A 45,030-nucleotide genomic window follows, 5' to 3' on the forward strand; every position below is an offset into this window, starting at 1 on the left:
CGCAGGGATTTTGGACGAGGGTTCTACTGTACGATATTGGAGAAGCAGGCACAGGAGTGGGCACATCGTTTGTATATGCGGAATTTTTCCGGTGGGGAATATGTATATCAATATGTTTTTCACCAGACGGATGATTTGAAGATAAAGCATTTTAATGCGTTGGATATTGAATGGTTGGAATTTATCAAATGTAACCGCATAAAAGGAGGAGTTCAGCATTCCTATGATGTTGTGATCGGGCCTGTGGCTGATGATAATACGATGGAAACAGTTCAGCTTTATATGTCTGGTATTTTAAAAGGAGATGAGGCTGTTGAACGATTGCGATATAATAAAGTAAACAATCAAGTATCTTTCCATACGCCGCTGGCTTTGAAACGATTGCGCTTTGAGTGTCGAAAGGAGGTTACTCATGGCTGAAGGAAAGTATTTATTTAATGGAAAAGATATTACTATGAACATGTGCATCCAGATTCGTGATGTAATTGATATTATTCAAAATGAGACTGGAATGAATTTTCCAGACGCAACCGTTGCGTTTTACCATTCTAAAACATATAAGGTTCTGCAGAATACAGAAAACGCTTTGTGGGCTGAATCCGCTGGTTATATTGCGGACCGCTATTTTGACGAGCAAAAGGCGGAAAGCTGTGTATAGCAGCAGGAAAAAGTTGACGGCATGGAAATCCTGTGATATTGTTTAAGTGTAATTAATTTGCATGGAAGTTCCATGGATCGCAATGTTTTTGTTCCGGTAAGATCCGGAAGCTGAGTTTTATTCAGTATTGAATTAAAAATTAGTAAGGCATCAAAAATCATGTTGCAATGGTTTTTGGTGCCTTTTTTGCGTTGTGTGAAAGTGGATATAACCATGAGGGAAGGAGAAAGACTAATATGGATGATGAGGAAAGAATTTTGAGCTGTCAGAGGGAAATTTTCAGGCTCAGAGGAGTTGTACGGTGCCTGGAAGAAGATGCGCAGCGGTATGAGCGGGAACTTATGGAAGAAATAGAAAAGGAGAGTATGGAACGCCCAGGGCTGAGGCGTGCGCTGGAGATGTGGCGGGCAATTAAAGATGAAGGGTAAGTGGTAAGGAAGGATCTGTATTGGCAGGTCTTTCTTTTTTTGAAAGGAGAAGCGATATGACAACTTTTGACAGAATTGAAAATGCAGTGAAGGAACTAATGGGAGACAAGTGCAGAGTATATTTTGAAAAAATGGAAAAGAATAATGGAAAGCGGTGCCGGGCGATTACGATCCATGAACCCAAAATGGGGATTGCCTGGTCCATTGATATTGATGAATTGCTGGAAGATATTGCCTGGGGAGAAAGCAGTATAGAGGAAGTGACGTTATGGATTGTTAATGCTTACAAGATTTGGGATGGCTTGGAAAAATTCAAGGACATAAGCAGCCTTAGTAAAGAAGCGATATTGGAAAAAGTAAAATACTATTTCATCAACAAAGAAAGAAATCCAGATTTACTTGAAGAGGTTCCGTACAAGGAGGTTCTTGACCTTACGGCAGTTTACAAGGGGATATTAAGAAAAGGAGAATCGGAAGGCACAAGTATAGTGATAAACCGTACTGTCTGTGAAAGATATTCCATCAGTGAGGAGGAACTGGATGCTGCTGCAAAGAAAAATACGATGGATGAAGGCATTTGCGGAGAACCGGTACTTTCTTTTTTGGGTAGAAGGCTCGGAATACCAGAAGGAATAGATATTCCAGGAATGATACCTATGTGGGTTATTACCAATCCATCCGACTTTTATGGCGCTACGGTAATGCTTTATAAAGATTTTTTTAAAGATTTTGCGGATGAATTAGAAAGCGATCTCTATATATTGCCTGCCAGTGTCCATGAGGTCATTGCGGTGCCGGCAGATAAGGCAGAACTGGAGCAGCTTCGGAAAACGGTTTATGAGGTAAATGAAGAAGAAATTTCTGCTGAAGAAGTGCTCAGTGATAGTGTATACAGATACAGCAGGAATCGAGGCGAATTATTTATTGTGTAAGCGAAGAATCAAACAGGTACAAAGAAATTTTTAAAAACAAAAATAGGAATGAAGGGTTTGAATGTATAGAACCTTCTCATTTTCAGTAAAGGAGGAAAAGAATGGAAACTATTATGATGTCTGGAAAGGAATATCTTCTTTATTTGAGGGCGCGTCAGGAACTGATGGAAAACTATATTCTGGATTGCTTTAAAAATGCAAAGGATTACAGGCTGTCAGAACAGGAAATATATAGTATGGTAGGTGAGAAGTTTCGGTGTGAGCTGCCAGTGGATGATGCTGAAAATGTGATTTTAAAAGGCGTTGTTATGAACTTGCTTGACCGCTATGAGGCGTGGGGATATATAACACCAACGCCTACAAAATACGGGCCGGGTTATCAGTTTATTGATAAAAAGACAGATGAGGCGGCTTGATTGGAAAGGCGCAGATTATTAGGAGGAAGATTTTAAATGAAGAAAAAGCAGTTATTGAAGCTGAAAAAAATGACGGCTACGGAAGAAATGGTGCGGTTGGCAAAAGAGGATATCCCTGTACAGAAACAGAGCTATGGACATGTGGAATACATATATAAGTATGGTTTGTACATAATGGCTGAAGTAGAAGAGAAAATTTTAAAGGTTGCGCTGTTTCTGACAGACCATATGGCGCTTAACGCGAGAGAGCCAATGTATAGCCTGTTTATTGATAAGGAAGGGAAAGATTTTATTGGCTATGACCATCTTTGCAAAAAATGGACAACCGCTGTGATTAACAGGATCAAATTTCCTTATACGATAAAAAATATGAGTATTCTAACGCCCGGTATAAGATTGTTGCGCCGCAAAGGGTAGAGGATATTCTTATTGAAGGACAGAAGCTTCAGCATTGTATCCATCAGAACGAACGGTATTTTGAGCGCATGAATAAGAGAGAATCCTATATATTGTTCCTGCGTAAGACGAACGAGGATTCCGTACCGTATTATACCCTGGAGGTTGAGCCCAATGGTACAGTACGGCAAAAGCGGACTTTGTTTAACCGGCAGCTGGAGGATATTGAAGAGGCGGAGGGATTTTTGCAAAAATGGCAGAAGCAGCTCCAAATGAAGCTTCATCGGGAAGATTTTGAACTTGCGAAGCGGAGTAAAGAGCTTCGGATCAAGGAAATGGAAGAGCTTCGGAGACAGCAGGTGCGTCTCCATGGAAACTTTAATGGCAGGCTGCTTGCGGATGTCCTGGCTGAAGATTTGATGGAAGTAACAGAAACAGAACCATTAGCGGCGTAGATAGTTTTGAGAGGAGGAAGTGGTAAAATGACAATTCGTGAGGCAGGAGAAGACATTGTTCTAATAGTTATGATGAAACAGAAGTGACAGCAGATAATATGGAAGAGGTGTGGGATTTATTATCTACGGAATTCGGGTGTAGTAAAGATAGTGTTGATTATGTGATATGTCTTTAAAAAAATAAGTTTCTCATATTGGACCTGGCAGGGTATGAGTGAAAATTCTTCCCTGCCAGATTTTTTTAGGAAAAAATTTGAAAATATTACAGAAATAAATTTTTAAGCCCTTCTTCTTAGTGTAGGGATAAAAATCATGTGTCCGAGTACTTTGAGCTGATTGCATGGGAAAGGAGAAAGGATGGAAGACGTTGATGTAAAAAAGAGGATGCGATATGGAGGAACAGCAGAATCAGGGGAAAGGGGGATGGAATGATTTTAGAGAAAAATGGAATAGATGACATTTTAAGACTTCTGAGTAAAAAGGGTTATCGTAGTTGTGAAGCAATGGAGTTGCGTAAAGAGATAGAGCAGTCGAAACAGAAATATGATGATCTGATAAAAAAGCAGAGCAATATGCCAGGGCAGGATAAGCTGGCAGAGGCTGTTATAAAATATTATCTATTTCAGCTTGAGGAACTAAAGAGGAAATTTCCGTATGACGCAATGGGATGTGAATTTACTGTACCATTATTGGTGCTGCAGGAATTTCAAAAGGAAACCATGTAGAAGACATTTTAGAGTTTTTAGGGAATCCGGATGATTTTATCAAAGAAGATCTAAAGGAAGAAATTCAGAAATTCATTACCGTTCACCTTGATCCAAGAGGAACGGTGTTATATGGATCCGCTGGAGTATGCGAATAAAGCGTAGGAAAAATTGGCGGCAGTATTTTGGACATTGAAAATGAAATATTATGTTTACAGGCTGGATTATACTAAATATAGTGATTGAGAAATTGACAAATACTATATATTGTGCTAATATTATGATAAACATTTTGCAGAACTAAGACTGCACAACTTTTATTCTGATGTGCTCAGAATGGAAATTTTATTCCAGAGTGCTCTGGATAAGCATAATACAAAGACACTGAAAAATCAGCCGGATTTTTTGGTGTCTTTTTTTGTGCAGTTGGACAAATGTTTTGTTGTATTGGTGGAGTCTGGAAACAGGAAAGGAGGAGAGATGACGGATAAGGATGTTGAAAAGAAAGTATACGGTGCGGAGGAAATACAGCAGATTCTGGGAATTGGAAGGAGCAAAGTGTATTTATTCCTGGATGAAGTGTACAAGAAAAAAGAGCCATTTCGGGTACTCAAAATCGGGAAGTGTTACCGCATCCCGAAAGGATCATTTGACAGATGGCTGGAAGGTGAAGCGGAGGAATAAGGAACATGGCAGAAAAATCAAAGAAATATCCACATGCCTTTTTCGAGAGAAATTCATGGTATCACAGGACAAAGGTGCTGCAGGAAGATTACAGTGTTAAGTATGGGAAGATAGGAGGTTTTAAAACAGATAAGGAAGCGGAGGATGCTTATAATAAGCATATGGAGGAGTTTGACAGGACAATGAAAGTCAAGCTTTTACCGCAGGGAAAGGATATTACTGTAAAAGAGTATCTGGTATACTGGTATGAAAGTATTTTTTCGGAGCGGATTGAGAGCACAACAGGTTATGTGTCGGCCTATGTTCTGTATTCTTTCTTATTACCCAGCATAGATGATGACATGAAACTGAGGTTGATTAATGTAGAGTACATCAATGCTGTGCTGAAAGCGGCTGCAAAATACTGTGAGTCGGCAGGTAATAAAAGCAGAGAGTTATTGTTCATTGCATTTAAGGATGCCGTTGTGGAGAGGATGATTCCGAACAATCCTGTAATCGGTACGAAAAAATATCCCAGAAAAAAGGCAAACGTAATGATCCTGAATAAAGAACAGACAAAACGGTTTCTACTTGCGGCAAAAGCACGGAATTGGTTTCTTGAAATTATACTGGCTCTTTATCTAGGACTCAGAAAAGGGGAAATTCTGGGGCTGAAATTTTCGGATTTTGATATGGAAAAGAAGATTGTTCATATACAAAGGCAGCTGGTTTCCGATGTAAAGGTGGAGAAAGGAGGATACCGAATAGAAGAGTATAATATAGTAGAACGTGATCCCAAAACGGAGAAAAGTAACCGCATCTTGCGTGTTCCCAACATTGTATTAGTTGAGCTGGAAAAGAGAAGGCAGATGGTACAGCTTGATAAATCTATGCTGGGGGAACAATATTGTGATTCAGATTATGTAAGTTGCCAAAAGAATGGGCTTCGCCGGGGGCTTAGCTCATTGAATTCTGAAATAAACCGTATATGTGAAGCTAATTTATTACCACATATTACGGTTCATGGCTTGAGGCATATGTTTGCAACAATATTATTGGAGCGAGGTGTTAGCATAGCCAAAATATCGGGGATGTTGGGGCATAGTTCTGTGCATACGACATTTGAGTTCTATCTGGAGATTATGGATGAAGATACAAAGATGATGGAATTTATGAATAAGGAATTTGTTCCGGAAGTAGTGTAGGAGGCGATGATGGGATTAGAAGAGCTTGATCTGCAATCGTATGTGGATTATAAGGTTTCGGAAATCATGGAACTGAAAAATAAACTTGGCTTCCGTGTGACTCTTATTTATGCAGATGGAAGCACGAAAATAAGGGAGCATGGGGGATTTACAAAGAAAGCAGACGCAAACGCAGAGAAAAATAGCGTCATTTCTCAATTACATAGCGGAGTGTATGTGGTTCACAATAAGGTCAAGGTGAAAGAGCTGCTTGTTTATTGGCTGGAGTACGTCATGAAACCGGAGGAAACATTCAAAGCAAATAGTTATCATACCTATAAAAATTGTATTGATAAACATATTAATCCCAAAATCGGTAATTTGCGGCTGTTGTCTTTAAATCAGGGGCATTTGAGCAAGCTTTATAAGGAATTGGCTACAGAATATGTATCCATACCGAGACTTGCAAAAACAATTCTGAATACCGCAATGACATATGCTCTGGGAAAACGATTGATTCTCAACAATCCTTGTAAAGATGTAGGTCTTCCTAAAAATGTAAAAAAGAATGAATATCACACACTTAAAATTAAGGAAACGAATACCTACACTCTGGAACAGGTGAAAACCATCCTGCGCCTTGCAAAGGGCAGCAAAATCTATATGCAAATGGTATTGGCTCTGCTGATGGGGCTTCGGTGCAGTGAAATCAATGGATTAAAATATTCAGATATAGACTTTGTACATCATAAAATGCGTCTGCAGCGTCAGTTGGGGGAAGATCTTCATGCGGACAAAGAAACGATTGCCCCAAATATGAAAACAAAGCAGGAGGTTCCGCTCAAAACAAAAGCGAGCTACAGGTATTTGGACATACCAGATTATGTGTATTGTGCCTTGCTGGAGGAACGAAAAAAATATGAGAAAAATAGGAGCAGAAGGCAGCATGGAAAGTGGGTGTTCCAGGATCTGAACTACGTTTGCTGTTCCAGTTATGGGAGACCTCGCAGCAGATCTTACCATTATGAGCATTATGTAAAATTGATAAAAGAAGCCGGGGTGCCCCATATAACTTTTCATGATCTGAGGCATACCTATACAACGATTTTGATGAAAAATGATATCAACCAGCGTGCTATTGCTAATGCGTTAGGGCATTCAAAATCAATTATTACTGTGGATACCTATACTGATATGAAGATGATAATAGAAGATTGCGTAGAAGCAATGCAGGAATTCATATCAGAAGTGCATCCCTATGATGCTACGGACAAGCAAATGCTTGAGAATATGTTCCAGGAAAAACTTGTGCTGAAAGAACAGCAGAGAAAAATGAACTGTATTCATTATATTCCGGGAATTATTATTTATGATTATTCAGATGTTGATGAGATGGAAGATATAGCAGAATGGCATATGGGAAAAGGGGCAGCTTAGAAACTGCCTCTTTTTACTTTAGGGAATGCCCTGACCAGTCTGTTATGAAAAATATTGTTGTGAATTAGCTAAAATATGGTATAATATAATTAGCTAAAAGAAAGGGGGCTTTTATATGATCGGGGCCACGGCTACAGCTACTGAAATGCAAAACAATTTCGGGAGATACCTAAATATTGTCATGGAAGGAAGAGAAGTTATAGTAACAAAAAATGGCAAAGAAGTTGGCCGGTTTATTCCGAAAGATGCAACCGTTTCCTATCTTACTGATTCGCTTACCGGTATACTCAAAGGTGATTATGAGATTGAACAGGCAAGGGAAGAGAGGTTGAAGGAAAAATATGAAATTACTGATTGATGCGAATATTTTGCTGGATGTACTGCAAAAAAGAGAACCTCATTATCGAGAAGCTACGGTGATTTGGAAACTTTGCGAAACTGAGCAGGTTAAGGGCTATGTTTCAACACTTACCTTTGCAAATTTGGTTTATGTGATGAGAAAGGAACTTACACCAGAAAAGATAGAAGATATATTGCGGGCTTTGAACCTTATTTTTGAGTTTGCAGATCTTAACGCAACAGACCTTACACATGCGGCTGAAATGAAATGGGATGATTTTGAAGATGCGGTACAGTGTTCTATTGCACAGCGCATTCATGCGGAATATATCATCACCAGAAACATCAGGGATTTTAGAAAAAGTAAAGTAATGGCGCTTACACCGAAGGAACTTATCGCAAGGATATGACGGAGACAGGAAAATACAAGGAAAGGGATGGCAATAGCTGCTATCCCTTTTCAACTGTAAGAAAAGCTGTTAAAATGAACCGGAAACTCAATTTAGTACTTGTAATCAATTATAACATCTGATAGAATTGTGAGTAGAACAAATGTTCTTTTGTGCAAATAAAAGTTATTTTTATTCATTTCGTGATCCCGTGTGTTGTTTCGTATTCGTGGATATTGCGGTGTCAATGAAAATGAAAATTATGACTTAATTCGTGTAATGACCATTTTTGCCAGAGGAGCGAGCCTCTTTTACACGAATTTTCCTCAAAAATTACACGAATTTTCAGGTTAATACTAATCATAACAAGGAGTATTTGACTATGGAAACATTCAAATTACACTCAGAATATGTCCCTACCGGCGACCAGCCGCAGGCCATTGAGGCCCTCGTCAAAGGCTTCCAGGAAGGCAACCAATGCCAGACTTTACTAGGGGTTACGGGCTCTGGCAAGACTTTCACCATGGCGAATGTCATCGCCCAGTTGAACAAACCAACATTGATTTTGGCACATAACAAGACGCTGGCGGCGCAGTTGTACAGCGAATTCAAAGAATACTTCCCTGAGAATGCCGTTGAGTATTTTGTGTCCTACTACGACTACTACCAACCCGAAGCCTACGTCCCCTCCTCGGACACATATATCGCGAAGGATTCCGCCGTCAATGATGAAATCGACAAACTGCGTCTCTCCGCGACGGCTGCTATGTCGGAGCGAAAGGACGTGATCATCGTGTCCTCTGTATCCTGCATCTATGGCTTGGGTTCACCGAAGGAATTCCAGGATATGATGATCTCCCTGCGGCCGGGAATGGAGAAGGACCGGGATGAGGTTATCCGGCAGCTTATTGACATTCAGTACACCCGAAATGAAATGGATTTCCACAGAAGTACCTTCCGTGTGCGGGGAGATACGCTGGAGATATATCCTGCCAACTATACGGACTGCGCTGTGCGGGTGGAGTTTTTCGGAGACGAAATAGATAGGCTCACAGAGATTGATGTGCTTACCGGCGAGATCAAATGTGAGGTTTCACATGTGGGCATATTTCCGGCATCCCATTATGTTGTGCCGATGGACCAGATACTCCGCGCAGCAGGGGCCATTGAGGAAGAGTTAAAGGAGCGCGTGGAATATTTTAAAAGTGAGGACAAGCTTCTGGAGGCACAGAGGATTTCGGAGCGGACTAATTTTGACATTGAGATGATGAAGGAAACAGGATTCTGCTCCGGCATTGAGAATTATTCCAGGCATCTGGCCGGGTTGGAGCCGGGGCAGCCGCCGTATACGCTGCTTGATTATTTCGGAGATGATTTCCTTTTGATCATAGACGAGTCCCATAAGACGGTACCTCAGGTGGGCGGCATGTACGCCGGGGACCAGAGCAGAAAGCAGACGCTGGTAGATTACGGCTTCCGTCTTCCTTCGGCAAAAGATAACCGTCCATTAAGCTTTGAGGAGTTTGAAAAAAAGCTGGATCAGGTACTCTTTGTTTCCGCCACACCGGGTGAATATGAGCATGACCATGAGCTTCTGCGTGCGGAGCAGATCATCCGTCCTACCGGGCTACTTGATCCAAAAGTGGAGGTGCGTCCGGTAGAAGGGCAGATTGACGATTTAGTGGGCGAAGTAAATAAAGAGGTGGAGAAGAAACATAAGATTCTCATTACCACCCTCACAAAGAGAATGGCAGAGGATCTGACAGAATATATGAAGGACATCGGCATTCGTGTGCGGTACCTTCACTCAGACATTGATACGCTGGAACGTGCGGAAATCATCCGCGATATGCGGTTGGATGTATTTGATGTGCTGGTGGGTATCAATCTGCTTCGTGAAGGTCTGGATATCCCGGAGATTACGCTGGTGGCGATTCTGGATGCAGATAAAGAAGGCTTTTTGCGTTCGGAGACATCCCTGATCCAGACTATTGGTCGTGCGGCCAGAAACAGTGAGGGGCATGTCATTATGTACGCCGACAATATGACAGATTCCATGAGAAATGCGATTGATGAGACAAACAGGCGCCGCGCCATTCAGGAAGCATATAATAAGGAACATGGAATTACTCCTACCACCATCAAAAAAGCAGTGCGTGACCTGATCGCTGTGTCCAAGGCAGTTGCGGAGACTGAGATCAAGCTGAAAAAAGATCCGGAATCCATGGACAAAAAGGAGCTTACAAAACTGATTTCACAGGTGGAAAAGCAGATGCGCGCTGCCGCTGCAGATCTGAATTTCGAGCAGGCAGCCGAGCTGCGAGACAAGATGATAGAATTAAAGAAGAATCTTGCGGAATTAGAAGAATAAATATAGTGTGTAAAAAAGTACAGGTTTTCCGAGACGGTGGATTAAAAAAGCGGAAGAGAGCCTGTACTTTTTAATCTGGAACTCCTTTTTTGGTAAAAACATGAAAATTTCACAGAAAAAAATTGTAAATAATATTGACAAATCCATGGAAGAGGTGTATCTTAACATCATAAATGTTAGCACTCCAATAAAATGAGTGCTAACAAAAGGAATTCTAAAAGAAAGGAGCAGACATTTCATGGATGAAGTATTAGATGAGCGCAAAAGGAAAATATTAAAAGCAATCATCAAAACTTATATGGAGACAGGTGAGCCGGTTGGTTCCAGGACGATTTCCAAGTATCCGGATTTAAATGTCAGCTCAGCAACCATCCGAAACGAAATGTCCGACCTGACGGACATGGGCTACATTGTGCAGCCTCACACTTCGGCTGGAAGAATTCCGTCTGATAAAGGCTATCGCCTTTATGTGGATGAGCTTACCAGGGAAAAGGAAGCGGAAATCGCAGAGATCCGCGACATGATGATTGAGAAAACGGATAAAATGGAAAAGGTATTAAAGCAGGTTGCGAAAGTGCTTGCAGCCAATACGAATTATGCTACCATGGTCACCGTTCCTCAGTACAGCGGAAGCCGCCTGAAGTTCATTCAGCTTTCACGGGTCAGCCCTCAGCAGCTTATAGCGGTGGTTGTCTGTGAAGGCAACGTTGTCCGTAACCAGATTATCAATCTTGATGAGGAAATGGACGACCAGACAATCCTGAAATTGAATCTTCTTCTGAATACCAACTTAAATGGCATTCCCATTCAGGATATCAATCTTGGCATGATCGCCAGACTGAAGGAACAGGCGGGAATCCACAGCGGTGTGGTTGCGACGGTTCTGGACGCTGTTGCGGCAACCATTCAGGTGGATGAGGAAGATATGGAAGTATATACGTCAGGTACTACTAACATTTTCAAGTATCCTGAGCTTGCAGACAAAACAAGAGCCAGCGAGCTGATTTCCACTTTTGAGGAAAAGAAGGAACTTTTAAACATGGTACGCGAGGAAATGGCGGACTCAGGAAATACCGGGATCCAGGTCTACATTGGAGATGAAGTTCCAGTGCGTACTATGAAGGACTGCAGTGTGGTTACCGCTACCTACGAATTGGGAGAGGGAATGCACGGAACTATCGGAATCATTGGTCCAAAGAGAATGGATTATGAGAATGTGGTAGACAGTTTGAAGAAATTAAAGGTCCAGCTTGATGAAATTGTAAATAAGAAAACATAGAAAGGCGGTAGAAAGCGTGTCAGAAGAAACAAAAAAAGAACCTGAAGTGCAGGAGGAGGCAGTTGATATTCCGGTATCTGACGGACAGGATGACGAGGCAGCGAATACGGCCGACACAATGAAGGAACCGGTTCAGGAAGAATGCTCTGAGGAAAATGCGGCAGAAAGTGCCGAAGAGTCTGAAAAGGATTCCGAAGAAGATTCAGCTAAGGCACCAGAGGGAAAATCAAAAACATCCTTCTTTGGCAAAAAGAAAAAAGAAAAAGACAAATTTGAACAGCAGATTGAAGAGCTTACGGATAGGCTGAAAAGAAGCATGGCAGAATTCGATAATTTCCGTAAACGTACGGAGAAAGAAAAAGCCAGCATGTATATCATTGGCGCTAAGGATATTGTAGAGAAGATCCTTCCTGTTGTGGACAGCTTTGAGAGAGGGCTTGCACAGGCACCGGAGGAAGACGCATTTGCCGACGGCATGAAGATGATCTACAAACAGCTTATGACCGCACTGGATGAGATGGGTGTGAAACCGATCGAAGCAGTGGGAAAAGAGTTCGACCCGAACTTACACAATGCAGTTATGCATGTGGATGATGAAGAGGCAGGCGATAATGTAATCGTGGAGGAATTCCAGAAGGGTTACACCTACAAAGATTTCGTAGTCCGCCACAGCATGGTGAAGGTTGCGAATTGACCGAAAGTAACTTAACGAGGCCGACCGAAGGGAGAGGCGAGTTTAGTGAATCGGACTTCCGAAGAATCATCTAAAATATATCACAGGTTTTATTAATATAGGAGGAAATTTATCATGGGAAAAATTATTGGTATTGACTTAGGTACTACAAACAGTTGTGTGGCAGTTATGGAGGGCGGACAGCCCACCGTTATCGCAAATACAGAAGGCTCCAGAACAACACCGTCTGTTGTCGCTTTCACAAAGACAGGAGAGCGTCTGGTAGGTGAGCCTGCAAAACGTCAGGCAGTTACAAACGCAGACAAAACCATCTCCTCCATTAAACGTGAGATGGGATCTGACTACCGCGTAAAGATTGACGACAAAAAATACTCTCCGCAGGAAATCTCCGCAATGATCCTGCAGAAGCTGAAAAAAGACGCAGAAGGATATCTTGGCGAGTCCGTTACAGAGGCTGTTATCACAGTTCCTGCATACTTCAATGATGCTCAGCGTCAGGCTACCAAGGATGCCGGAAAGATTGCTGGACTTGATGTAAAACGTATCATCAACGAGCCTACCGCAGCGGCCCTTGCATACGGCCTTGACAATGAAAAAGAGCAGAAGATCATGGTATACGACCTTGGCGGTGGTACCTTCGATGTTTCCATTATTGAAATTGGTGACGGCGTTATCGAGGTTCTGGCTACTGCCGGAAACAACCGTCTGGGCGGCGATGACTTTGACCAGAGAATTACAGACTACATGCTTTCTGAGTTCAAGAGAACAGAAGGCGTTGACTTAAGCAATGACAAGATGGCGCTTCAGAGATTAAAAGAAGCAGCAGAGAAAGCAAAGAAAGAGCTTTCCTCCGCAACCACCACAAACATCAACCTGCCATTCATCACTGCTACTGCTGAGGGACCGAAGCACTTTGACATGAACCTTACCAGAGCAAAGTTCGATGAGCTGACACATGACCTGGTAGAGAAAACAGCAGAGCCGGTTCGCCGTGCGCTGTCCGATGCAGGACTGACTGCTTCCGAGCTGGGCCAGGTACTTCTGGTAGGTGGTTCCACACGTATCCCGGCTGTACAGGATAAGGTAAGACAGCTTACAGGCAAAGAGCCGAGCAAATCCCTGAATCCGGATGAGTGCGTTGCACTTGGCGCTTCCGTACAGGGCGGCAAGCTTTCCGGCGAGGCTGGCGCAGGCGATATCCTTCTTCTGGATGTTACTCCGCTGTCTCTGTCCATCGAGACAATGGGCGGTATTGCAACCCGTCTGATCGAGAGAAATACAACTATTCCGACTAAGAAGAGCCAGATCTTCTCCACAGCAGCAGACAATCAGACAGCCGTTGATATCAACGTAGTACAGGGTGAGCGTCAGTTTGCAAGAGACAACAAGTCTCTGGGACAGTTCCGTCTGGATGGAATCCCGCCAGCACGTCGTGGCGTTCCGCAGATTGAGGTTACCTTCGATATCGACGCAAACGGTATTGTAAATGTATCCGCAAAAGATCTTGGAACAGGAAAAGAACAGCACATCACCATCACTGCAGGTTCTAACATGTCCGATGCTGAGATTGACAAGGCTGTAAAAGAAGCTGCTGAGTTTGAGGCACAGGATAAGAAACGTAAAGAAGCAATCGACACCAAGAACAACGCTGACTCCATGGTATTCCAGGTTGAGAACGCACTGAAGGAAGCCGGAGATAAGCTGGATGCTGGTGATAAGGCTGCCGTAGAGGGTGACCTGAACGCATTAAAAGACCTTCTTGCAAAATACACAAATGCAGAAGACCTCACTGATTCCCAGGTTGCTGAGATCAAAGCAGCACAGGAAAAGATGATGGAGAGCGCACAGAAGCTTTTCGCAAAGATGTATGAAGCACAGAATCCGCAGGGCGGCGCAGGCCAGGCTGGCCCGGACCCGAACATGGGAGGAAATGAAGCAGGCTACGGAGATGATGTGGTAGATGCTGATTATAAAGAGGTATAAAGCTGATCTTTAAAATGTGAAACTCAGGATTTCCGGCCGTCAAAGACATGACGGCTGGAAGTCTTACTATTAACATAAAAAGATAGGAATCATAATCATGGCTGATAAAAGAGATTACTATGAAGTCCTGGGCGTTCCCAAGAACGCCGACGATGCTGCGCTGAAAAAAGCATATCGCCAGTTAGCCAAAAAATACCACCCGGACGTAAATCCAGGCGATAAAGAAGCAGAGGCGAAATTTAAGGAAGCTACAGAGGCTTACGGTGTTTTAAGCGACCCTGAGAAGAGAAAACAGTATGACCAGTTCGGTCATGCGGCCTTTGAAAATGGCGGGGGCGGAGCCGGCGGCTTCGGCGGTTTTGACTTTTCCGGTGCCGACATGGGAGACATTTTCGGAGACCTGTTCGGCGATTTATTTGGCGGCGGAAGCCGCAGACGTCCTAATAATGCTCCCTCCAAAGGGGCTAATCTTCGCGCGCGCATAAATATTACCTTTGAGGAGGCTGTTTTCGGCTGCGAAAAAGAGCTGGAGATCACCCTGAAGGACGAGTGCAGCACTTGTCACGGAACCGGGGCAAAACCTGGAACTTCTCCTGTTACCTGTCCGAAGTGCAACGGCGAAGGCCAGATCGTGTACACACAGCAGTCTATGTTTGGCATGGTGCGTAATGTGCAGACCTGCCCTGATTGTTATGGAACCGGAAAGATCATTAAGGATAAATGTACGAGCTGCCGGGGAACCGGATATACCTCCAGCAGAAAGAAAATCCAGGTATCTGTTCCGGCAGGTATTGATAACGGACAGAGTATACGGATCAGGGAAAAAGGAGAGCCGGGCACAAACGGCGGACCAAGAGGCGATCTGCTGGTAGAGGTAAATGTTGCACGCCATCCTATTTTCCAGAGACAGGATATGAATATTTATTCCACAGCACCTCTTACCTTTGCTCAGGCAGCATTGGGCGGTGAGGTACGCATCAGCACTGTTGACGGTGAGGTTGCATACGAAGTGAAGCCTGGCACCCAGACCGATACCAGAATCCGCCTGAAAGGAAAAGGCGTTCCTTCCCTTCGAAATAAAAATATCAGAGGCGACCATTATGTGACCCTGGTGGTACAGGTTCCAACCGGATTAAATGAGGAGGCAAAGGAAGCACTCCGCCGGTTTGATGAGGCCTGCGGCAACCGTCCGTCTGAGAGCGGAAAGGGAGAAAACGGAGAAAAAACCGAGAAAAAGAAAAAAAGCTTTATGGATAAGCTGAAGGAAACCTTCGAGGAATAGGCTGCAAAAGAAAAAAAAGAATATAAGAAAAGAGGAGATATCCTCTTTTCTTTTTTTGCTTCTTATTGTATATTAGAGAATAGTGGCAAACTGCAGGAAAAAACAGTGATGATTCAATGACACAGAGAGGGAACAGATGAGCGCAGGGATCGTACTTCAACAGATGATGATAATTTTTATATTGATTTTGACAGGCTATGCTGCCTGCAGGAAAAATATCATTCCTGCAGGAGTATCGAAAGGTATTTCTGCATTGGTGGTCAATATCTGCAATCCGGCAATTCTGATCCGAAGCGTTTTTACTGTGGATGACACGGTGACAAATGAGAAGATTCTTTTGGCTGTGCTTGCGGGCGCTGTCATGTACTGCATCCTTCTGGCTGTATCATGGATTTTTCCAAGATGTTTAAAAGTGGAAGAAAAATGGAAAAATCACTATGCAATGATGTGCCTTTTCGGAAATACCGGATTTATAGGAATCCCTTTGACTGCAGCAGTTCTGGGAGACCAGGCGGTGATTTACGTGGCTGTGGTAAACACGTATTTTAACCTGATCTTTTATACATACGGAATCCACCTTGCGGACAAGGAAAACAGCCATTTTTCATGGAAGAACTTCCTTAATATGGGAAACCTTTCTATAGTAGTAACACTGATTTTGTTTCTGCTGCGTCCGACTATTCCGGAAGTGCTCACATCCAGTATCAATTATATGGCAGACACCACCACCTTTCTGGCTATGGTGGTGATCGGAATTTCACTGGCAGGAAGTAACCTGAAAGAGATTTTTACCGAGGGAAAGCTGTATCTGTTTATTGTACTGCGCTTTCTTGCAGTGCCTGTGGTCATTGGAATGATCCTTAAATTGTTTGTTCATGATGAAAACATTTACGGTGTGATGGTTCTGATGGCAGCAGTACCTGTGGCAAACCTTCCTCTGATGCGTGTGGAAGAGACTGGGGGAGACGGACAAATGCTTTCAAAGGGTATTATCCTCAGCACGATCCTGTCTTTGATCACAATTCCGCTGGTAGTTGCTTTTTTATGTTAAGGAAGATGGCTGCTGACGCAACCGCATTCCGGCGCAGTGTGCACCGGCAGGTTCTTTGCATTATAAAGGAGGCTTTCGTTGGATCTTCAAAAAAAGAGTTTTTGGGAAAAATATCTTCCTAAATGGGAGATTATCCCGCTTCTTACCATTCTGGCTGCAAACTGTTTGATATACTGGGGCAGCAGTGCGTTTACCGGGGACAGATTCCATTATGACTTTACACTGGACTTCGACAGGGCAGTTCCGCTGATACCGGAATTTGTATGGATTTATATTCTCGCATATCTTTTTTGGGTGGCAGGGTATATCCTGTCGGGGCAGCGGGGAAAAGAAACCTTTTACCGTTTTGTCGCCACAGATCTGACGGTTCATCTGATCTGTTTTATTCTGTTTCTGCTTATACCCACTACCAATGTGAGGCCGGAACTGGCAGGAGAAACGATCTCGGAAAAGGTGTTGCAGCTTATCTACGATATGGATGGAGGAAGCAGCCCTTACAATTTATTTCCATCCATTCACTGCTATGTAAGCTGGCTGTGCTGGCGGGGCATTGCAGGTGCAAAGGAAATTCCAAAATGGTACCAGAACTTTTCACTGGTGTTTGCAGTGCTGGTGATCATTTCCACTCAGGTGCTGAAGCAGCATTATATTGTGGATGCAGTTGCGGGAGTGGCGCTGGTGGAGCTGGCATGGTACTTTTACAGGAAGAAAAGCCATTATCAGGGAGTGAAGAATTTTTTTGAGAAGCTGAATAAAATGATATTTAAAATATAGATGGGAGAAATGCTATGAAATGGAATCGTTTTACCATTAAGACCAGAACTGAGGCAGAGGATGTGCTGATCTCCGCACTGGCAGATGTAGGGATTGAGGGTGTGGAAATCCAGGATAAGCAGCCTCTTACGGAAGAGGACAAGGCACAGATGTTTGTGGATATCATGCCGGAGGGACCGGAAGATGATGGGATCGCATATCTGAACTTTTATCTGGAGGAGGATGCGGATACGGAGAGTATTCTGAAGGATGTGCGCCAGGCAATCGATGAGGTAAAAAGCTACATGGACATTGGAGAGGGAACCATCCAGGAGTCTCAGACAGAGGACAAGGACTGGATCAATAACTGGAAGGAATATTTCCATCAGTTCTATGTGGACGATATTCTCATTGTGCCTTCCTGGGAAGAGGTGAAGGCGGAGGACAGCGATAAGATGGTTCTTCACATTGACCCAGGCACAGCTTTTGGAACAGGAATGCACGAGACGACTCAGCTTGTGATCCGGCAGTTGAAGAAATACGTGAAAAAAGGCGACCTGATGCTGGATGTGGGAACCGGAAGCGGAATTCTGGGCATTGTGGCATTAAAGCTTGGGGCAGGACATGTGGTAGGAACGGATCTGGATCCATGTGCAGTTCCGGCAGTTGGAGAAAACAAAGAGTCCAACAGCATTGCGGACAAAGATTTTGATATGGTGATCGGAAATATCATTGATGATAAAAGCATTCAGGATATGGCTGGATATGAGAAATATGATATCGTGACAGCAAACATCCTGGCAGATGTGCTTTTGCCCCTGACTCCGGTCATTGTACACCAGATGAAAAAAGGCGGTCTTTATATTACCTCCGGCATTCTGGATGTAAAAGAAGACGTGGTGGTACAGGCAGTAAAGGATGCCGGACTGACTTTGGTAGAAGTGACACGGCAGGGAGAATGGGTATCTGTAACCGCCAGAAAGGATTGACAGGATGCAGCGCTTTTTTGTAGAGCCTCATCAGATTGAGGAAGAGAAACATCAGATCCTGGTGACAGGCGGGGATGTAAACCACATGAAAAATGTTCTCAGGATGCGTCCGGGAGAAGAGGTGTGGATCAGCGACGGGCAGGGAAAAGAGTACCATTGTTCCATTGAAGCTTACGGAGAAGAAGGTGCTATGCTGCATATTCTCTACGTTCAGGAGGCACAGTATGAGCTGCCTAACAGGATTTATCTCTTTCAGGGCCTTCCAAAAGGGGACAAGATGGAGCTGATCATCCAGAAGGCAGTGGAACTTGGGGCATACGCTGTGATTCCTGTGGAGACGAAGCGCTGTGTCGTGAAGCTGGATGCAAAAAAAGCAGAGAAAAAAGTTGCACGGTGGCAGCAGATCTCCGAGAGCGCGGCGAAGCAGTCCAAGCGCATGCTGGTGCCGGAGGTCAGACCGGTGATGAGCTTCAAGGAGGCTCTGAAAGCAGCAGAGGAGCTTGACATCTGCCTGATTCCCTATGAATTTGCAAGGGGAATGAAGGAGACGAGAGAAATCATCGGGACGATCACGCCGGGAAGATCCATCGGTATTTTCATCGGACCGGAGGGAGGATTCGAGGAGAATGAAGTGGCTGCTGCTGTGGAAACAGGAGCAAAGCCAATTACCCTGGGAAAACGGATTCTGCGGACAGAGACAGCAGGGCTTGCCATTTTGTCTGTGCTGATGTTTAATCTGGAGGCAGAGGAAGAGGAGATATAAATGGAAGCATATTTTGATAATTCTGCCACGACCAGATGCTATCCTGAGGTAGCGGAGATTGTGGTGAAAGCCATGACAGAGGATTTTGGAAATCCCTCTGCTATGCATAAAAAGGGCGTGGAGGCAGAGCAGTATGTAAAACGGTCTGCCGAGACGCTGGCACGTCTGATGAAGGTAAATGCAAAGGAAATCCTGTTTACCTCCGGCGGGACGGAATCCGATAATCTGGCTCTTTTCGGGGCAGCGCAGGCAAATAAGCGAAGAGGAAACCATATTATCACCACATCTGTAGAGCATGCTGCGGTGGGACAGCCCATGGAGCGCCTCCAGGAACAGGGATTTGAGGTGACGGTTCTGCCTGTTGACAGCAGGGGTGTGGTAAAAATGGATGTTCTGGAAACAGCGCTTCGTTTGGATACTATTCTGGTTTCCGTGATGTACGTAAACAATGAAGTGGGAGCCGTGATGCCGGTAGAGGAGATTGGAAGGCTTGTCCATGAAAAAAGTCCCAACGCTCTGTTTCACGTAGATGCGATCCAGGCTTTCGGAAAATACCGTATCTATCCAAAGCGGATGGGAATCGACCTGCTTTCCGTAAGCGGACATAAGATCCATGGGCCAAAAGGCACAGGGTTTTTATACATCAATGAAAAGGCAAAGGTGCAGCCTCAGATCCTGGGCGGCGGTCAGCAGAACGGTATGCGTTCCGGAACAGACAATGTACCGGGAATCGCAGGACTTGGAGTTGCCGCAGAGATGATTTACCAGGATTTTGAAAATAAGGTAGAGCATCTTTACCAGTTAAAGGAGCGGCTGGCAGACGGGCTTTTGAAGCTGCCGGATGTGATTTTGAATGGTATGGGGCTTCGTGAGGGAGCGCCTCAGATTCTCAGCGCAAGCTTTATTGGAATCCGAAGCGAGGTCCTGCTGCATACTTTGGAGGACCGTGGAATTTATGTATCTGCGGGAAGTGCTTGTTCCAGCCATAAAAGAAAGGCGAGCGGCACTTTAAGCGCTATGGAGATGCCCAAGGAGCAGAAGGAGAGTACATTGCGGTTCAGCTTTTCCGAGGAAAATACATTTGAAGAGGTGGATTACTGCCTTGCGGTATTGCAGGAAGTGCTTCCAATGTTAAGAAGATATGCCAGACATTAAAAAGGAGAACAAAATGATATTTCACGCATTTTTGATCAAATACGCAGAGATTGCGATCAAGGGCAAAAACAGATATCTGTTTGAGGATGCCCTTGTAAAGCAGATGAACATTGCTCTTTCCAAGGTGGAAGGAGAATTCCGGGTAGTAAAGGAACAGGGACGTGTTTACGTATTCTGCCCGGAGAGCTATGATTTTGATGAAGTGGTAGGAGCGCTGAAAACTGTATTCGGCATTGTGTACATCTGTCCGGTGGTGATCTATGAAGACCAGGGCTTTGACCAGATGGCTGTGGATGTGGTGGATTACATGAAAGCCGTACACCCGGATTACAGCGGAAGCTTTAAGGTATATACCAGAAGGGCAAAAAAATCATATCCCGGTACTTCTATGGAAGTGAGTGCACGGCTGGGAGAAAAGATTTTGGATGCCTTCCCGAATGCAGGTGTGGATGTGCATAACCCGGATCTGACCCTTTCCGTGGAGATCAGGGAAAAGATTTATGTGTATTCCAAGTCCATTAAGGGACCAGGCGGAATGCCGGTAGGTACAAACGGAAAGGCGATGCTGCTGCTTTCCGGCGGAATCGACAGTCCTGTTGCAGGCTATATGATCGCGAAGCGAGGAGTCAAGATCGAAGCTGTATACTTCCATGCGCCGCCGTACACAAGTGAGCGTGCAAAGCAGAAGGTGGTGGATCTGGCAAAGCTGGTTGCAAAATACAGCGGCCCCATCAGGCTTCATGTGGTAAACTTTACAGATATCCAGCTTTACATTTATGATCAGTGTCCGCATGATGAGCTGACGATCATCATGAGAAGATATATGATGCGAATCGCAGAGCATTTTGCGAAAAAGGATAACTGTCTGGGACTGATCACAGGTGAGAGCATCGGACAGGTGGCAAGCCAGACACTGCAGAGCCTTGCAGCTACCAACGAGGTGTGTACCCTTCCTGTTTACCGCCCGGTCATTGGCTTTGACAAGCAGGAGATCGTGGAGCGTTCCTGGGAGATCGGAACATATGACACCTCAGTTCTTCCTTACGAGGACTGCTGTACCATCTTTGTGGCAAAGCATCCGGTGACAAAGCCGAACCTGAAGGCTATCCGTCATTCAGAGGAAAAGCTTGAGGAAAAGATTGGGGAGTTGATGGAAGAGGCGCTGAAGACCACGGAAGTGATTGAGATTCAGTAAAAAAGAGGAACTGCCTGGCAGTTCCTCCGGTTATACCGATTACTCAACTACGTATTTCTGAATGATCTCCATAACGCTGTCAAGAGCAGAGCCGTCAGCGTGGATGTTCAGGTCGATCGGTTTGGATAAATCTAAGCTGAAAATGCCCATGATGGATTTTGCATCAATGACATATCTGCCGGATACTAAATCAAAATCGCAGTCGAATTTGCTGATTTCATTTACAAATGCTTTCACTTTATCGATAGAGTTCAGTGAGATTTTTGCTGTTTTCATTAAGATAACCTCCCTTGAATTAGTTACTTATTCTTTCTACAGTACCAATCTTACCTGTCCGCATAGTAAAAGTCAAGGTGAAAAGAGTTAAAAAATGATTAAAGAATTAGTGAAAAAGTATAAAAATTATACGAAAAGCAGAGGATAGCATGAAAAAGAAGGTCGCATTACACAACTTAGGATGCAAAGTAAATGCCTACGAGGTAGAGGCAATGCAGCAGCTTTTGGAGCAGAGGGGTTACGAGATCGTACCTTTTGAACCGGGCGCTGATGTTTACATCATCAATACCTGCACAGTGACAAACATCGCTGACCGGAAATCACGGCAAATGCTGCATAAGGCAAAAAAAATGAATCCTGATGCCATTGTAGTGGCAACAGGCTGTTATGTTCAGACAGATCAGGGGCATCTTGACAAGGATGAAGCGGTGGATCTTGTTTTGGGCAATAACCAAAAGAAAAATATTGTGGAAGCATTGGAGCAGTATGAAGCGGAACATTGCAGGCAATCCCGCATTATCAAAATCAATCAGACAAAGGAATATGAGGAGCTGTCCATCAGCCGGACCGCGGAGCATGTCCGGGCTTACATTAAAGTCCAGGACGGCTGCAATCAGTTCTGCACATATTGCATCATTCCCTATGCCAGGGGCCGGGTGAGGAGCCGCAGCCTTGTCAAAATCCTGGAGGAAGTAGGTGCGCTGGCGGAAGCAGGATATAAGGAAGTGGTGCTTACCGGAATCCATTTAAGCTCCTACGGCGTGGATTTCCCGCCTGAAAAAAAAGAAAATCTTTTGACACTGATCCGGGCTGTCCATGAGATTCCGGGCATTACAAGGATACGCCTGGGTTCCCTGGAACCGGGCATTGTGACTGAGGAATTTGCACGGGAAATTTCGGCTTTGCCCAAGGTGTGCCCCCATTTCCATCTTTCACTGCAAAGCGGCTGCGATGAAACACTTGCCCGCATGAACCGGAGATACCGTTCGGAGGAGTACAGGGAGAGGTGTGGATTTTTGCGGAAGTATTATGAAAATCCGGCACTGACGACGGATGTGATTGTGGGCTTTCCCATGGAAAGCCAGGAGGAATTCCAGGCTTCCTATGATTTTGTGGACAGCATTCATTTCTATGAAACCCATATTTTTAAGTATTCCAGAAGACAGGGTACAAAGGCTGCCGCCATGGAAGGGCAGCTTACGGAGGCTGTTAAGGGCGAGAGAAGCGATAAAATGCTGGAGCTGCATCACCGCCATGCGGCAGAGTATGAGCAGTCCATGCTGGGCAGGACTCTGGAAGTGCTCATAGAGGAAGAGGTGACCATAGAGGGGCAGCAGTATTATCTGGGCCACAGCCGTGAATATGTGAAAACCGCTGTGAAAAAACAGGAAGGCTGCGGCGTCAATCAGGTGGTACGGCTGCGTGCAGCGGGATTCCTGGAGCAGCATACCCTTTTGGGAGAGCTAAAGTAACTTTTCATTGTAATTTGCAGAGAATTATATTAGAATAGAGAAGAAGTAATTATAAGGACGTGAGAGATAATGGCAGAGAATAATCTGGGAAATACCCAATATTTCAGAGCAAAACCGGAGCAGGAGCTTGAAGTCAAGGAAATCCTGGATCTGGTTTACACTGCAATGGCAGAGAAAGGCTACAATCCTGTGAATCAGATCGTAGGCTATATTATGTCCGGTGACCCCACCTATATCACCAGCCATAATGGAGCCAGAAGCATGATCATGAGGGTTGAGCGTGATGAACTTGTTGAAGAATTGCTGACCGAGTATATTCGGAACAGATCCTGGGAACGCTAAGTATGAGAGTTCTGGGATTGGATTACGGTTCAAAGACAGTTGGAGTTGCTATAAGCGATCCGCTGGGATTGACGGCCCAGGGCGTGGAGACGATCTGGCGCAAACAGGAGAATAAGCTTCGCCAGACCTTGGCGCGGATCGAAGAACTGATTTCGGAATACCAGGTGGAGCGAATCGTGGTAGGGTATCCGAAAAACATGAATAACACCGTTGGAGAGCGGGCCTTGAAGTCTCTGGAGTTCAAAGAAAAACTGGAGAAGCGGACAGGCCTGCCTGTTGTGCTGTGGGATGAGAGGCTGACTACCGTGGAGGCCAACCGCACACTGATGGAGGCAAAGGTACGGCGGGAAAACCGTAAACAGTATCTGGATGAGCTGGCCGCCATCTTTATTTTGCAGGGCTATCTGGATTCCCTGGGAATGCAAATTGAGCACGAATAAGGAAGAGCATAAATGGAAAAAATTGAATTTCAGTCAGAGGATGGAATTACAGAATTTTATGTAGAGGAACAGACAACGATTGCAGGGACAACGTATCTGCTGGTGTCTGATTCAGAAGAGGACGAGGCAAATGCCTACATTTTAAAGGACATCTCAGGAGAGGAAAGTCAGGATGCCTGCTACGAAATGGTGGAGGACGAGGACGAACTTCTGGCTGTATCCAGGGTTTTTGAGCAGATGTTAGAAGACGTGGATCTTGAAATGTAAGAAAAAAAGTCGGTTCATTCCGGTGCCGTGAAATTGAGGGGTGAACTGCGCAAAAAATTGGAGGACGAATTTATTGAAAACTGAAAATAATAATAAGAACAGCAGCGGGCAGAATCCGGCTGCTTTGAGCGGAACGAAAAAACAGAAAAATTATAAGCATAAATACCAGTCAAAGGCAGGAAACAGTAAGCCTGTTCAGGATAAGGCTGCAAAAAGTACGAAAAACCAGGTGAAAAATCAGGTAAAAGCACAGGTGAAAAATGTTGCAAAGCGCGCGCGGAAAGGAAACGGTTCAAAGCTGAAGATTATTCCGCTGGGCGGCCTGGAGCAGATCGGAATGAATATTACAGCCTTCGAGTACGGAGAGAGTATAGTAGTAGTTGACTGCGGACTTTCCTTTCCGGAGGACGATATGCTGGGAATCGATCTGGTCATTCCCGATGTAACCTATTTAAAAGAGAATATTTCCAAGGTAAAGGGCTTTGTGATCACCCATGGACATGAGGATCACATCGGAGCGCTGCCCTATGTATTAAAGGATGTAAACGTTCCGATCTACTCCACAAAGCTGACCCTTGCCCTGATCGCAAATAAATTAAAGGAGCATAATCTTACACGCTCCACCAAGTTAAAAGAAGTAAAGCATGGCCAGGTGATCAATCTGGGCGATTTTTCGATTGAGTTTATTAAGACAAACCACAGTATACAGGATGCGTCAGCGCTGGCAATCTATTCCCCGGTGGGAATCGTGGTGCACACAGGAGACTTTAAAGTGGATTACACTCCTGTATTCGGAGATGCTATAGATCTGCAGCGTTTTGCAGAGATCGGACGGAAAGGTGTTCTGGCTCTGATGTGCGACTCCACCAATGCAGAGCGGCAGGGCTTTACCATGTCTGAGAGAACGGTGGGACGTGTTTTTGACAATTTATTTAATGAGAATAAGACATCCCGTATTATTATTGCAACGTTTGCATCAAATGTGGACCGTGTTCAGCAGATTATCAATACGGCATACCGTTTTGGAAGAAAAGTGGCTGTGGAAGGCAGAAGTATGGTGAATGTTATTACCACTGCTTCAGAGCTTGGCTATCTTCGCATACCGGATCAGACGCTGATCGATATTGATCAGGTCAAAAATTATCCGGATGAGCAGCTTGTCCTGATCACCACGGGAAGCCAGGGAGAGTCCATGGCGGCTCTTTCCCGTATGGCAGCTAATATTCATAAAAAAATCACCATTAAGCCGAACGATGCCATTATTTTCAGTTCCCATCCGATTCCGGGAAATGAAAAGGCGGTATCGAAGGTTATCAATGAGCTTTCCATGAAGGGTGCCAAGGTTATTTTCCAGGATGCGCATGTTTCCGGACATGCTTGTCAGGAGGAGATTAAGCTTCTGTATTCCTTGGTGCGTCCGAAATATGCGATACCGGTTCATGGAGAGTACCGTCATCTGACCGCACAGAAGCGTATTGTGGAGGAACTGGGATATACTTCCGAAAATATTTTCATGCTTGCATCCGGAAATGTTCTGGAGATGGACGAGCAGAGTGCTGGGATTACCGGATCAGTCCATACGGGGGCTATTCTTGTGGATGGTCTTGGCGTGGGCGATGTTGGAAATATCGTGCTGCGTGACCGTCAGCATCTTGCTGAGGATGGAATTATGATCGTTGTTATGACCCTGGAGCGTCACAGTAATGTGGTTCTTGCTGGGCCGGATATCGTATCCCGCGGTTTTGTATATGTGAGGGAATCAGAGGATCTGATGGATCATGCCAGAGAAGTGGTGGAAAATGCGCTGGACGGATGTCTGGAGCGAAATATCACAGACTGGGGAAAGATTAAGACAAGTGTAAAGGATGCACTCAGCGATTATCTGTGGAAACGCACCAAGAGAAGTCCTATGATACTTCCTATTATTATGGAAGCGTAAGTTTTTAAGCTGGTTTCAGGGCAAAGGCAGAGAATGCTGCAGGAAATGGCGGTAGCTCTGTTTTTGCCGCATTTGGAGGAATACTATGGATGAAATCAAAAAATGCATTGATGAGCTCCTTGCTGCGGTAAGAAGCAGTGAGGAATACCTGACCTATAAGGAGCAGGAAGAAGTACTGGGTAGGGATCCGGAGCTTATGGCAAGAGTGGACCAGTTCCGATCCAGCAATTTTAAGCTGCAGAATGAAGCAAACCGGGACGAGCTGTTCTCTGTAGTGGAGCAGCTTGCCAGAGAATCCAAGGAGCTTCGCAAAATCCCTGAGGTAAATGCTTATCTTGACGCTGAACTGGCGCTTTGCAAGATGATGCAGAGAATCTGCAGAAGCCTGACAGAAGGAACGCAGATGCACGTTCCGGAGTTATAGTGAGGGAAAAAAAGGAGGAAATATGGGAAATACAAGAGATCAGGTGGGGAAGGCCGGGCTGGTGATCGCCGGGGGCGTATTCCGCACCGCCCTGTATATCTGCGTGGCAGTATTGATTTTCTGGATAGGAAAGACTACATATCAGTTTGGATACAATGTATTTAACCAGCAGGCTATGAGTCCGGGGGCTGGTCAGGAGGTGACGGTGGTCATTCAGGAGGGGGCTTCTGTATATGACATCGGCAAAACTCTGGAAAGCAAAGGATTGATCGAGGATGCAAAGGTGTTTTACATACAGGAGAAGCTTTCCAATTATAAAGGACAGCTAAAGCCGGGAACTTATCTTTTGAGCACCGCCTATACACCTACCAGAATTATGGGAATCCTGGCGGGCGATGAGGAGCAGGAAGGAGTCAGCAGCACGTGATCGTGGATGAAAGAATGCGCACCTATATCAATTCCCTGGACATGGGAAACAGCCCTTTTCTGGAAAAACTGGAGCAGCAGGCTGTTCTTGACCGGGTGCCCATTATCCGTAAGGAGATGCAGAGCTTCCTGAAGGTGCTTCTGGGGATACTGCGCCCTGCAAGGATTCTGGAAGTGGGGACAGCAGTGGGCTTTTCCACACTCCTGATGTGTGAATACGGACGGTCAGATCTGGAAATCGTCACCATTGAGAATTATGAAAAGCGTATTCCTCTGGCAAAGGAGAATTTCAGAAAAGCCGGAAGGGAAAAGCAGATCACGCTTCTGGAAGGCGATGCGGGAGAGATTTTATCAGGTCTTGACTGTAAATTTGATTTGATTTTTATGGATGCTGCCAAAGGGCAGTATATCCATTGGCTGCCCGATGTGCTTCGGCTGATGCACCCAGGCAGCGTTCTTGTTTCTGACAATGTGCTCCAGGAAGGGGATATCATTGAATCCCACTACATTGTGGAGCGGCGAAACCGCACCATTTATAAACGGATGCGGGAATATTTGTATGAATTAAAGCATAATCCGCTTTTGGAAACCTCGATCATCCCACTGGGAGACGGGGTAACTGTGAGCGTAAAAAAAGAGGAAGGTGCCAAGACATGAGAAAGCCTGAATTGCTGGTTCCTGCCAGCAGCCTGGAGGTATTAAAGATCGCCGTAATGTTTGGTGCGGATGCGGTTTACATCGGAGGAGAAGCCTTCGGACTGCGTGCAAAGGCAAAGAATTTTTCGCATGAGGATATGGCGGCAGGGATCGCCTTTGCCCATGAGCATGGCGTGAAAGTGTATGTGACCGTAAACATTCTGGCACACAACTATGATCTGCCGGGAGTGAGGGAATATCTGGCAGAGCTGAAGGAATTAAAGCCGGATGCGCTGATCATTGCGGATCCTGGCATTTTTATGTATGCCAGGGAGATCTGTCCGGAGATCGAGTGTCATATCAGTACCCAGGCCAATAATACAAATTATGAGACATACCGTTTCTGGTATCAGTTGGGAGCAAAGCGAGTGGTGACAGCCAGAGAGCTTTCATTGGAGGAAATCCGTGAGATCAGGAGTCATATCCCGGAGGATATGGAAATTGAGACATTTATTCACGGTGCTATGTGCATCTCTTATTCTGGACGGTGTCTGCTCAGCAATTTCCTGGTAGGAAGAGATGCAAACCACGGTGCCTGCACTCATCCCTGCCGTTGGAAATATTCCATTGTGGAGGAGACAAGACCGGGAGAATACATGCCTGTTTTTGAAAATGAGAGGGGAACCTATATTTTCAATTCCAAGGATCTGTGCATGATTGAGCACATGGATGATATTATGACCAGCGGTATTGACAGCCTGAAAATAGAAGGCCGTATGAAGACTGCCCTCTATGTGGCAACGGTGGCGCGTACTTACCGGAAAGCGATCGATGATTACCTGGAAAGCCCGGAAAAATACAGAGCAAATATGCCATGGTACCAGGAGCAGATTTCCAATTGTACCTATCGGCAGTTTACCACCGGGTTCTTCTACGGAAAACCGGATGAGAATACCCAGATTTATGATAACAACACCTATGTGAAGGAATACACCTATCTTGGTTTTGCAGAAGCTGTTGACGACAGAGGATTTGTAAAAATCACGCAGAGAAATAAGTTTACAGTGGGCGAGACGATTGAGGTCATGAAACCGGACGGGGCTAACATTCCGGTCACGGTAAAGGCTATTTATGATGAGGAAGGCAATTCTGTAGAAAGCGCACCTCATCCGCAGCAGACCTTGTTTGTGGACCTGGGAAGCGGTATCCAGGTGTATGATATCCTGCGCCGCGGGGAAATGAAGTAAAAATTAAAAGAGAATGTTCACTATATTCCAGGATGTTTTGACGATTTAATAGTTTAAATTGTAAAAATATCTTGGAATTTTTTTCTTGCTATGGTAAACTTTTTATAACTATATTGCCGTGTTTTCCGGAGAAAACGGGAGTTGGTTAAAAAATAACAGGAGGAGAAAGCGTATGAAGAATTTCAGCTACAGAAGGATGTTAGCACTCTGCCTGAGTGCGGCTATGGTTGCAGGAAGCTGTCCGGTTTCCGCAGTGATGGCTGAAGAATTCACAGAGGAAGCCTTTACGGATGAGGCTTTTTCAGATGACGATTTTGGAACAGGGGGGGGGTACTGAGCTAATCCAGCCGGAAGACGCTTTTGTATCTGACTTTGCTTCCGAAATGGAAGAGGAAACAGAGGAATTTGCAGACCAGGAGGAGACAGAGGAAACAGTTTCTGTGCCTTATGAGGCAGAGGAGGGTACCCAGGACGGCACCAGTTTTGAAACGGCATTTGATTTGGGCGATGCAGATGAAGTAACAAAAACATTTACTTTGCAGCCAAGTGAAACAGTTTATTTTAAGAATACCTTAGCGGCAAAAGCAAAATATGATTTCACTGTAACCGGGGGAAGTGCGTATCTGAGTCGTTACAGCAGCGCTAATGAAAATGACGGTACTGCCTGGAATGGTCAGAATGGAAATACGCGCACAGCGGTGGAAAAGTATGGGAGAACATGGTACTATAGCATGATGAGTGAAGAAACAGCAGAGACTGAGCTAACACTGGTTATAAAACGCCGTAGCCTGTATGTGGATTCCACCATGTATTCTACCAGTATGGCATCAGGTATTTTGGGAAACGCTGTCAGTATGACAACAGAAGCAACCAGTACGCTGGGAGCTGATAAGCTTCAGTACCAGTGGCAGAGTTCAGCGGATGGTGATGAGTGGCAGGATATTGCAGGAGCTGTCAATGCGACTTACACGATTGAAACTGTGACGGATGATTCCGCAGGATGCTACCGGTGTGTAGTAACGGACGGACAGTATACGGATACCAAATCATTTGAACTTTCGGTAAGTGCTGGTCTGACTGTTTTGTGGCCTGGCAAAAAGGATGTATGGGTAGGAGATACGGTGACACTTGATCCGAGTGCATCCAGTGCAAGTGAAATGACATATACGTGGTATAAGGCAGAAACAGAAGGGGATTGGCAGGTGATTCCGGATGCTACAGAAAGTACTTATACCTTTACCATGAATGAGGACTCTGTTCTTTATTACAGATGTGCGGTAGAGGACAAATATGATAGAACAGGAGTTACTTTTTACCTGGAGCTGCATGATGCCAGCGAAATGAAGGCGGTAGAGCTGGAGCTTCCTCCTGATTTGAAAGAGTGGTACATCTATGAGCACACCGGAAATTCTACGGAGTACCTGGGTTATAACAAAAAGTTTAAGGTTACCTATAGCGACGGTACAGAAGAATATATCACATACTGTCCTGAAACCTCGATTGTTACAGAAGATGAAAACGGCGACTGGAAGGAAGGCTGGCATAAGACCGTTTTTTCCTATATGGGTTCGGTTGCGGAATTCCCGTTTTATGTGGCACGTGTGGGAAGTAAAGTGAGTACACTTACCCTGGGCACTGCAAAAACAGGGCAGAGTGCGGAAAATATAGCATCCGGTTACGGATATTATAACTTTACACCGGAGAAGAGCGGTATGTACGAACTATCGCTGACAGGTATAAACGGCTCTGCCACCGTAGAGATTTATGAGGAAGATAGCTGGGATCCGCTGAAGAACCAAACCGTTTCCAGCGACGGAAAGTTAAACTGCTCTCTGGAAGCTGGTGTAAATTATTTCGCAGTGGTAAAAAGCAGCAGCGACACATCATTTACTTACAGCATTACCTTTGACGAGCTGCATAATGATATGGTATTAGGTCAGGAATATGCGTTGGTGAAAGGAGAAGAAACCACATTTACCTTCATCCCTTCCGTTGACGGTTTCTACCATATGGATGAGAACATGGGTTGCATCGCAGAAATTTACGATGAAGATATGAATCTGATCGATCAGTTTGATACTGTGAATGATAATGACAGTTCTTATCTGCGGGCAGGAAAGAAATATTTCTTTATAATAGAAGCGCATTTTGACGGAAGTAAATGTAGCCTGAGTTTGACAGAGCAGGCATCCTTTGGAGAAGATATTGTGTTAGCCAACAAGGATGACAAAATCTCCTTTACGCTGGATCAGAACGGAATTCTGACCTATTCAGGCACTGGCGGTTTATATGACAACTATGAATATCACATTATAGATAAAAAAGTCATTAAGAAAATTGTGATCGGCGAGGGAATCACCAATGTTGGTTCTACTTACAGTTACAAATTTGCAAACTGTACTGGTCTGACAGAAGTAACGATTCCTTCTACCGTTACAACCATACCGCCCCGAGCATTTGCAGACTGTGTAAACCTTGTAACCGTAAATCTTCCGGAAGACAACAGCCTGGAAGAAATTGGAGCGAATGCTTTCTATAATACGGCATTCTATTCCAACCAGAGCGGTGATTTTATCATGATCGGAAACATTGTACTGGACTATGTGGGAACCGATGAGGCAGTCGTGATCCCGGAAAAGGCAAAGCTTCTTGCATCCGGTGCAATGCAGGATAAGGATACACTGAAACAGGTTAAGATCCTTCAGAATCTGAAAAAAATTGATGAATTCGGAATGGCAGAATGCGACAACCTTCCGGAAATAAATGTTCCGGGTAATGTTACGGATATTGAATACTGTGCATTTTATTCTGACACAGCGCTGGAAAATGCAGTGTTAAATGAGGGTGTGAAATCCATAGGCCAGGAGGCATTCTTTGCCTGCGGAAATCTGAAGACCATTACCATTCCAAAGAGTGTGACCTATATCGGTCAGCATGCCATTGGCTATAGTCATGCGGTAATTGATTATGATAATGACAGCGTTACGTTTAACAAGAATGAAGAAGGTCCTGTTATTAAATGCTACTTTAATACAAGCGGCTATTGGTACGCAAAGAACGGGGAATTCTCCTATGAACTGCTGGATGAGAAGGACTTAAGCAACACGGAGATTACGGGAGTTCATACGAGCAGTTCAGGAACAACATCACGTCCGAGTGTGACAGTAATTTTTGCGGACAAGACCCTTGTTCAGGATACGGACTACACGGTAAGCTATGCGGAGAATGGAGATAAGATAAGCATTACGATCAGTGGAAAGGGTGAGTATTTCGGAAGCCGGACATTGGAAGTACCGAAAGCGTCAACACCAGCAACTCCAACACCGGCGCCTTCAAATCCCGGAACCACGAATCCTGGAACCGTAACCCCAACTCCGGTTCCGGCAACGCCGACTCCAGCGCCTGTTGTGGTGAAAAAGGGAACCAAGTTTACATCCGGCAATTACAAATATCAGGTAACCGGAACTAATACAGTTGCGTTTGTAGGATTGAAAAAGGCAAAGACCTCAAAAGTATCAATCGGATCCACTGTGAAGTATCAGGGTATCACCTTTAATATCACTTCCGTAGGAAAGAAAGCGCTTTATAAAAACGCTTATGTAACGCAGATCACAGTAGGAAATAAGGTGACATCAATAGGCGATTATGCTTTTGCAAGTTGTAAGAAGCTGAAAAAGGTGACGCTGGGAACTGCAGTAAAAACTATCGGCAAATACGCTATGAAGAGCAGCACCAAGCTTTCCTCTGTTACCATTAAGTCAACCAAGCTGAAAACAGTAAAATCAGGCGCTTTCAAGAGCATTTACTCCAAAGCTACCATAAAAGTTCCGTCCAAGAAGCTTTCCGCATACAAGAAGCTTCTGAAAAACAAAGGACTGAGCTCAAAAGCAAAGATCAAAAAATAAACTATGAGGGATACTGGCTGGTACGGTAATTTGCCGTGCCAGCCATATCCATTCAGGAACAGAGGAGATAAACCTATGCGTTTGCAAAAAGACACACCGCTTAAAGTGCTTTTTTTCAGCAGCTTTTTCTTCTTCGGTTTGTTTAAAGAATACGCAGCGTGTCTGTACACAGGACTTTGGGGGCTGTACTTGTTCGTATTTACAGGAAAGAAAAAAGAATGGAAATTTTACCTGAATCAGGAAAGCCTGTCCGTTCTTATCATTACAGCTTTTTATTTCTTAAGCTGCCTCTACGGAATAGACAAAGGCATGAGCCTGATCGGGGCAATGCGGATGCTGGGAGTGGCTTTTTTCATGGTGCTTGCCATGCAGCTTTCAGAGGAAGGGCGAAACAGATTACTTACGCTGGTTCCGTGGATCGGAGTCTGCATGACGATCATTGGAATCCTGTCAAAGCCTTTTGCACCGATCAGGGATTTTTTCTATGTGGCAGACAGATTGGGCGGCTTTTTTCAGTACCCTAATGTATATGCGCTTTTTTGCCTGACCGGGATTCTGATCGTGGCGAAAGAGAGAGAAGAAAAGCATGTGCCAAAGACGTGGCTCACCATTTTCCAAGTGATCGTTCTCATGAGCGGAATTATGCTTTCCGGAAGCAGGACAGTTTTTTTCCTGGTGGTTGGGGCTGCGGTCGTTGCCGCAGTGCGGCGCAAAGAGATGCGTATCCCCGTGTTGATCGGGCTTGCGGCGGTTCTGGTGCTTTCGCTGGCTTATGTGGCTGTGTCCGGCAATTACCAGAATGTGGGGCGTTTTCTGACAGCGTCTTTTTCCTCCAGTACCCTGATCGGACGTATTATTTATGCCAGGGATGGTCTGAGTCTGCTGCTTTCGCACCCGTTTGGATTGGGATATCTGGGATATTATTATCTGGAACCGGAAATCCAGACAGCTTTTTACAGCGTGCGTTTTATCCACAATGACTTTTTACAGCTTGCTCTGGATGTGGGCGTGCTTCCATGTATCCTTTTTGCGGTGATGTATCTGAAAAACATTTTTTCGAAAAGGCATTCTTTTTGGGAACGGCTGATATTGGGCGTGATAGGACTTCATTTCCTGGTGGATTTTGACCTGGAATTTATATCCGTCTGGTATCTTCTCATCATTCTTTTGCAAGTGGATCACGGAAAAGAAGTACAGATTAGTGCGGAAAAGCAGAGGGCTGCGGGTTTTGCGGCAGTCCGTATCTGTGCTGCGGTACTGGCGTTAGCAGCGCTGTACTTCGGCTGTGCCATGATCCCAAGATATGTGGGAAATCCGGGATTAAGCTCAAGGCTTTTGCCGCTGTACACGGAAAGTAATGTAGAAACCCTTGTGCGGGAGGATGACGCAGACACAGCAGAGACTCTGGCAAAAAAGATACAAAAGCAGAACAGATATATTGCTGAAGTATATGATGTTTTGTCAGTGACAGCGTATCAGAGAGGGGATTATGAAGAAATGATCTCCGATAAAAAGAAGTCCCTGAGTCTGCAAAAATATAACATGGAAGCTTACGAACGGTATGTACGGCGTCTCGCCCAGGCTATCGAAGTGGAAAGCCAGGCGAACCGCGCCGATACCACAGTATACCTGCTGGAAGCTGTGGCAGAGGTGCCTGTAATTCTGGAAAATGTGGAAAAAGGCACGGATGAACTGGCTTACCGGACAAGGGATATTCCGGATTTTACCCTGGATGAGGATATCCAGGAGTATATCGAAAGCGTCCGCCAGCTTCTGGGGTCATAAGCACTAAGTCTCAGGAAACAGTTCCCTGAGCTTCAGCAAAGCATTTTTTTCAATTCGTGAGACGTAGGAGCGGCTGATATGGAGACGTTTGGCTATTTCCTTCTGAGTCTGCTCCTCCTCACCGAAAAGGCCGAAACGGCAGGCAATTACCTGGTATTCCTTGGGAGTGAGAACGGCTTCCATGGAATTCAAAAGGTAACGGACATCCTCCCTGGTGGAATAATCTTCCACGATGTCTACGGGAGGACTCTCAATCACATCAAGAAGACTGATCTCATTCCCCTCTTTATCCGTTCCAATATGCTCATACAGTGAGACTTCTTTGGAGTATTTTTTCTTTGAGCGGAGCATCATCAGCAGTTCGTTATCAATGCACCGGGCCGCGTAGGTGGACAGGCGGACGGATTTACAGGAGTCAAAGGTGGAAATGGCTTTGATAAGCCCAATGGTGCCTATGGAAATCAAATCGTCAAGATCAACCTCCGCCCCCTGGTACTTTTTTACTACATGGGCCACAAGGCGCAGATTGCGCTCAATGAGAATATTCTTTGCTTCCAGATCGCCCCTCTGGTATTGCTGAAGATAGAATTTCTCCTCGGCCAGCGTCAAAGGTTTTAAAAAGGTTTTCAAATCTTCACCTCAAAGGGGATTTCTATATAGTTTATGAAAAGAAGCGGACTTTCGTGCTTTTCCAACAAAAGAATGTTTTTCGGATATAGCTCGACGAAATCAGAATCACCCAGATACGGGACAACGTAGGCATCTCCGAATACTGGATCGTTGAAAATAATAGAAAACCATATTATTTCATAGTTGTGCTTACAGTAAGTTATGATAGAGTGAAGGGGAAAGCGATTACAGTAAGGATGCGGGATCCGCCCTACGTTCCGGCGAAAAATCCATGCGGTGCACATTTGCCATCATTGAGGAAAAGACCCGTGGGATTTATGCTTTACAGCAAGCTGGGGCGGTATTAACTTTTATGAAAATGCACGGAAGGGTGCTTATGCAGGTTTGACAGAGCTTTTGCCGGAGCTGGCTCCGGAGACCTCCTCCTTATCTACCAGCAGCATCTTTGCCAACCAGCCGCTGTACTGGGATATGGAAGAAAAGACGGAGCAACTGTAAAGGATCCTTCAAATGACAGAAAAGCTGGTAAGTTTGTTGCTGAAATGTGTAATGGATGGCCGGATTCTGTTGATTTCCCGGACAACTACGATGTTTCCAAAATGAGTATGTGTACAGAGGACATTGCACCCGCTGTTGCTGTATCCAATACAAGAACAGTCATCAAAAACGGCGCTGGTCCAAACGCTGCAGTGGCTGTGAATTCCCAGTCTGAAAATATCGAAAAAGCAGTGGAGTTGATCGAGCTTTTGAATACGGATGACGAACTGTATATGCTGATCACCCAGGGCGAAGAAGGGGTAGACTATGTTTACGACGAAGACGGCAACTACTCTCTGGTTGACGGAAAATACAATTTTAACTACAACGAATGGCAGATCGGACAGTCCTATAGCCCGGACTTTACAAGAGCGCTGTATGCTCAGAACGAATCCGGTGAAAATCAGAAGAAGGCACAGTCTATGGTATTCGAGGCTGATAAGACAGCAGACGTATCTCCTCTGACTGGCTTCGTATTCGATTCCTCAGCCGTAAAGACTCAGATCGCAAACTGCTCTTCTGTTATCACAGAAATGGTACCTGCACTGAGCAATGGCGATCTTGATCCGGAAAAAGCAGTTCCTCAGTTCCTTGAAAGACTGGAAACCGCAGGTGTAAATGACATTATCGCTGAAAAGCAGGCTCAGTTAGATGCCTGGCTGGCAGCAAAATAATAAGCAAGTTTTGACAAGCAGGGTGCCGCATGTGCGGCGCCCTTTTGGGCGTTATGGGATTTTAGGTAATGATTGTTGGAAATCAGAGCAATGACAGGATTTTAAAGTTGAAAAGATGTGCTGATGAAAGACGAAATAAATTCCGAAAGGAGATTGAAATACGGGACAAAAATTATTATAATGGACTAAACTGAGATACACCACAGACTCTGTTTGTGGTGTATCGTACTTATATGATAAAATAGGATGGTCATAAAAACTAAGGACATAAGGTGAAACGCATTGAAAAAAAAGATTGAACAGCTTTTAAATGGAAAGTTTGAATACGAACAGCCGCAGCTTATCTTTTCCCAGGAAAAGATTTCCGTGACATTAAAGGCAGGGGAGAGCAGAAGGTGTGATGTTTATATCGGGACAGAGGATAACCGGAAGATCCGGGGCTATGTTACCTCATCCAGCAGGCGCGTCGTCCCTGGTGTTGATAAGTTTTCCGGCACCACAGTGGGGATCCCATACGGGGTGGATGCAGCAGGGCTGAATCCGGGCGACAGCCTGAAGGGATGGCTTTGCTTTACCACCAACATCGGTGAGTATCGGCTTTCTTTTGAAATACAGATTGAAAGGGAAGAGGTCTTAAGCACCGCAGGCATTGTAGAGAGCGTGGAAGCCTTTACACAGATTGCGAAACGTGACTTCCGGGAAGCCTTCCGTATTTTTACGGACAAAGGATTCCCCATGATCCTGAAGGATGAGAGTAAAAAGATCAGGGCGCTTTACGGGGGATTATCCCAGCAGCCGGTGACTTACCAGCACCTGGAGGAATTCCTCATCGCAGCGGAGCAGAAGGAGAGAGTGACCATTTCCCTGAATGATGAGGGAAATCAGTTTTATAAAGTGACCGATTCCACCCAGGAATCCTTTTATATTCAGAAAAGCGGATGGGGACATCTGCGTCTGGACATTGAGACAAGGGGCGCTTTCCTGGAAGTGACAAAAAAAGTGGTGACGGATGACGATTTCATCGGCAGCCACTATGAGGTAGAATATCTTATTCACCGGGAAAAGCTGGGAGAAGGCAATCAGTTTGGACAGATCGTGGTGAAAAGCCCGTATCAGGAGCTGTTTTACCAGATCCTTGCCACAACAAGCCCCAAGGTTGAGGTGAATGTAAATGTAGTTGAAAAACAGCACCGCCTGTCCCTGCTGAAGGATTCTCTGGATTATCTGTGCAGCCTTGCCGCGGCAGATGCGGGAAAAGAGGAAAAAGACAGGCCGGATGTGTATATGGATTTCGGGACCTGGGCGGCAAGCAGTCATTATGTCCTGAATCAGCTCCATGAGGCAGGCTGTACTTATCCGGAATACCAGATGTACGAGGCAATGCTTTGTCATCTGGAAAAAAACGATGAGCAGGCCGCAGAGATACTGGAGCGCTATCAGGATAAAGCCTTTACAAAGGACGACCTGGAGTTTGCGGGGGTCTATCTGTACCTGTGTACCCTCACCGGAATTTACCGGGATAAGGCCAATGCTCTTTCCAGGATCCAGAATTTTTATATGCAAAAGGGAGACAGCTTTCTGCTGCTGTGGATCCTTCTGAAGATGGATCCGTCCTATACGGCGTCTCCGTCCAAAGCGCTTTTTGCAATGGAAGAGCAGTTTGAGCGCGGATGTAAAAGTCCTTTCCTTTATCTGGAAGCATGGAAAAGGGTATGCAAAGATATGTCGCTGCTTCACCGCCTGAACAGCTTTTGGGGCCAGGTGTTCCTTTTTGCCTCCAGGAAAAAACTGCTGACAGAGGAGCTGACCATGCGTCTGGCTTATCTGTCAGGCTATGAGAAAAACTATAATGAGAGCATCTACCGTGCCATGGCGATGGGGTACGAGGAGTTTCCTTCGGATGACACGCTGGAAGCGATTTGCAAATATATTATGAAGGGAAATCCCAGGAAACCGGAATATTTCCGCTGGTTTTCCATGGCAGTGGAGCATGGACTGCGGCTGACAAGACTTTATGAGTATTATGTGGAGACTATGGACACATCTTCTGTAAAGGAGCTTCCCAAGGCGCTTCTCATGTATTTCTCTTATAACAACGATACCATCGGGGATGCCAAGAAAGCCTATATGTATGCCTGTGTGATCGCCAATAAGGAAACGGATCCGGTATCCTATGAGCGGTACATGCAGGGAATGTCAGATTTTGCCAGGAAAAAGCTTGCAGAAGGCAAGATGAATGAGAATTATGCGGCTATTTACCAGGAATTTCTCATGAATCCCAGGAAAAAAGCAGACGGCGATGCCATTTCCAAAAAGTTTTTTACGTACAGACTTTTCTTTGACGATAAAAAAGTTCGTTACGTCAGTGTGCGGCACAGCCAGCTAAAGCAGGAGGAGGTCTATTCCTGCGTGCAGGGAGTGGCATATCCGAAGATCTATACGGATGACGCGGTGATCCTCTTTCAGGATGAAAAGCAGAGACGGTACTCTGCGACGGTGGATTACAGCCTGAAAAAGATGTTTGATGACAAGGACCAGGTGGAGCAGGTGCTGCGCCTTGGGGTGACGGAGCCGGGAGTTTTGCTTCATTATTGCGAGTCTGTGCCTCTTTGCCGGGAGAATCTTGATATTTTCCAGAAGCTTGTGGAATCCGAAGCTTTTGCAGATGATTATAAGCGGGCTGTGCGCCGGAAGATGCTGGATTATTATGCTGGTCATATTCATGGGGAGGATCTGGACGACTATCTGAAAAAGATGGATTACCGGGAATACGCCCTTGTGGATAAGGAAACACTTTTGTCAGTGCTGATCTCCAGAGGACTGTTTACCCAGGCGATCGGAGTTGTGGAGGAGTTTGGCTTTGAGGGGCTGGATATGAGGAGCCTTCTGAAGCTTACCAGCCGAATGATCGTGCGTTGCGATATGGCAGAGGATGAGGAGCTTCTTGCGTTGGCAAGCGATGTGTACAGAAGCGGATTTTATGACGAGGTGATCCTGAAATATCTGATGCTTTACCGGTTCGGTCCGCTGGATGAGATTTTCTCCATTTGGAAAAGCGCTGTGGGCTTTGAGATGGATACTTATGAGCTGGAAGAGAAGCTCCTGCAGCTTTTGATCTTTACATCGGATTACAGAAAAGAAGGGGAGGCAGTTCTGGAGGACTATATCAGGCAGTCGGGCCGGGAATGGCTTGTGAGCGCTTATCTGACCCAGGTTTCCTATGGCATTTTCGTGAAGGAATATGCCATGAGCAGCTTTATAAAGAATTGTCTGGTGAACGCCTACATGCAGAAATGGTCTGTGAACCAGGTGTGCCACCTGGCGCTCTTCAAGGCGCTTTCCAGAGAAAAGGGCAGAAAAGAGTCTCTTCTGAACATGGAAAAGGAGCTTTTGAAAGAATGTGTGGAGGGCGGAATGGAATTTGCCTTTTTCCGAAAGCTTTCCCCGCAGCTTTTAAGCCCTTACCAATTGGACGATAAGACCTGCGTGGAGTACCATGCAGGCCCGAAGGCAAAGGTGACCATCGTTTATGCTCTTGATACAGGGCTTGGTATGGAGCTGGAATATAAAAGTGAGCCGCTGCGCAATGTATACGAAGGGATTTTTACGAAAACCTTTACTCTTTTCTACGGGGAGACGCTGCATTATTATTTCCGGATAGAGCAGGGCGGCAAGGTGAAAAACACCTCTGAGCGTGCGCTGACCATGAATAAGATCGAGGGCACGCCCTTCAGCAAGTATCAGTTGATCAACCAGATCCTTTCTGCCAGAAGGCTGGACAAGGAAGGAGAGGTGCTTACAAAGATGAAGCAGTATCTCCGCCAGGAGCAGTACGTAAAGGATATGTTTGCCATCGAGAAAGAGGATTAAAATATGAATGAAATTCGTGACTTGATTGTTGGAATAGACTTTGGAAAGGAATACTCCCAGATCTGCTATTATGACCGAAAAGGGGAGGAACCTCATTCAATTTCCATGAAGGTGGGAACAAACGAACTGGAAGCGCCTACCTGTATCTGCCGGAGAGCGGAGCACGGCGATTACTGCGTTGGACTGGAAGCCGTGTATTTTGCCAGGGAAAAGGGCGGCGTGCTGGTGGATAACCTCTATGAGATCTGCGGGAAGGAAGACGCTGTGCAGGTTGCGGGGGAGAGCAAAAAGCCGTGGGAGCTTCTGGCTGTTTTTCTGAAGGGAATGCTGAAATTCCTTGGTGTGATGGAGGTGGTAAAAAACACCAAATGCCTTGTGATCACCACACCATCCCTTTCGGAGATACAGGTGTATAACTTGGAAAAGGCGTGCGAGCTTCTGGGATTTCCAAGGGGAAAATATATGCTGCTGGATTACGGTGAGAGTTTCTATTACTATGCTTTGACACAGAAGCGGGAAACCTGGAACAGAAGCGTGGGTTGGTATGCGTTTCACCAGGACAAAGTGACATTCCGGCGTCTTGTGATGAATGGCGGGTCGCGGCCTATACTTGTGCGTCTGGAGGGACCGCAGGAAACGGAGCTGACTCCGTCGGGAGGACAGGGCACGGAAGGGGATGACGGAAAAAGAGACGGGGATTTCTATGCCTTTGTCCAGAAGACCCTGGGAACGGAGCTGTATTCCAGCATCCAGATCACCGGACCCGGTTTTGAACAGCGATGGGCAAAAAAATCCATCGGTCTTCTCTGCCAGCAGAGGCGGAAGGTCTTTTACGGAAATAACCTGTTTGCAAAGGGAGCCTGCGCAGCGGGAAAAGAAAAGCTGGAGGACAAGAATCTGAAGGGCTACCGTTATATGAGTCCTGCGCTGGTACTCTGTGATGTGGGGATGGATATGCGTGTGATGGGCTCCCCGACCTATTATCCGCTCATTGAGGCAGGAAAGAACTGGTATGAGTGTAAGGCTTCCTGTGAACTGATCCTGGATGATACCCAGGAGCTGGTGTTTGCGGTGAACCGGTTTGGAGAGTCTGAGAAGAAGCGCGTTGTGATGCCGCTGCCCGGTCTGCCCAAAAGACCCAATAAGACCACCAGGCTTTTGCTGGAGCTGGCTTACGTTTCGCCAAAGGAGTGCAGGATCCGGGTGGAAGACCTGGGCTTTGGAGATATGTTCCCGTCCAGCGGGAAGGTGTGGAAGGAAGCTGTGGAGTGGTAAAGGAGGCGAAGTGAATGAGCGGATATATTTTGTGTCAGACGAAAAAAGCGAAAAACCCGTATTTTATTGAGAACATCAGCACCAATATCTATTCTCTGGAGGAGCTTTGCTATTACCTGTACCATAATCTCTATCTGGTGGACAGGTCTATTATAAATGAAGGGCTTTGCACTTGGATTTCGGAGGAGCTTGAGCTGCCCAGGCTGGCTGCAAAGATCAAGCCTCATCTTGGTAAGTTTGCCAGCATGGAGGATGTGATGTATCCGATATTTAAGGAGATCAATTATCTCAGCTATGAGGAGCTTAAGGTGCTGAACGGAAAGCTTGCAAGGCTGGATGTGGAGTCCCCTCTTCTGCGAGAGAAGCGGAAGGGCGATGCCCTGGTGGAAAACAGTATGTACGTGAATGCGATCCATGTTTACCAGAACCTTCTGAAAAAAGAAGGGCTGGAGGCTGCAAAGGAAGGCCTGACGGAAAGCATTTACCATAACCTGGGCTGTGCCTACAGCTATCTCTTCCAGATGGAAAAGGCTGTGGAGTGCTTTGAAAAAGCATATGAGCTGGGAAAAACAGAGGAAGCGCTGAAGTGCTTTTTGCTGGCGTACCGCAGCGTCAAGACCCCTATTGAGTATGAGAGCAAGCTGACAGAGCTCGCCGTATCGGATGAGCAGAAGGCGGAGATTTCGAACATCCTGGAGAAATTCGCCAAAAAGCCTGAGATTCCCGTATACTCCCAGCACGTGGACGAAATGCTGGAGCAGTTTACCAGGGATTATCATAGAAGTACCGGGTCGTGAACGCCAGGATACCCATATCTGGTTTCGCGGATGTGCCAGCTTGTGGATGAAAAATTATCGGGAACAAGAAGGGAATGTTACTGTGGCAATTGCCAACCGGATTTTTGAGACAAAAATGTATGATTGGTTTCTGGCAGACATGGCGATAGACAGTGATATGTATCGCGCTGCATCCATGGACAAGAACCAGTTTATCGTTTCGGAAATGCTGCAGATGAATCGGGTTATGGAGAAATTCCCCTTTTTCTCTTGACATCAAGAAATCCTTATGCTACTATATGCACATACTTTTGCGTGGTAGAGTGGCTACGTGATAAATAAGGAAAATTGGAAAGAGGAGAATATATGATGAAGAAAAAGACTTTAGCCGTTGTTCTGGCAGCAGCAATGACAGTGGGAATGGTTTCTGGCGTGACCGTTTATGCAGATGCGGACAGCAAGACTCTGGTTGTTGGCTTTGACGCAGAGTATCCGCCGTTTGGCTACATGGATGATAATGGTGAGTACGTAGGCTTTGACCTTGACCTGGCACAGAAGGTTTGTGACAATCTGGGCTGGGAGCTGGTAAAGACCCCGATCAACTGGGATTCCAAGGATATGGAGCTGAACGCAGGAAATATCGATTGTATCTGGAACGGCTTTACCATCAACGGACGTGAGGACGATTACACCTGGTCTGACGCTTATCTGAATAACGAGCAGGTTATGGTGGTAGCAGCAGATTCCGGCATTGAGACTCTTGCTGATCTGGCAGGAAAGGATGTTATAGTTCAGGCTGCATCCGCGGCACTGGATGCTCTGAACAGCGATGATAATAAGGAGCTGACAGAAAGCTTTGGCTCTCTTACAGAAAATCCGGATTACAATACTGCTTTCATGAACATTGATTCCGGCGCAGCAGACGCAGTTGCAGTAGATATCGGTGTTGCAAAATATCAGCTTTCCCAGAGAGAAGAAGGCAAATACGTAATCCTTGAGGAGCCGATCCAGAGCGAGCAGTACGGCATCGGATTCAAGAAAGGCAACGAAGAACTGAAAGACACCGTATGGGCAGAGGTTATGAAGCTGTACGAGGCTGGTGAGGTTGACAAGCTGGCTGAGCAGTACGAAGTAGCAGATATGCTTTGCCTGGGTGATGAGGCTGAGGACACAGCAGCAGAAGAGGAAGCAGCAGAATAATTTGAGACAAAATAATTTAAGAGAAGAGGGTACAGTTTGCACCCTCTTCTCTTTGTTCCGCAGGAGCAATCTCATTTGAATGTAAAAGGAGAAATAACATGAGTCTAAGCGTAATGTTACAACAGCTTGCCAGCGGCATGATCATCACAGTGGAAATTTTCTTTGTGACGCTGATCTGCTCCCTTCCCTTGGGTCTGCTTGTCTGTTTTGGGAGGATGTCAAAGAATCCGGTTATCCGTGCCGTTGTATCGGCGTACATATCCATCATGCGCGGCACGCCGCTGATGCTTCAGTTGATGGTCGTATATTTCGGACCATATTTTATTTTCGGGATCAGGATTTCCAGAGGGTACAGCCTGATCGCCGTATTCATTGCCTTTACCATCAATTATGCAGCCTATTTTGCAGAAATCTACAGAGGCGGCATCGAATCCATGTCTGTGGGGCAGTATGAGGCGGCAAAAATCCTGGGCTACAGCAAAGCGCAGACATTCTTCCGTATTATTCTGCCGCAGGTCATTAAGAGGATCCTACCGTCTGTTACGAATGAGGTCATCACCCTGGTAAAAGATACCTCCCTGGCATTTGTGGTAGCCGTGGCGGAAATGTTCACCATAGCAAAGCAGATCGCCAGCTCCCAGACAACTATGATGCCATTTGTGATCGCCGCAGTTTTCTACTATATCTTTAACCTGATCGTAGCGATCGTGATGGAAAAGGTGGAGAAAAAACTGGATTACTATCGTTAAGATCGTTTATTATAGAGAGGATTTTCTTTATGAAATTATTTGAGATGAAACACATCAAAAAAAGCTTCGGCGCGCTGGACGTGCTGCATGACATTTCTCTGGAGGTGGATCAGGGAGAGGTCTTAAGCATTATTGGTCCCTCCGGTTCGGGAAAGTCCACCCTACTGCGCTGTGCCACAGGACTGGAAACCGCAGATTCCGGAGAGATCATCAAGCACGGAGAAGTAGGGCTGGTATTTCAGAACTTCAACCTGTTTCCGCACTTTTCCGTCATGAAAAATATTACGGATGCGCCCATTAAAGTGCAGAAACGAAATAAAGACGAGGTGTTTTCCCAGGCAAGAGAACTGCTGAAAAAAATGGGGCTTTCTGACAAGGAGAATGCGTATCCCTATCAGCTTTCCGGCGGGCAGCAGCAGAGGGTTTCCATAGCCAGGGCACTTTGCATGAACCCGGAGATCCTGTTTTTTGACGAGCCTACTTCCGCTCTGGATCCGGAGCTGACAGGAGAAATCCTGAAGGTTATCCGGGATTTGGCTGCAGAACATATCACCATGGTGATCGTAACACATGAGATGAGCTTTGCAAGAGATATCTCCGACAGGATCATTTTTATGGACGACGGTTATATTGCGATCGAAGGC

46 protein-coding genes (1 of these 46 cut by a window edge) are annotated in these 45,030 nt (G+C 45.5%); 44 read left to right on the plus strand and 2 right to left on the minus strand.

Features of this window, described 5'->3' with window-relative positions; genetic code table 11:
- The 24 genes from ACESZH_RS14765 to thiI form a co-directional block, all read left to right on the plus strand.
- Nucleotides 1-420 carry the 3' portion of a DUF3990 domain-containing protein gene (locus tag ACESZH_RS14765; protein ID WP_373217395.1) on the plus strand. 276 nt of this gene lie to the left of the window's left edge, so 420 of the gene's 696 nt are visible here — the last part of the coding sequence; its start codon lies off the left edge, out of view; it ends in the stop codon at nucleotides 418-420.
- On the plus strand, nucleotides 413-658 hold the full coding sequence (locus tag ACESZH_RS14770) for a hypothetical protein (RefSeq protein ID WP_373217393.1): 246 nt from the start codon (nucleotides 413-415) through the stop codon (nucleotides 656-658). The genes ACESZH_RS14765 and ACESZH_RS14770 overlap by 8 nt, the downstream gene beginning before the upstream one ends.
- A gap of 236 nt (nucleotides 659-894) precedes the next feature.
- Entirely contained in the window at nucleotides 895-1,086 is a 192-nt protein-coding gene (locus ACESZH_RS14775) for a hypothetical protein (protein ID WP_373217392.1), read from the plus strand.
- Between the two features lie 56 nt (nucleotides 1,087-1,142).
- Nucleotides 1,143-2,018: a DUF5688 family protein gene (locus tag ACESZH_RS14780; RefSeq protein ID WP_373217391.1), complete on the plus strand. Its 876-nt coding sequence runs from the start codon at nucleotides 1,143-1,145 to the stop codon at nucleotides 2,016-2,018.
- Nucleotides 2,019-2,119: 101 nt separating this feature from the next.
- The gene (locus ACESZH_RS14785; protein ID WP_373217390.1) at nucleotides 2,120-2,434 is read left to right on the plus strand and encodes a hypothetical protein; all 315 of its coding nucleotides are present in this window, start codon (nucleotides 2,120-2,122) and stop codon (nucleotides 2,432-2,434) included.
- Between the two features lie 36 nt (nucleotides 2,435-2,470).
- Nucleotides 2,471-2,851 (plus strand): hypothetical protein, encoded by a 381-nt coding sequence (locus tag ACESZH_RS14790; protein WP_373217389.1) that lies wholly within the window; start codon nucleotides 2,471-2,473, stop codon nucleotides 2,849-2,851.
- Between the two features lie 5 nt (nucleotides 2,852-2,856).
- The gene (locus ACESZH_RS14795; RefSeq protein ID WP_373219929.1) at nucleotides 2,857-3,285 is read left to right on the plus strand and encodes a PcfJ domain-containing protein; all 429 of its coding nucleotides are present in this window, start codon (nucleotides 2,857-2,859) and stop codon (nucleotides 3,283-3,285) included.
- 428 nt (nucleotides 3,286-3,713) lie between these two features.
- Nucleotides 3,714-4,010: a hypothetical protein gene (locus tag ACESZH_RS14800; RefSeq protein WP_373217388.1), complete on the plus strand. Its 297-nt coding sequence runs from the start codon at nucleotides 3,714-3,716 to the stop codon at nucleotides 4,008-4,010.
- Between the two features lie 459 nt (nucleotides 4,011-4,469).
- Complete coding sequence (locus tag ACESZH_RS14805; protein WP_373217386.1) at nucleotides 4,470-4,673, plus strand: helix-turn-helix domain-containing protein; 204 nt, start codon at nucleotides 4,470-4,472, stop codon at nucleotides 4,671-4,673.
- Nucleotides 4,674-4,678: 5 nt separating this feature from the next.
- On the plus strand, nucleotides 4,679-5,857 hold the full coding sequence (locus ACESZH_RS14810; RefSeq protein ID WP_373217385.1) for a tyrosine-type recombinase/integrase: 1,179 nt from the start codon (nucleotides 4,679-4,681) through the stop codon (nucleotides 5,855-5,857).
- Nucleotides 5,858-5,863: 6 nt separating this feature from the next.
- Nucleotides 5,864-7,273, plus strand: coding sequence for a tyrosine-type recombinase/integrase (locus ACESZH_RS14815; RefSeq protein WP_373217384.1), 1,410 nt, complete (start codon nucleotides 5,864-5,866; stop codon nucleotides 7,271-7,273).
- Nucleotides 7,274-7,388: 115 nt separating this feature from the next.
- Nucleotides 7,389-7,631, plus strand: a complete 243-nt coding sequence (locus ACESZH_RS14820) for a type II toxin-antitoxin system Phd/YefM family antitoxin (protein ID WP_373217383.1) — start codon at nucleotides 7,389-7,391, stop codon at nucleotides 7,629-7,631.
- Nucleotides 7,615-8,022: a type II toxin-antitoxin system VapC family toxin gene (locus ACESZH_RS14825; RefSeq protein ID WP_373217382.1), complete on the plus strand. Its 408-nt coding sequence runs from the start codon at nucleotides 7,615-7,617 to the stop codon at nucleotides 8,020-8,022. The genes ACESZH_RS14820 and ACESZH_RS14825 overlap by 17 nt, the downstream gene beginning before the upstream one ends.
- 361 nt (nucleotides 8,023-8,383) lie before the next feature.
- Nucleotides 8,384-10,372 (plus strand): excinuclease ABC subunit UvrB, encoded by a 1,989-nt coding sequence (uvrB, locus tag ACESZH_RS14830; protein ID WP_373217381.1) that lies wholly within the window; start codon nucleotides 8,384-8,386, stop codon nucleotides 10,370-10,372.
- A 238-nt stretch (nucleotides 10,373-10,610) separates the two neighbouring features.
- Nucleotides 10,611-11,651: a heat-inducible transcriptional repressor HrcA gene (gene hrcA / locus ACESZH_RS14835; protein ID WP_373217380.1), complete on the plus strand. Its 1,041-nt coding sequence runs from the start codon at nucleotides 10,611-10,613 to the stop codon at nucleotides 11,649-11,651.
- A 16-nt stretch (nucleotides 11,652-11,667) separates the two neighbouring features.
- Nucleotides 11,668-12,345, plus strand: coding sequence for a nucleotide exchange factor GrpE (gene grpE, locus ACESZH_RS14840; protein ID WP_373217379.1), 678 nt, complete (start codon nucleotides 11,668-11,670; stop codon nucleotides 12,343-12,345).
- A gap of 114 nt (nucleotides 12,346-12,459) precedes the next feature.
- Nucleotides 12,460-14,328: a molecular chaperone DnaK gene (gene dnaK, locus ACESZH_RS14845; RefSeq protein WP_373217378.1), complete on the plus strand. Its 1,869-nt coding sequence runs from the start codon at nucleotides 12,460-12,462 to the stop codon at nucleotides 14,326-14,328.
- A 97-nt stretch (nucleotides 14,329-14,425) separates the two neighbouring features.
- Entirely contained in the window at nucleotides 14,426-15,610 is a 1,185-nt protein-coding gene (dnaJ, locus tag ACESZH_RS14850; RefSeq protein ID WP_373217376.1) for a molecular chaperone DnaJ, read from the plus strand.
- 136 nt (nucleotides 15,611-15,746) lie between these two features.
- Nucleotides 15,747-16,661 carry an AEC family transporter gene (locus tag ACESZH_RS14855; RefSeq protein WP_373217375.1) on the plus strand — a complete coding sequence of 305 codons (915 nt, stop codon included), beginning with the start codon at nucleotides 15,747-15,749 and terminating at the stop codon, nucleotides 16,659-16,661.
- Nucleotides 16,662-16,739: 78 nt separating this feature from the next.
- A complete protein-coding gene (locus tag ACESZH_RS14860; RefSeq protein ID WP_373217374.1) occupies nucleotides 16,740-17,435 on the plus strand; it encodes a phosphatase PAP2 family protein in 696 nt (231 codons plus the stop codon).
- Nucleotides 17,436-17,449: 14 nt separating this feature from the next.
- Complete coding sequence (gene prmA, locus ACESZH_RS14865; protein WP_373217373.1) at nucleotides 17,450-18,403, plus strand: 50S ribosomal protein L11 methyltransferase; 954 nt, start codon at nucleotides 17,450-17,452, stop codon at nucleotides 18,401-18,403.
- 4 nt (nucleotides 18,404-18,407) lie between these two features.
- Nucleotides 18,408-19,166 carry a 16S rRNA (uracil(1498)-N(3))-methyltransferase gene (locus ACESZH_RS14870; RefSeq protein WP_373217372.1) on the plus strand — a complete coding sequence of 253 codons (759 nt, stop codon included), beginning with the start codon at nucleotides 18,408-18,410 and terminating at the stop codon, nucleotides 19,164-19,166.
- The gene (locus tag ACESZH_RS14875; RefSeq protein WP_373217371.1) at nucleotides 19,167-20,321 is read left to right on the plus strand and encodes a cysteine desulfurase family protein; all 1,155 of its coding nucleotides are present in this window, start codon (nucleotides 19,167-19,169) and stop codon (nucleotides 20,319-20,321) included.
- Between the two features lie 13 nt (nucleotides 20,322-20,334).
- A complete protein-coding gene (thiI, locus tag ACESZH_RS14880) occupies nucleotides 20,335-21,516 on the plus strand; it encodes a tRNA uracil 4-sulfurtransferase ThiI (RefSeq protein WP_373217370.1) in 1,182 nt (393 codons plus the stop codon).
- Between the two features lie 39 nt (nucleotides 21,517-21,555).
- Here the strand turns inward: thiI and ACESZH_RS14885 are convergent, their stop codons facing one another.
- Entirely contained in the window at nucleotides 21,556-21,792 is a 237-nt protein-coding gene (locus ACESZH_RS14885; protein ID WP_373217369.1) for an HPr family phosphocarrier protein, read from the minus strand.
- A gap of 149 nt (nucleotides 21,793-21,941) precedes the next feature.
- Here ACESZH_RS14885 and mtaB point away from each other — a divergent pair, with 149 nt between their 5' ends.
- From mtaB to ACESZH_RS14945, 12 genes are all read left to right on the plus strand, one after another.
- A complete protein-coding gene (gene mtaB / locus ACESZH_RS14890) occupies nucleotides 21,942-23,264 on the plus strand; it encodes a tRNA (N(6)-L-threonylcarbamoyladenosine(37)-C(2))-methylthiotransferase MtaB (RefSeq protein ID WP_373217368.1) in 1,323 nt (440 codons plus the stop codon).
- A 69-nt stretch (nucleotides 23,265-23,333) separates the two neighbouring features.
- Entirely contained in the window at nucleotides 23,334-23,606 is a 273-nt protein-coding gene (locus tag ACESZH_RS14895) for an IreB family regulatory phosphoprotein (RefSeq protein ID WP_373217366.1), read from the plus strand.
- A 2-nt stretch (nucleotides 23,607-23,608) separates the two neighbouring features.
- Nucleotides 23,609-24,046, plus strand: coding sequence for a Holliday junction resolvase RuvX (gene ruvX / locus ACESZH_RS14900; RefSeq protein WP_373217364.1), 438 nt, complete (start codon nucleotides 23,609-23,611; stop codon nucleotides 24,044-24,046).
- Nucleotides 24,047-24,058: 12 nt separating this feature from the next.
- Nucleotides 24,059-24,313 carry a DUF1292 domain-containing protein gene (locus tag ACESZH_RS14905; protein ID WP_373217363.1) on the plus strand — a complete coding sequence of 85 codons (255 nt, stop codon included), beginning with the start codon at nucleotides 24,059-24,061 and terminating at the stop codon, nucleotides 24,311-24,313.
- Nucleotides 24,314-24,650: 337 nt separating this feature from the next.
- A complete protein-coding gene (locus tag ACESZH_RS14910; protein ID WP_373217471.1) occupies nucleotides 24,651-26,252 on the plus strand; it encodes a ribonuclease J in 1,602 nt (533 codons plus the stop codon).
- A gap of 85 nt (nucleotides 26,253-26,337) precedes the next feature.
- On the plus strand, nucleotides 26,338-26,676 hold the full coding sequence (locus tag ACESZH_RS14915) for a YlbF family regulator (protein ID WP_373217362.1): 339 nt from the start codon (nucleotides 26,338-26,340) through the stop codon (nucleotides 26,674-26,676).
- Nucleotides 26,677-26,698: 22 nt separating this feature from the next.
- Nucleotides 26,699-27,103: an endolytic transglycosylase MltG gene (locus ACESZH_RS14920; RefSeq protein WP_373217361.1), complete on the plus strand. Its 405-nt coding sequence runs from the start codon at nucleotides 26,699-26,701 to the stop codon at nucleotides 27,101-27,103.
- On the plus strand, nucleotides 27,100-27,759 hold the full coding sequence (locus ACESZH_RS14925; RefSeq protein ID WP_373217360.1) for an O-methyltransferase: 660 nt from the start codon (nucleotides 27,100-27,102) through the stop codon (nucleotides 27,757-27,759). Before ACESZH_RS14920 ends, ACESZH_RS14925 begins: the two co-directional genes overlap by 4 nt.
- Nucleotides 27,756-28,985, plus strand: coding sequence for a U32 family peptidase (locus ACESZH_RS14930; protein ID WP_373217359.1), 1,230 nt, complete (start codon nucleotides 27,756-27,758; stop codon nucleotides 28,983-28,985). The genes ACESZH_RS14925 and ACESZH_RS14930 overlap by 4 nt, the downstream gene beginning before the upstream one ends.
- Before the next feature lie 172 nt (nucleotides 28,986-29,157).
- On the plus strand, nucleotides 29,158-29,322 hold the full coding sequence (locus ACESZH_RS14935; protein ID WP_373219924.1) for a hypothetical protein: 165 nt from the start codon (nucleotides 29,158-29,160) through the stop codon (nucleotides 29,320-29,322).
- Nucleotides 29,291-32,890: a leucine-rich repeat protein gene (locus tag ACESZH_RS14940; RefSeq protein ID WP_373219925.1), complete on the plus strand. Its 3,600-nt coding sequence runs from the start codon at nucleotides 29,291-29,293 to the stop codon at nucleotides 32,888-32,890. Before ACESZH_RS14935 ends, ACESZH_RS14940 begins: the two co-directional genes overlap by 32 nt.
- 75 nt (nucleotides 32,891-32,965) lie before the next feature.
- Complete coding sequence (locus ACESZH_RS14945) at nucleotides 32,966-34,675, plus strand: O-antigen ligase family protein (protein ID WP_373217356.1); 1,710 nt, start codon at nucleotides 32,966-32,968, stop codon at nucleotides 34,673-34,675.
- 3 nt (nucleotides 34,676-34,678) lie between these two features.
- Here ACESZH_RS14945 and sigK read toward each other — a convergent pair whose 3' ends face one another.
- Nucleotides 34,679-35,305 (minus strand): RNA polymerase sporulation sigma factor SigK, encoded by a 627-nt coding sequence (gene sigK / locus ACESZH_RS14950; RefSeq protein WP_373217355.1) that lies wholly within the window; start codon nucleotides 35,303-35,305, stop codon nucleotides 34,679-34,681.
- A 599-nt stretch (nucleotides 35,306-35,904) separates the two neighbouring features.
- Here sigK and ACESZH_RS14955 point away from each other — a divergent pair.
- The 8 genes from ACESZH_RS14955 to ACESZH_RS14990 all read left to right on the plus strand — a co-directional run.
- The gene (locus tag ACESZH_RS14955) at nucleotides 35,905-36,516 is read left to right on the plus strand and encodes a DUF3502 domain-containing protein (protein ID WP_373217354.1); all 612 of its coding nucleotides are present in this window, start codon (nucleotides 35,905-35,907) and stop codon (nucleotides 36,514-36,516) included.
- 282 nt (nucleotides 36,517-36,798) lie between these two features.
- On the plus strand, nucleotides 36,799-40,386 hold the full coding sequence (locus ACESZH_RS14960) for a DUF5717 family protein (protein WP_373217352.1): 3,588 nt from the start codon (nucleotides 36,799-36,801) through the stop codon (nucleotides 40,384-40,386).
- A 3-nt stretch (nucleotides 40,387-40,389) separates the two neighbouring features.
- Entirely contained in the window at nucleotides 40,390-41,661 is a 1,272-nt protein-coding gene (locus ACESZH_RS14965; RefSeq protein WP_373217350.1) for a DUF5716 family protein, read from the plus strand.
- A 14-nt stretch (nucleotides 41,662-41,675) separates the two neighbouring features.
- Nucleotides 41,676-42,458, plus strand: coding sequence for a tetratricopeptide repeat protein (locus tag ACESZH_RS14970; protein ID WP_373217349.1), 783 nt, complete (start codon nucleotides 41,676-41,678; stop codon nucleotides 42,456-42,458).
- A gap of 46 nt (nucleotides 42,459-42,504) precedes the next feature.
- Nucleotides 42,505-42,711, plus strand: a complete 207-nt coding sequence (locus tag ACESZH_RS14975; protein ID WP_373217347.1) for a hypothetical protein — start codon at nucleotides 42,505-42,507, stop codon at nucleotides 42,709-42,711.
- Nucleotides 42,712-42,803: 92 nt separating this feature from the next.
- Nucleotides 42,804-43,637 carry a transporter substrate-binding domain-containing protein gene (locus tag ACESZH_RS14980; RefSeq protein WP_373217345.1) on the plus strand — a complete coding sequence of 278 codons (834 nt, stop codon included), beginning with the start codon at nucleotides 42,804-42,806 and terminating at the stop codon, nucleotides 43,635-43,637.
- Between the two features lie 98 nt (nucleotides 43,638-43,735).
- Nucleotides 43,736-44,386, plus strand: coding sequence for an amino acid ABC transporter permease (locus ACESZH_RS14985; RefSeq protein WP_373217343.1), 651 nt, complete (start codon nucleotides 43,736-43,738; stop codon nucleotides 44,384-44,386).
- Nucleotides 44,387-44,415: 29 nt separating this feature from the next.
- Nucleotides 44,416-45,030 (plus strand): amino acid ABC transporter ATP-binding protein (locus ACESZH_RS14990; RefSeq protein ID WP_373217342.1); only part of this gene is annotated, 615 nt, incomplete at its 3' end.

It is taken from the genome of Ruminococcus sp. 5_1_39BFAA (assembly GCF_964240875.1).
GTDB lineage: Bacteria > Bacillota > Clostridia > Lachnospirales > Lachnospiraceae > Blautia_A.

Excerpts from the sequence above, each read along its gene's own strand:
- ACESZH_RS14770 (WP_373217393.1), top strand. The coding sequence starts at position 413 with ATGGCTGAAGGAAAGTATTTATTTAATGGAAAAGATATTACTATGAAC.
- ACESZH_RS14775 (WP_373217392.1), top strand. The coding sequence starts at position 895 with ATGGATGATGAGGAAAGAATTTTGAGCTGTCAGAGGGAAATTTTCAGG.
- ACESZH_RS14780 (WP_373217391.1), top strand. The coding sequence starts at position 1,143 with ATGACAACTTTTGACAGAATTGAAAATGCAGTGAAGGAACTAATGGGA.
- ACESZH_RS14785 (WP_373217390.1), top strand. The coding sequence starts at position 2,120 with ATGGAAACTATTATGATGTCTGGAAAGGAATATCTTCTTTATTTGAGG.
- ACESZH_RS14790 (WP_373217389.1), top strand. The coding sequence starts at position 2,471 with ATGAAGAAAAAGCAGTTATTGAAGCTGAAAAAAATGACGGCTACGGAA.
- ACESZH_RS14800 (WP_373217388.1), top strand. The coding sequence starts at position 3,714 with ATGATTTTAGAGAAAAATGGAATAGATGACATTTTAAGACTTCTGAGT.
- ACESZH_RS14805 (WP_373217386.1), top strand. The coding sequence starts at position 4,470 with ATGACGGATAAGGATGTTGAAAAGAAAGTATACGGTGCGGAGGAAATA.
- ACESZH_RS14810 (WP_373217385.1), top strand. The coding sequence starts at position 4,679 with ATGGCAGAAAAATCAAAGAAATATCCACATGCCTTTTTCGAGAGAAAT.
- ACESZH_RS14815 (WP_373217384.1), top strand. The coding sequence starts at position 5,864 with ATGATGGGATTAGAAGAGCTTGATCTGCAATCGTATGTGGATTATAAG.
- ACESZH_RS14820 (WP_373217383.1), top strand. The coding sequence starts at position 7,389 with ATGATCGGGGCCACGGCTACAGCTACTGAAATGCAAAACAATTTCGGG.
- ACESZH_RS14825 (WP_373217382.1), top strand. The coding sequence starts at position 7,615 with ATGAAATTACTGATTGATGCGAATATTTTGCTGGATGTACTGCAAAAA.
- uvrB (WP_373217381.1), top strand. The coding sequence starts at position 8,384 with ATGGAAACATTCAAATTACACTCAGAATATGTCCCTACCGGCGACCAG.
- hrcA (WP_373217380.1), top strand. The coding sequence starts at position 10,611 with ATGGATGAAGTATTAGATGAGCGCAAAAGGAAAATATTAAAAGCAATC.
- dnaK (WP_373217378.1), top strand. The coding sequence starts at position 12,460 with ATGGGAAAAATTATTGGTATTGACTTAGGTACTACAAACAGTTGTGTG.
- dnaJ (WP_373217376.1), top strand. The coding sequence starts at position 14,426 with ATGGCTGATAAAAGAGATTACTATGAAGTCCTGGGCGTTCCCAAGAAC.
- ACESZH_RS14855 (WP_373217375.1), top strand. The coding sequence starts at position 15,747 with ATGAGCGCAGGGATCGTACTTCAACAGATGATGATAATTTTTATATTG.
- prmA (WP_373217373.1), top strand. The coding sequence starts at position 17,450 with ATGAAATGGAATCGTTTTACCATTAAGACCAGAACTGAGGCAGAGGAT.
- ACESZH_RS14870 (WP_373217372.1), top strand. The coding sequence starts at position 18,408 with ATGCAGCGCTTTTTTGTAGAGCCTCATCAGATTGAGGAAGAGAAACAT.
- ACESZH_RS14875 (WP_373217371.1), top strand. The coding sequence starts at position 19,167 with ATGGAAGCATATTTTGATAATTCTGCCACGACCAGATGCTATCCTGAG.
- thiI (WP_373217370.1), top strand. The coding sequence starts at position 20,335 with ATGATATTTCACGCATTTTTGATCAAATACGCAGAGATTGCGATCAAG.
- ACESZH_RS14885 (WP_373217369.1), bottom strand. The coding sequence starts at position 21,792 with ATGAAAACAGCAAAAATCTCACTGAACTCTATCGATAAAGTGAAAGCA.
- mtaB (WP_373217368.1), top strand. The coding sequence starts at position 21,942 with ATGAAAAAGAAGGTCGCATTACACAACTTAGGATGCAAAGTAAATGCC.
- ACESZH_RS14895 (WP_373217366.1), top strand. The coding sequence starts at position 23,334 with ATGGCAGAGAATAATCTGGGAAATACCCAATATTTCAGAGCAAAACCG.
- ruvX (WP_373217364.1), top strand. The coding sequence starts at position 23,609 with ATGAGAGTTCTGGGATTGGATTACGGTTCAAAGACAGTTGGAGTTGCT.
- ACESZH_RS14905 (WP_373217363.1), top strand. The coding sequence starts at position 24,059 with ATGGAAAAAATTGAATTTCAGTCAGAGGATGGAATTACAGAATTTTAT.
- ACESZH_RS14910 (WP_373217471.1), top strand. The coding sequence starts at position 24,651 with ATGAATATTACAGCCTTCGAGTACGGAGAGAGTATAGTAGTAGTTGAC.
- ACESZH_RS14915 (WP_373217362.1), top strand. The coding sequence starts at position 26,338 with ATGGATGAAATCAAAAAATGCATTGATGAGCTCCTTGCTGCGGTAAGA.
- ACESZH_RS14920 (WP_373217361.1), top strand. The coding sequence starts at position 26,699 with ATGGGAAATACAAGAGATCAGGTGGGGAAGGCCGGGCTGGTGATCGCC.
- ACESZH_RS14930 (WP_373217359.1), top strand. The coding sequence starts at position 27,756 with ATGAGAAAGCCTGAATTGCTGGTTCCTGCCAGCAGCCTGGAGGTATTA.
- ACESZH_RS14935 (WP_373219924.1), top strand. The coding sequence starts at position 29,158 with ATGAAGAATTTCAGCTACAGAAGGATGTTAGCACTCTGCCTGAGTGCG.
- ACESZH_RS14940 (WP_373219925.1), top strand. The coding sequence starts at position 29,291 with ATGACGATTTTGGAACAGGGGGGGGGTACTGAGCTAATCCAGCCGGAA.
- ACESZH_RS14945 (WP_373217356.1), top strand. The coding sequence starts at position 32,966 with ATGCGTTTGCAAAAAGACACACCGCTTAAAGTGCTTTTTTTCAGCAGC.
- ACESZH_RS14955 (WP_373217354.1), top strand. The coding sequence starts at position 35,905 with ATGAGTATGTGTACAGAGGACATTGCACCCGCTGTTGCTGTATCCAAT.
- ACESZH_RS14965 (WP_373217350.1), top strand. The coding sequence starts at position 40,390 with ATGAATGAAATTCGTGACTTGATTGTTGGAATAGACTTTGGAAAGGAA.
- ACESZH_RS14970 (WP_373217349.1), top strand. The coding sequence starts at position 41,676 with ATGAGCGGATATATTTTGTGTCAGACGAAAAAAGCGAAAAACCCGTAT.
- ACESZH_RS14975 (WP_373217347.1), top strand. The coding sequence starts at position 42,505 with ATGAAAAATTATCGGGAACAAGAAGGGAATGTTACTGTGGCAATTGCC.
- ACESZH_RS14980 (WP_373217345.1), top strand. The coding sequence starts at position 42,804 with ATGATGAAGAAAAAGACTTTAGCCGTTGTTCTGGCAGCAGCAATGACA.
- ACESZH_RS14985 (WP_373217343.1), top strand. The coding sequence starts at position 43,736 with ATGAGTCTAAGCGTAATGTTACAACAGCTTGCCAGCGGCATGATCATC.